This is a genomic window from Tateyamaria sp. LSS28 (assembly GCF_059611725.1).
Genome location: NZ_JCAPFI010000008.1, coordinates 113459 through 169133 on the forward strand (window position 1 = coordinate 113459; position 55675 = coordinate 169133).

At 58.3% G+C, this 55675-nt stretch carries 59 protein-coding genes and 1 pseudogene (2 of these 60 cut by a window edge); 29 read left to right on the forward strand and 31 right to left on the reverse strand.

Going from position 1 to position 55675, the window contains the following annotated elements:
- Positions 1-290: pseudogene (locus AC53L6_RS21490) on the forward strand (MarC family protein) (it extends 334 nt beyond the left edge of the window).
- 31 nt (positions 291-321) lie between these two features.
- Positions 322-903, forward strand: coding sequence for a retropepsin-like aspartic protease family protein (locus AC53L6_RS21495; protein WP_496909321.1), 582 nt, complete (start codon positions 322-324; stop codon positions 901-903).
- A 38-nt stretch (positions 904-941) separates the two neighbouring features.
- Here AC53L6_RS21495 and AC53L6_RS21500 read toward each other — a convergent pair whose 3' ends face one another.
- Positions 942-1397, reverse strand: coding sequence for a DNA polymerase III subunit chi (locus AC53L6_RS21500; protein ID WP_496909322.1), 456 nt, complete (start codon positions 1395-1397; stop codon positions 942-944).
- Between the two features lies 1 nt (position 1398).
- Positions 1399-2871 (reverse strand): leucyl aminopeptidase, encoded by a 1473-nt coding sequence (locus tag AC53L6_RS21505; RefSeq protein ID WP_496909323.1) that lies wholly within the window; start codon positions 2869-2871, stop codon positions 1399-1401.
- 161 nt (positions 2872-3032) lie between these two features.
- Between AC53L6_RS21505 and lptF the strand changes: the two genes are divergently transcribed.
- From lptF to rsmA, 6 genes are read left to right on the forward strand one after another with little or no spacing between them, the layout of a single operon-like run.
- A complete protein-coding gene (gene lptF / locus AC53L6_RS21510) occupies positions 3033-4160 on the forward strand; it encodes an LPS export ABC transporter permease LptF (protein WP_299748878.1) in 1128 nt (375 codons plus the stop codon).
- Complete coding sequence (gene lptG, locus AC53L6_RS21515) at positions 4157-5254, forward strand: LPS export ABC transporter permease LptG (protein ID WP_496909324.1); 1098 nt, start codon at positions 4157-4159, stop codon at positions 5252-5254. The genes lptF and lptG overlap by 4 nt, the downstream gene beginning before the upstream one ends.
- A gap of 1 nt (position 5255) precedes the next feature.
- Complete coding sequence (locus tag AC53L6_RS21520) at positions 5256-7439, forward strand: LPS-assembly protein LptD (RefSeq protein ID WP_496909325.1); 2184 nt, start codon at positions 5256-5258, stop codon at positions 7437-7439.
- A complete protein-coding gene (locus AC53L6_RS21525) occupies positions 7436-8665 on the forward strand; it encodes a peptidylprolyl isomerase (protein WP_299605734.1) in 1230 nt (409 codons plus the stop codon). Before AC53L6_RS21520 ends, AC53L6_RS21525 begins: the two co-directional genes overlap by 4 nt.
- Positions 8662-9624, forward strand: coding sequence for a 4-hydroxythreonine-4-phosphate dehydrogenase PdxA (gene pdxA / locus AC53L6_RS21530; protein WP_496909326.1), 963 nt, complete (start codon positions 8662-8664; stop codon positions 9622-9624). The genes AC53L6_RS21525 and pdxA overlap by 4 nt, the downstream gene beginning before the upstream one ends.
- Positions 9621-10463, forward strand: a complete 843-nt coding sequence (gene rsmA, locus AC53L6_RS21535; RefSeq protein WP_496909327.1) for a 16S rRNA (adenine(1518)-N(6)/adenine(1519)-N(6))-dimethyltransferase RsmA — start codon at positions 9621-9623, stop codon at positions 10461-10463. Before pdxA ends, rsmA begins: the two co-directional genes overlap by 4 nt.
- A gap of 51 nt (positions 10464-10514) precedes the next feature.
- Here the strand turns inward: rsmA and AC53L6_RS21540 are convergent, their stop codons facing one another.
- From AC53L6_RS21540 to prfA, 3 genes are all read right to left on the reverse strand, one after another.
- Positions 10515-11072 (reverse strand): DUF4167 domain-containing protein, encoded by a 558-nt coding sequence (locus AC53L6_RS21540; protein WP_299206926.1) that lies wholly within the window; start codon positions 11070-11072, stop codon positions 10515-10517.
- Positions 11073-11275: 203 nt separating this feature from the next.
- Positions 11276-12091 (reverse strand): peptide chain release factor N(5)-glutamine methyltransferase, encoded by an 816-nt coding sequence (gene prmC / locus AC53L6_RS21545; RefSeq protein ID WP_299207149.1) that lies wholly within the window; start codon positions 12089-12091, stop codon positions 11276-11278.
- Positions 12092-12108: 17 nt separating this feature from the next.
- Positions 12109-13158, reverse strand: coding sequence for a peptide chain release factor 1 (gene prfA, locus AC53L6_RS21550; RefSeq protein WP_496909328.1), 1050 nt, complete (start codon positions 13156-13158; stop codon positions 12109-12111).
- Positions 13159-13220: 62 nt separating this feature from the next.
- Between prfA and AC53L6_RS21555 the strand changes: the two genes are divergently transcribed.
- Positions 13221-13511, forward strand: coding sequence for a hypothetical protein (locus AC53L6_RS21555; protein WP_299206930.1), 291 nt, complete (start codon positions 13221-13223; stop codon positions 13509-13511).
- On the opposite strand, the gene AC53L6_RS21560 is transcribed toward AC53L6_RS21555, so the two are convergent.
- The 4 genes from AC53L6_RS21560 to AC53L6_RS21575 are packed head-to-tail and all read right to left on the reverse strand — an operon-like array spanning position 13449 to position 16986.
- On the reverse strand, positions 13449-13865 hold the full coding sequence (locus AC53L6_RS21560) for a DUF1499 domain-containing protein (protein ID WP_496909329.1): 417 nt from the start codon (positions 13863-13865) through the stop codon (positions 13449-13451). The two genes, AC53L6_RS21555 and AC53L6_RS21560, sit on opposite strands and share 63 nt — an antisense overlap.
- A gap of 49 nt (positions 13866-13914) precedes the next feature.
- The gene (speB, locus tag AC53L6_RS21565; protein ID WP_496909366.1) at positions 13915-14862 is read right to left on the reverse strand and encodes an agmatinase; all 948 of its coding nucleotides are present in this window, start codon (positions 14860-14862) and stop codon (positions 13915-13917) included.
- Entirely contained in the window at positions 14852-15820 is a 969-nt protein-coding gene (speB, locus tag AC53L6_RS21570; RefSeq protein WP_496909330.1) for an agmatinase, read from the reverse strand. The genes speB (AC53L6_RS21565) and speB (AC53L6_RS21570) overlap by 11 nt, the downstream gene beginning before the upstream one ends.
- Positions 15820-16986 carry a M20 aminoacylase family protein gene (locus AC53L6_RS21575; RefSeq protein ID WP_496909331.1) on the reverse strand — a complete coding sequence of 389 codons (1167 nt, stop codon included), beginning with the start codon at positions 16984-16986 and terminating at the stop codon, positions 15820-15822. Before AC53L6_RS21575 ends, speB (AC53L6_RS21570) begins: the two co-directional genes overlap by 1 nt.
- A gap of 63 nt (positions 16987-17049) precedes the next feature.
- On the opposite strand from AC53L6_RS21575, the gene mazG reads away from it, so the two are divergent.
- A complete protein-coding gene (gene mazG / locus AC53L6_RS21580) occupies positions 17050-17871 on the forward strand; it encodes a nucleoside triphosphate pyrophosphohydrolase (protein WP_496909332.1) in 822 nt (273 codons plus the stop codon).
- Here mazG and AC53L6_RS21585 read toward each other — a convergent pair.
- Positions 17858-18727 carry a hypothetical protein gene (locus tag AC53L6_RS21585; protein WP_496909333.1) on the reverse strand — a complete coding sequence of 290 codons (870 nt, stop codon included), beginning with the start codon at positions 18725-18727 and terminating at the stop codon, positions 17858-17860. The two genes, mazG and AC53L6_RS21585, sit on opposite strands and share 14 nt — an antisense overlap.
- A gap of 119 nt (positions 18728-18846) precedes the next feature.
- Between AC53L6_RS21585 and AC53L6_RS21590 the strand changes: the two genes are divergently transcribed.
- From AC53L6_RS21590 to AC53L6_RS21600, 3 genes are read left to right on the forward strand one after another with little or no spacing between them, the layout of a single operon-like run.
- The gene (locus tag AC53L6_RS21590) at positions 18847-19788 is read left to right on the forward strand and encodes a nucleoside hydrolase (protein WP_496909334.1); all 942 of its coding nucleotides are present in this window, start codon (positions 18847-18849) and stop codon (positions 19786-19788) included.
- Positions 19785-20234, forward strand: a complete 450-nt coding sequence (locus AC53L6_RS21595) for a GNAT family N-acetyltransferase (RefSeq protein WP_299206944.1) — start codon at positions 19785-19787, stop codon at positions 20232-20234. Before AC53L6_RS21590 ends, AC53L6_RS21595 begins: the two co-directional genes overlap by 4 nt.
- A gap of 32 nt (positions 20235-20266) precedes the next feature.
- A complete protein-coding gene (locus AC53L6_RS21600) occupies positions 20267-21664 on the forward strand; it encodes a protein adenylyltransferase SelO (protein WP_496909367.1) in 1398 nt (465 codons plus the stop codon).
- Here the strand turns inward: AC53L6_RS21600 and AC53L6_RS21605 are convergent.
- On the reverse strand, positions 21661-22536 hold the full coding sequence (locus AC53L6_RS21605; protein ID WP_496909335.1) for a DMT family transporter: 876 nt from the start codon (positions 22534-22536) through the stop codon (positions 21661-21663). The two genes, AC53L6_RS21600 and AC53L6_RS21605, sit on opposite strands and share 4 nt — an antisense overlap.
- A gap of 119 nt (positions 22537-22655) precedes the next feature.
- Between AC53L6_RS21605 and AC53L6_RS21610 the strand changes: the two genes are divergently transcribed.
- Positions 22656-23471 carry a tellurite resistance TerB family protein gene (locus AC53L6_RS21610; protein WP_496909336.1) on the forward strand — a complete coding sequence of 272 codons (816 nt, stop codon included), beginning with the start codon at positions 22656-22658 and terminating at the stop codon, positions 23469-23471.
- A 13-nt stretch (positions 23472-23484) separates the two neighbouring features.
- Here AC53L6_RS21610 and AC53L6_RS21615 read toward each other — a convergent pair whose 3' ends face one another.
- Positions 23485-24768, reverse strand: a complete 1284-nt coding sequence (locus tag AC53L6_RS21615) for a DEAD/DEAH box helicase (protein ID WP_472727854.1) — start codon at positions 24766-24768, stop codon at positions 23485-23487.
- A 76-nt stretch (positions 24769-24844) separates the two neighbouring features.
- Between AC53L6_RS21615 and AC53L6_RS21620 the strand changes: the two genes are divergently transcribed.
- From AC53L6_RS21620 to AC53L6_RS21640, 5 genes are all read left to right on the forward strand, one after another.
- The gene (locus AC53L6_RS21620) at positions 24845-25267 is read left to right on the forward strand and encodes a Fur family transcriptional regulator (RefSeq protein WP_299206952.1); all 423 of its coding nucleotides are present in this window, start codon (positions 24845-24847) and stop codon (positions 25265-25267) included.
- 90 nt (positions 25268-25357) lie between these two features.
- Entirely contained in the window at positions 25358-26233 is an 876-nt protein-coding gene (locus AC53L6_RS21625) for a DMT family transporter (protein ID WP_496909337.1), read from the forward strand.
- Between the two features lie 67 nt (positions 26234-26300).
- The gene (gene eno / locus AC53L6_RS21630) at positions 26301-27575 is read left to right on the forward strand and encodes a phosphopyruvate hydratase (protein WP_496909338.1); all 1275 of its coding nucleotides are present in this window, start codon (positions 26301-26303) and stop codon (positions 27573-27575) included.
- A gap of 145 nt (positions 27576-27720) precedes the next feature.
- The gene (locus AC53L6_RS21635; protein ID WP_496909339.1) at positions 27721-28233 is read left to right on the forward strand and encodes a GNAT family N-acetyltransferase; all 513 of its coding nucleotides are present in this window, start codon (positions 27721-27723) and stop codon (positions 28231-28233) included.
- Between the two features lie 9 nt (positions 28234-28242).
- Positions 28243-28665 (forward strand): cupin domain-containing protein, encoded by a 423-nt coding sequence (locus tag AC53L6_RS21640; RefSeq protein ID WP_299774583.1) that lies wholly within the window; start codon positions 28243-28245, stop codon positions 28663-28665.
- Here the strand turns inward: AC53L6_RS21640 and AC53L6_RS21645 are convergent.
- On the reverse strand, positions 28656-29759 hold the full coding sequence (locus AC53L6_RS21645; protein ID WP_496909340.1) for an anhydro-N-acetylmuramic acid kinase: 1104 nt from the start codon (positions 29757-29759) through the stop codon (positions 28656-28658). The genes AC53L6_RS21640 and AC53L6_RS21645 overlap by 10 nt on opposite strands.
- 64 nt (positions 29760-29823) lie before the next feature.
- On the opposite strand from AC53L6_RS21645, the gene tyrS reads away from it, so the two are divergent.
- On the forward strand, positions 29824-31065 hold the full coding sequence (tyrS, locus tag AC53L6_RS21650) for a tyrosine--tRNA ligase (RefSeq protein WP_496909341.1): 1242 nt from the start codon (positions 29824-29826) through the stop codon (positions 31063-31065).
- Between the two features lie 40 nt (positions 31066-31105).
- Here tyrS and lpxB read toward each other — a convergent pair whose 3' ends face one another.
- From lpxB to frr, 12 genes are all read right to left on the reverse strand, one after another.
- Positions 31106-32272: a lipid-A-disaccharide synthase gene (gene lpxB, locus AC53L6_RS21655; RefSeq protein WP_496909342.1), complete on the reverse strand. Its 1167-nt coding sequence runs from the start codon at positions 32270-32272 to the stop codon at positions 31106-31108.
- Complete coding sequence (locus AC53L6_RS21660) at positions 32260-33159, reverse strand: LpxI family protein (protein ID WP_496909343.1); 900 nt, start codon at positions 33157-33159, stop codon at positions 32260-32262. Before AC53L6_RS21660 ends, lpxB begins: the two co-directional genes overlap by 13 nt.
- Positions 33159-33947 carry an acyl-ACP--UDP-N-acetylglucosamine O-acyltransferase gene (gene lpxA / locus AC53L6_RS21665; protein ID WP_472727847.1) on the reverse strand — a complete coding sequence of 263 codons (789 nt, stop codon included), beginning with the start codon at positions 33945-33947 and terminating at the stop codon, positions 33159-33161. The genes AC53L6_RS21660 and lpxA overlap by 1 nt, the downstream gene beginning before the upstream one ends.
- Positions 33944-34408 (reverse strand): 3-hydroxyacyl-ACP dehydratase FabZ, encoded by a 465-nt coding sequence (gene fabZ, locus AC53L6_RS21670; protein ID WP_299702681.1) that lies wholly within the window; start codon positions 34406-34408, stop codon positions 33944-33946. The genes lpxA and fabZ overlap by 4 nt, the downstream gene beginning before the upstream one ends.
- A gap of 79 nt (positions 34409-34487) precedes the next feature.
- Complete coding sequence (locus AC53L6_RS21675; RefSeq protein ID WP_496909344.1) at positions 34488-35027, reverse strand: OmpH/Skp family outer membrane protein; 540 nt, start codon at positions 35025-35027, stop codon at positions 34488-34490.
- 4 nt (positions 35028-35031) lie between these two features.
- Entirely contained in the window at positions 35032-37374 is a 2343-nt protein-coding gene (gene bamA / locus AC53L6_RS21680) for an outer membrane protein assembly factor BamA (RefSeq protein WP_496909368.1), read from the reverse strand.
- Positions 37375-37514: 140 nt separating this feature from the next.
- Complete coding sequence (locus AC53L6_RS21685; RefSeq protein WP_299702690.1) at positions 37515-37640, reverse strand: hypothetical protein; 126 nt, start codon at positions 37638-37640, stop codon at positions 37515-37517.
- Positions 37641-37734: 94 nt separating this feature from the next.
- Positions 37735-39084 carry an RIP metalloprotease RseP gene (gene rseP, locus AC53L6_RS21690; RefSeq protein ID WP_472727845.1) on the reverse strand — a complete coding sequence of 450 codons (1350 nt, stop codon included), beginning with the start codon at positions 39082-39084 and terminating at the stop codon, positions 37735-37737.
- Between the two features lie 4 nt (positions 39085-39088).
- Positions 39089-40255: a 1-deoxy-D-xylulose-5-phosphate reductoisomerase gene (gene dxr, locus AC53L6_RS21695; RefSeq protein ID WP_496909345.1), complete on the reverse strand. Its 1167-nt coding sequence runs from the start codon at positions 40253-40255 to the stop codon at positions 39089-39091.
- A gap of 1 nt (position 40256) precedes the next feature.
- Positions 40257-41009, reverse strand: a complete 753-nt coding sequence (locus tag AC53L6_RS21700) for a phosphatidate cytidylyltransferase (RefSeq protein WP_299774786.1) — start codon at positions 41007-41009, stop codon at positions 40257-40259.
- A gap of 29 nt (positions 41010-41038) precedes the next feature.
- Complete coding sequence (gene uppS / locus AC53L6_RS21705) at positions 41039-41785, reverse strand: polyprenyl diphosphate synthase (protein WP_496909346.1); 747 nt, start codon at positions 41783-41785, stop codon at positions 41039-41041.
- Between the two features lie 83 nt (positions 41786-41868).
- Positions 41869-42432 carry a ribosome recycling factor gene (gene frr, locus AC53L6_RS21710; RefSeq protein ID WP_299206985.1) on the reverse strand — a complete coding sequence of 188 codons (564 nt, stop codon included), beginning with the start codon at positions 42430-42432 and terminating at the stop codon, positions 41869-41871.
- Between the two features lie 181 nt (positions 42433-42613).
- Between frr and AC53L6_RS21715 the strand changes: the two genes are divergently transcribed.
- Positions 42614-43261: a hypothetical protein gene (locus AC53L6_RS21715; RefSeq protein WP_496909347.1), complete on the forward strand. Its 648-nt coding sequence runs from the start codon at positions 42614-42616 to the stop codon at positions 43259-43261.
- 24 nt (positions 43262-43285) lie between these two features.
- Here the strand turns inward: AC53L6_RS21715 and pyrH are convergent, their stop codons facing one another.
- On the reverse strand, positions 43286-44017 hold the full coding sequence (gene pyrH, locus AC53L6_RS21720; protein ID WP_299206990.1) for a UMP kinase: 732 nt from the start codon (positions 44015-44017) through the stop codon (positions 43286-43288).
- Positions 44018-44089: 72 nt separating this feature from the next.
- On the opposite strand from pyrH, the gene miaA reads away from it, so the two are divergent.
- The 5 genes from miaA to AC53L6_RS21745 all read left to right on the forward strand — a co-directional run bounded on the left by miaA (position 44090) and on the right by AC53L6_RS21745 (position 50891).
- Entirely contained in the window at positions 44090-44971 is an 882-nt protein-coding gene (gene miaA / locus AC53L6_RS21725; protein WP_496909348.1) for a tRNA (adenosine(37)-N6)-dimethylallyltransferase MiaA, read from the forward strand.
- A 72-nt stretch (positions 44972-45043) separates the two neighbouring features.
- Complete coding sequence (locus AC53L6_RS21730; RefSeq protein ID WP_496909349.1) at positions 45044-45841, forward strand: helix-turn-helix domain-containing protein; 798 nt, start codon at positions 45044-45046, stop codon at positions 45839-45841.
- A gap of 352 nt (positions 45842-46193) precedes the next feature.
- Positions 46194-47240 carry an ABC transporter permease gene (locus AC53L6_RS21735; RefSeq protein ID WP_299702712.1) on the forward strand — a complete coding sequence of 349 codons (1047 nt, stop codon included), beginning with the start codon at positions 46194-46196 and terminating at the stop codon, positions 47238-47240.
- 12 nt (positions 47241-47252) lie between these two features.
- Positions 47253-48704, forward strand: coding sequence for an ABC transporter permease (locus AC53L6_RS21740; RefSeq protein WP_496909350.1), 1452 nt, complete (start codon positions 47253-47255; stop codon positions 48702-48704).
- A gap of 99 nt (positions 48705-48803) precedes the next feature.
- The gene (locus AC53L6_RS21745) at positions 48804-50891 is read left to right on the forward strand and encodes a dipeptide ABC transporter ATP-binding protein (RefSeq protein WP_496909351.1); all 2088 of its coding nucleotides are present in this window, start codon (positions 48804-48806) and stop codon (positions 50889-50891) included.
- On the opposite strand, the gene AC53L6_RS21750 is transcribed toward AC53L6_RS21745, so the two are convergent.
- Positions 50892-51377: a hypothetical protein gene (locus AC53L6_RS21750; protein WP_496909352.1), complete on the reverse strand. Its 486-nt coding sequence runs from the start codon at positions 51375-51377 to the stop codon at positions 50892-50894.
- Between the two features lie 112 nt (positions 51378-51489).
- Positions 51490-52077 carry a lytic transglycosylase domain-containing protein gene (locus AC53L6_RS21755; protein WP_496909353.1) on the reverse strand — a complete coding sequence of 196 codons (588 nt, stop codon included), beginning with the start codon at positions 52075-52077 and terminating at the stop codon, positions 51490-51492.
- A gap of 173 nt (positions 52078-52250) precedes the next feature.
- Here AC53L6_RS21755 and ssb point away from each other — a divergent pair, with 173 nt between their 5' ends.
- A complete protein-coding gene (gene ssb / locus AC53L6_RS21760) occupies positions 52251-52757 on the forward strand; it encodes a single-stranded DNA-binding protein (RefSeq protein WP_496909354.1) in 507 nt (168 codons plus the stop codon).
- A 66-nt stretch (positions 52758-52823) separates the two neighbouring features.
- On the opposite strand, the gene AC53L6_RS21765 is transcribed toward ssb, so the two are convergent.
- Genes AC53L6_RS21765 through AC53L6_RS21775 form a run of 3 tightly spaced genes read right to left on the reverse strand, consistent with a single transcriptional unit; the run spans position 52824 to position 55137 of the window.
- Positions 52824-53420 carry a pyridoxamine 5'-phosphate oxidase family protein gene (locus AC53L6_RS21765; protein WP_496909355.1) on the reverse strand — a complete coding sequence of 199 codons (597 nt, stop codon included), beginning with the start codon at positions 53418-53420 and terminating at the stop codon, positions 52824-52826.
- Positions 53421-53444: 24 nt separating this feature from the next.
- Complete coding sequence (aroB, locus tag AC53L6_RS21770) at positions 53445-54557, reverse strand: 3-dehydroquinate synthase (RefSeq protein ID WP_496909356.1); 1113 nt, start codon at positions 54555-54557, stop codon at positions 53445-53447.
- Positions 54550-55137 (reverse strand): shikimate kinase, encoded by a 588-nt coding sequence (locus AC53L6_RS21775; RefSeq protein ID WP_299702733.1) that lies wholly within the window; start codon positions 55135-55137, stop codon positions 54550-54552. Before AC53L6_RS21775 ends, aroB begins: the two co-directional genes overlap by 8 nt.
- 93 nt (positions 55138-55230) lie before the next feature.
- Here AC53L6_RS21775 and AC53L6_RS21780 point away from each other — a divergent pair, with 93 nt between their 5' ends.
- Together AC53L6_RS21780 and AC53L6_RS21785 are read left to right on the forward strand one after the other, a co-directional pair.
- The gene (locus AC53L6_RS21780; RefSeq protein WP_189368471.1) at positions 55231-55380 is read left to right on the forward strand and encodes a hypothetical protein; all 150 of its coding nucleotides are present in this window, start codon (positions 55231-55233) and stop codon (positions 55378-55380) included.
- Positions 55370-55675, forward strand: the 5' portion of a protein-coding gene (locus tag AC53L6_RS21785) for a hypothetical protein (RefSeq protein WP_496909357.1). Its footprint extends 1233 nt past the window's final position; the window shows 306 of its 1539 coding nt (coding positions 1-306); its start codon is at positions 55370-55372; its stop codon lies beyond the right edge, outside the window. The genes AC53L6_RS21780 and AC53L6_RS21785 overlap by 11 nt, the downstream gene beginning before the upstream one ends.

The following is a 55675-nucleotide window of genomic DNA, read 5'->3' on the forward strand; positions in this document are numbered from 1 at the left end:
CGGTCTTCCCCCTTGCAATCCCCCTGATCGCCGGTCCCGGTGCCATTGCATCGGTCATCCTTCTGACAGGTCAGAAACCGGGGGTTGAGGGATTGGCACTCGTCTTGGCGATCACCGCACTCGTACTGGGCGTTTGTCTTGTGCTCTTTCTTGCGTCAGGCATACTGGAACGCGCGCTGGGAAAGACAGGGATCACGGTTGTGACTCGCCTTCTCGGCATGTTGCTGGCCGCGCTTTCGGTTCAATTCGTGCTGGATGGTCTCAGTAATTTCGGCCTGATGCCGGGCTAACAAACCCCAACACTTGGCTTATATGTGACCCATGAGCGGCGATAACATTGCACAACTGGTCTATCTTGGAACCTTCGCGTTGGTGTTGGGGGGCGGGTTTCTTCTGACCTCGAAACTCAAGCTTGGGCAAACGATGCAGATGGCAGCGATCTGGGCTCTGATCTTTATCGGCGCTGTCGCGGTTGTAGGGTTGTGGGGCGACATCCAGGACGATTTGCTCGTCAATCAGACCCGGTTTGATGACAGCGGCACCATCACCATCCCGCGCAGCTTTGACGGGCATTACTACCTGACCCTCGACATCAACGGTCAGTCCACCGATTTCATCATCGATACCGGCGCGACAGATATCGTGCTGAACCGTGCAGATGCGGCTGCCGCCGGACTAGACCCGGCAAACCTGAACTTCCTTGGTCGCGCCGCCACGGCCAATGGTGAGGTGCGCACAGCACCTGTACGCCTTGATACGGTGGCCATCGGTCCGCATGAGGACACCAACGTACCTGCTGTCGTCAATGACGGTGCGCTTGATCAATCGTTGCTCGGAATGGGATATCTGCAGCGCTGGGGTCGCATCGAAATCGCGGGCGGAGAAATGACGCTCAGCCGCTAGGCCGCCCCGATGCTTTTGTCAAAAAAAACCGGCCATGTTCAGGTCTCTGCCTTCTTCTCCCACCGACCACTTTCTTCTGACCAGTATTGCGCGGATGCACCTGCACCCTTCAACGCCTTCCACTGGGACCGGGCCACGTCCAGCGCAGCAGGATCATTCCCGTCGAACAGGACGCAGACCCGATCCAGTTGGGCCACCTCATCGGCAGTCACCTCTGCTCCATCGATACTCATCACGCAGGTGGCCCCATTGGCCGCTGGTCCGGTGGTCAGCAAAACCGGCTGATCGGCATCATGCGGGCCACCGGCCATTCCATGCGGCAGAAAACCTTCATCTGCTCCCAGCCACAGCTTTTCATCCAGCCACCCCAACCGAGCAACATCAGGCCCACGCACGGCTACACGCCAACCCGCTTGCAAGGATTTTCCCAGAAGCATGGTCAGCGTGTCCTCAAGCGGTCGCCGAGTCAGGTGATAGAAATAGGCGGCCCCCATATCACTCCGTCTCGTAACCATCGGCCACAAGGCGGCTCAATGCCATCACCCCCCAGCCGGTCGCACCGGCGGGTGCAAAAGCGGTCGCTGACTTGACGGATGCCACGCCCGCAATGTCCAGATGAATCCAAGGCGTTTCGGGTTTGACAAAGCGTTGCAGGAATTGCGCCGCCGTGACGGAGCCTGCAGGCCGACCACCGATATTTTTCATATCCGCAATCCGCGACTTGAGCAGATCGTCATAAGCTTTGCCCAACGGCATGCGCCATGCGCCCTCCTGCTCTTTGTCTGCTGCCTTCAGGAAAGAATTGCAGAGGTCATCATTGTTGGAAAAAACGCCTGCGTTCTCGTGCCCCAAACCAATGATGATCGCCCCGGTAAGCGTCGCCAGATCGATCATGCCTGCAGGTTCAAAGCGCTCTTGCGCGTACCACATCACATCGCACAGTACCAAGCGCCCCTCGGCATCGGTATTGATGATCTCAACGGTGTCCCCCTTCATCGAGGTCACGACGTCTCCGGGCCGGGTCGCATTGCCGGAAGGCATGTTTTCAACCAACCCGACCAGTCCGACCACATTGGCCTTGGCCTTGCGCTTGGCGAGTGCGCGCATGGTGCCTGCGACGACACCGGCACCACCCATATCCATGGTCATGTCTTCCATGCCCGCTGCGGGTTTCAGGCTGATACCGCCGGTATCAAACACAACACCTTTGCCGACCAGCGCTAACGGTGCGGCGTCCTTGGCCCCACCGTTCCACTGCATGACCACTACCTTGGATGGACTGTCTGACCCCTGCCCCACGGACAAAAGCGTGCGCATACCCAGTCGCTCCAGATCGGCCTCTTCCAGCACCTCGACCTCGAGCCCGAGGTCCTTCATATCGGCCAGGCGATTTGCAAATTCGGTCGTGGTCAGCACATTGGCTGGTTCATTTACCAGATCGCGCGTCATGAAGGTGCCATCCGCAATTGCCATTAGCGGACCTGCCGCTGCTTCGGTGTCTTCCGGTTTTGAGCACATGACCAACACACCGGTGTCCTTGACCTCTGCATCGGTCTTGTGGGCTGAGAAGTCGTAATCACGCATCACCAGTCCAAATACGATCTCGGCGACGCGCCGCGCACCATCGGCAGCCAGCAGCGCAGCCTTGCCACCGCGCAATTTCCCGAGGGCCGCACCAGCCTTGCGTGCATCTTCCACGGAATGGTTGCGCGCCAAGCAGATCACGTCGAGCGATTCTGCTGCCAGGCCAACGGGCCAATCAAAGGTCGTAACCTGCCCCGCTTTGACCTTCTCAAACGCAGCACTGTCGACAAACCGTTGAATTGCCCCCTTGGTTAGGCGGTTCACGCGACGCGCGCTTTGCTCCAACTTGCCTTCGGGTGTGACAATAACGGCCACCCGCCCTTCGTGCCCGGCAAGAGCATCCAAATCTGTGGCGGTGAAGGTGACGGGGGTCAGGTCAGTCATCATATGCTCCGGTGGTTTGTTTCAGACAGAGGTAACCCGGCGCTGCCGGACTGACCAGCACAATGGACAGTTTAGGAGTTTTCCCCGTCGATCCGTTGAGTTAGGTTCGCGGCACACGCTGCCGCGTCTAACTGTAACAAAAAGACACAACCGGGGGGCCCTTGGTCAAGTTCGACCGCTATATGTTGTCACAGCTTCTGTGGCTCTTTGGCTTTTTCGCCCTTGTGCTGGTGGCCGTATTCTGGATCAACCAGGCCGTGCAATTGTTTGATCGCTTGATCGGTGATGGACAAACAGCGCTGGTTTTTCTGGAATTTTCGGCCCTTGGCCTGCCGCGCCTGATCACCACGGTTCTGCCGATCGCAACCTTTGCAGCGGCCGTTTACGTTACCAATCGCATGAACAATGAGAGTGAACTGACGGTGATGCAGTCCACCGGATCATCCCCATGGAGGCTTGCGCGACCGGTAGCCGTTTTCGGCTTGATTTCGGCGTTGATGATGTCCGTTCTTAGCCACATGCTTGTCCCGGCCGCCAGTCAGCAACTGTCGGAACGTGAGGCAGAAATATCAAGGAATGTAACGTCGCGGCTGTTGACTGAGGGCGCGTTCCTAAACCCGACTCGCGGCGTTACCTTTTACACCCGTGCCATTGGCGAAGACGGCGTTCTGCAGGACGTGTTCCTCGCAGATCGACGCGCTCCGAATGAGCGCGTGATCTACACAGCAGCCGAGGCATATCTCATACGCAATGGCGACGGCACATCGCTGATTATGGTGGACGGGCTTGCTCAGCGTCTTGCAACGTCTGACAATCGGCTCTCAACCGCGAAATTCCAAGATTTTTCCTTCGATATTTCGCCGCTGATGAGCACCGATGAACAAGTCGCACTGTCACTTCAATTCTTGCGCACTGATGCATTGCTGACCAACTGGGATCTGTTGGCGACTTCTCTTGGAACGACAACTGGTTCGATCGCCGAAGAATTGCATAGCCGCTTCGCCCGTGCCGCATTTTGTTTTGTCACGGCTATGATCGGCTTCGCGACGCTTCTTGTTGGTGGGTATTCGCGTTTTGGCGTCTGGCGCGAGATCGTCATCGCCTTTCTCTTGCTGATCGCACTCGACGGAATGCGCAGCACGTTGTCTGGCCCAGTGCTTGCAGATGCGCGTATGTGGCCGATCCTCTATACGCCTTCAGTCATAGGGCTGGCGCTGATCACGGGGCTGCTTTGGGTTTCGTCGAGCGGTGGCCTTAAGCTGCGTAGATTGCGGGAACGCTTTACATGATCCTGCACCTTTACTTCGCGCGGCGTTTTACTCTGGCTCTGCTCACGATCGCCGCAGTTTTGACCGCTCTTGTTGTTCTCGTTGATCTCATCGATCAGACCCGTGAGTTCGCGGATTTCGATGTTGGGTTTGGTCAAAGGGTCGGCCTGACCATGCTCAACGTGCCGAAGACGCTCAATCAGATCCTGCCTCTGATCATGATACTCGGTACGATCGCCCTTTTTGTTTCTCTCGCCAGGTCATCCGAATTGGTGGTGACACGTGCGGCAGGACGGTCCGCGATACGCGCACTTATTGGCCCGGTGGCGGTTTCTATCGTTATTGGAGTTCTGGCCACCACAACACTCGGTCCTATCGTTGCGGCCACGTCCAAGCAGTACGCAACCCTCGCTGAAACCTATCGTTCAGGTGGTGTATCTGCAGTATCCATTTCAGAAGAAGGCCTTTGGCTCCGGCAAGGTGGAGAAACGGGCCAAACCGTTATCCGTGCGGCGCGATCAAATGCAGATGCGTCGGTACTTTATGACGTTACATTCGTTGCCTACGCACCGAATGGCGGACCCGTCCGTCGAATCGAAGCAGGCAGCGCGGCACTGCGGGACGGTGCGTGGTCGCTGCGCAATGCAAAAGCCTGGCCTCTGGCCACCGGGATCAATCCAGAGGCAAACGCAGTCGAGCAGGATGTCCTCGAGATTCCTTCAACCCTAACGCTCGACGGCATACGCGAACGTCTTGGCACACCGGCGGGTGTGTCAATTTGGGATATGCCCGAGTTCATCATGCAGCTGGAACAGGCAGGATTTTCTGCACGCAAGCATGTGGTCTGGATGCAATCCGAACTCGCACGCCCAATCTTCCTCATGGGCATGGTTCTTGTTGCCGCAGCGTTCACGATGCGCCATACCCGCTTTGGGGGGACCGGCACGGCTGTGCTGGCTGCAGTGTTGCTGGGGTTTGGTTTGTACTTCATCCGGAGCTTTGCACAGATACTGGGCGAAAATGGCCAGATACCAGTGCTTTTGGCGGCATGGGCACCACCTGTGGCCTCCATTCTTCTGGCACTGGGCCTTCTGTTACAGGCCGAGGACGGGTGACGTGCAGGTGACTATCAAACACATTGTCACCGCCGTAATTCTTCTGCTGGGAGCGGCCGGATACGCCAACGCACAGGCACAACCTGAGACGCCGACAGATCGACCAGCCCCTGCTGTCCTTGTTGCAGATGATATTGAAGTCACTCGTGATCGACGACTGATCGCCCGGGGCAATGTTGAGGCATTCCAAGGCACCACACGGTTGAGCGCGCAGTCCATCGAATACAACGGAGACACCGGGGCACTGACCATCACCGGGCCTATCGTAATCGATGATGGCGCGGGCATCGTCATACTGGCCAGCCAGGCAGAACTGAGCGAAGACCTTCAGAACGGCCTGCTGACGGGCGCAAGGCTTGTGCTGAATGATCAGGTGCAATTGGCATCGGTGCAAATGAACCGCGTTGGCGGGCGGTACATCCAGCTCTACAAGACGGCCGTCACGTCCTGCCGTATATGCGAAAATGACACACGCCCACCCCTTTGGCAGATCAGGGCCAAGCGTGTTGTGCATGACCGAGAAGCGCGCCAGCTTTACTTTGACGGGGCGCAAATCCGGGTACGGAACACGCCAATCATCTACTTGCCGCGTCTTCGCCTTCCGGACCCGACACTTGATCGGGCATCCGGTTTCCTATTTCCCGAGATACGGTCAAATTCGCGTTTGGGTAACGGGCTCGCAGTTCCCTATTTCATCAAGATTGGCGACCATAGAGACCTGACCCTGATTCCGTACCTGACAGGCAAGACACGGACACTCGAATTCCGGTATCGTCAGGCATTCGAACGCGGTCGTATCATCGTACAAGGCGCATATTCTGACGATGACCTGCAACCCGATGACAAACGCGGATACCTGTTCGCCGCGGGCGAATTTGCGTTGAATCGCGGCTTCGTGCTCGAATTCGATCTCGAATCCGTGTCTGACGATGCGTACCTCAATGACTATGGTTTTTTTGGCAAAGACCGCCTCGACAGCACGATCCAGGTAGCCCGCACGCGCAGGGACGAATTTATCCAACTCTCTTACGTGAACTTCAAGTCGCTCCGGGATGATGAAGATGATGACCTGTTGCCATCGGATGTTGTTGATGTGCTCTATGAAAGGCGCTTTCACCCAAGCCTGATCGGGGGTGAGATTCGCTTGTCAGCGGAAGCGCATGGGCACGAGCGCCCTTCAAACGTGAACTTCGATGCCAACGGGGATGGCATCGTGGATGGGCGTGATGTCTTGCGTTTCAATTTCGAAGCAGAGTGGTTGCGCACGTACCAACTGGGTGGGTTACAAGTACAAACCGATCTGGGTATCGCTGGTGACATTATCCGGGTGAGCGATGACATAACCTTCGACGAAGATAATGGGTTGGCACCAAAGGTTGGTGTGACTTTGCGCTATCCGCTCGTGCGCCGTGGAAACAACGGGGTAAGGCAATTCTTTGAGCCGCTGGTTCAGTTGTCATGGGTCGGCGGCGATGGTCTGAACGTCCCGAATGAGGAAAGCACGCGCGTCGAGTTTGACGAAGGCAACCTGCTGTCGCTCAGCCGCTTTCCGGCACCGGACAGACGGGAACGGGGCTGGGCTGTCGCCTATGGCGGCACTTGGGCGCGGCTTGATCCGAACGGATGGTCCGCGACCATCACGGCGGCCCAGGTGCTGCGGGAAGAGGCACAAGCCGATTTCAATGACACCTCCGGGCTTTCCGGCACCGCCTCCGATTTCCTGCTGGCCGGGAAACTGGAATTCGAAGGTGGTTTTGCCATGTCGGGTCGCACATTGTTTAACGAGAGCTTTGATGTGGCCAAGGCCGAAGTGCGGGGTGATTGGAGCAACACTCGTGTGGATGTTGGTGGCAGCTATGTCTGGATCTCGGAAGATACGGACATCGATTTACCTTCCCCCATTGGTGAGGTCACATTTGACGGGTCGTACAAGATTGACCGCTTCTGGACGGCAAGTGCGAACTGGCGTTACGATCTTGAGGAAGGTCGCGCCGCGACTGCAGGGGCCGGAATTGCCTATTCAAATGAATGCGTACGCGTGGGGTTGTCAATCAATCGCAGCTTCGCGGACTCGACAACTCTTGAGCCCTCGACCAGTCTGGGGTTAACAGTGTCCTTGCGCGGGTTTTCGGTCAACACCGGGGACCGGGTGGAAACACGATCATGCGGAAAGCGGGCGAAATGAGCGGTAAGAGAATTCGGCAATCGGTGATTGCGGCATGTGCCTTGGCACTTTGCACAGTTCAGGTATCTGCACAGAACCTATTTGCCCCTGTGGCGGAGGTGGACCAGCGCGTCATCTCGGAATTTGAAGTGCAACAGCGGCAGCGCTTTCTAAGGATATTGGGCGCCAGTGGTAGCAGCCGGACGGAAGTCATCGAAGAACTGATCCGGGACCGCCTCCGCGAGACTGAAACGCGTCAGGCTGGCATCGTTTTGTCCTCGGAAGAGCTGGCACAGGGGCTAAGCGACTTCGCAGCACGCGCTGAGCTTTCGACCGAGGAATTTGTTCAAGGTCTCGCCAGCGAAGGCATCGCGGAAGAAACATTCCGCGACTTCGTGAACGTGTCTCTGGTGTGGCGCGACTACATCCGCGCCCGCTACGGCAACCGGGTACAGATCGATGACCGTGAAATTGATCGCGCTGTTGCCAGTGCGCGCGGCAATTCCGGCATTGAGGTTCTGGTGTCCGAGATCATCATTCCCGCCCCGCCAGCAGAGGCAGAGCGGGTACTGGAACAAGCGGAAATCATTGCGCAAACCACGTCGGAAGCCGAGTTTTCCAACTTTGCGCGCCGCGTCTCCGCAACGGCTTCGCGCGGTGCCGGGGGCCGTTTGCCCTGGACCCCAATCAGTGATTTGCCACCTGTGTTACGTCCCCTGCTCTTGGCGCTTGGCCCGGGCCAGGTCACGGCTCCGCTTCAGATTCCTAACGCGGTGGCGCTTTTCCAACTGCGTGACATCCGTGAAACTGAAGCGCCTCAACAAACGTTTTCGTCCATTGAATACGCGGCATATTACATCAATGGCGGTCGCACGCCGGAAGGTTTGTCACGGGCCCGTGCCATTTCCGCCAGTGTGGATCGCTGCGATGACCTATATGGCATAGCGCAGGGCCAGCCTGAGAATGTGCTGGATCGCGGCAGCCTGCCGCCCGAAGAGATCCCGGATGACATCGCGATCGAGCTGTCAAAACTCGATCCGGGCGAAGTTTCGACTGCATTGACCCGCGCCGGGGGCAATACATTGGTGTTCCTGATGCTCTGTGGCCGCACACCGGCGTTGGAGGAAGATCAGGAAATTGACCGTAATGCGATCGCCAACCAGTTGCGAAATCAGCGTCTGAACGCGTTTGCTGAAACGCTGCTGGCAGACCTGCGTGCGGAAGCCGACATACGCATCCTCGAATGACCACGGCTCCGGTCGCCATCTGCTGTGGCGAACCCGCGGGTATTGGCCCGGAAATTGCGGCCAAAGCGTGGGCCGCTCTGCAACATGACGTACCCATGATTTGGATCGGTGATCCCCGTCACCTACCCGGCGACACACAGTGGACCGAAGTTACGGAATGCGCTGACGCTGTAGGTACTAAGGCGCTTCCTGTCTTGCGTCACGATTTCCCCACCAGCGCGACACCGGGTCACCCAAATCTGGAAAACGCGCAGGGTGTCATCGACGTGATCGCACGGGGGGTCGATCTGGTAACAAGCGGCGAGGCATCTGCGTTGTGCACGGCCCCCATCCACAAGAAAGCTCTAATGGACGGCGCATGTTTCGCATACCCGGGCCACACCGAGTACTTGGCCGCTCTGACACAAGCACCACGCCCCGTGATGATGTTGGCATCAGACGCGTTGCGCGTTGTCCCGACAACGATCCACATCGCCCTTGAAGATGTGCGCACAACTCTGACGCCAGACCTGTTGCGCGAGACAATCATGATCACCGCACAATCACTCCGGGATCAATTTCACATCCTTGAGCCGCGCATAGCAGTCGCTGGTCTAAACCCCCACGCAGGCGAAGGCGGGGCCATGGGTACTCAGGAAGTGGAGTGGATCACGGCACTGGTTGCCGATATGGCAGCGGATGGTATCAATGTCACCGGCCCATGGCCTGCCGATACAATGTTTCATGCCGCAGCGCGTCGCCGCTATGACGCTGCCGTGTGCATGTACCATGATCAGGCCCTGATCCCAATCAAGACATTGGACTTTGATCGCGGCGTCAACGTAACGCTGGGCCTGCCCATCATCCGGACCTCGCCAGACCACGGCACCGCCTTTGACATTGCAGGACGCGATATGGCCAATCCCACCAGCATGATCGAAGCAATCAAGCTGGCGTATCAAATGGCAAGTGGCACATGAGTGCCATTGATGATCTGCCGCCCTTGCGCGATGTGATCGCGACCCATGGGCTGAGCGCGCGCAAGTCGCTTGGGCAGAATTTTCTTCTGGACCTGAACCTGACAGCCAAGATCGCGCGGCAAGCCGGAGACTTGAGCGGGTCTGACGTACTCGAGATCGGCCCCGGCCCCGGCGGTCTGACCCGCGGCCTGTTGTCCGAAGGCGCGCGCAAGGTTCTTGCCATTGAAAAGGACGCGCGCTGCCTGCCCGCCCTCGCCGAAATCGCTGACCGCTATCCCGGTCAGTTGCAGGTCATCGAAGGTGACGCGCTGGATATCGATCCGCTTGAACATCTGACGCCACCGATCAGGGTGGCTGCCAACCTGCCCTATAACGTCGGCACCGAACTTTTGGTTCGCTGGCTCACGCCCCCTACCTGGCCACCCTTCTGGCAGTCTTTGACGCTAATGTTCCAGCGCGAAGTAGCGGAGCGTATCGTCGCGCAGCCCGGATCGAAGGCATATGGCCGCTTGGCCGTCCTGGCGCAGTGGCGGTCTGATGCCCGGATCGTCCTGTCGCTGCCACCGGAGGCATTTACGCCACCCCCCAAAGTATCCAGCGCAGTTGTCCACCTGACTGCCCTGCCTGCGCCAAGGTTCGACGCGGACGCCGCTGTCCTGAGCCGCGTCGTCGCCGCCGCCTTTAACCAAAGACGCAAGATGCTGCGCGCTGCTTTGAAGGGCACGGCGCCCGACATCGAAGATCGGTTGCTTGCCGCGGGCATCAAGCCAACGGATCGGGCGGAACAAGTGCCACTTGAAGGTTTCTGCGCCCTTGCACGTGAAGTGGCCAAGGGCTGAAACGAAAAAGGCACGCCGCCGGCGCGCCTCGTTTCAAATCGGAAGCAAAGCTTACTCTGCCGCTTCAGGCGCTGGCCCATCCGCATCGGGTTGCGGCGCCTCAGGCTGCTCGGCAACCGGTTCGGCCTTGGGCTTGCGCGAGCGGCTGCGCGTTGATTTCGGCTTGGGCTTGGGTTGGCTTTCCGGTGTTTCGACCAACCCGGTTTCTCCCGCAGGTTCGACAATGTCGGGCTGCGGGGCCTGCGCAGGATCGGCACTCGCTTCCTGCTCTTGCCGAGAGGAGCGCTCACGATCACGCTCTGCCTGACGCTCGCGGTTCTGGCGCTCCTGCTCTTCACGGCGCGCCTCAATCTCGCGTTGGGCTTCGGCCAGCATCCGCAGATAGTGCTCTGCATGCTGCTGAAAGTTCTCAGTCGCGACGCGGTCACCAGACAGCTGTGCGTCGCGCGCCAACTGGTTGTACTTGTCAATGATCTGTTGCGGCGTACCGCGGACCTTGCCCTCCGGGCCGGAACTGTCGAACACGCGGTTGACGACGTTGCCGCCACCCCCACCGGAATTGCGGTTGCGGTTGTTCTTGGACCGGGACCGTGATCTCGAAGACTTCATGGATATATATGGCTCTCTGGCATAACTCTTTGTGATCGCCCGTGCCGCATCATCTTGGTTGCGTGTCACAGTCTCTTGGCGATCTTGTGGATGGGACGCTGTTGCAAGGCAGAAGCCGGTGCATCTGCGTCTGATAAATGAATAAGCACGGACATGGCCCGCCGACAAGGGTTAAAGCCAAATTTTCGCTATTTTTGATCGTTTCATGCTGGATTCCGCGCAAGAATGACACGGTCGCGTCCATCCAAGTCTGGCAACACGTCCACAGTACCCCACCCGCTCCGTTCAAAAATGGTGCGCACTTCAGCGCCCTGTTGCCAACCAATCTCGCACAGAACACGGCCATTGGCCGTCAGATAGCTACCTGCTTGGTCTGCAATCGTTCGATAGGCCGACAGCCCGTCGCCCTCATCGGTGAGTGCCATGCGCGGTTCGTGCTCGCGCAACTCGGGCGACACCTCCTCCATCTCGAAAGCAGAAAGATAAGGAGGATTCGCCACAATTAGGTCAAAACGACCATCGACGGGATCGAACCAATCCCCCTGCTTGATCTGGGCACGTGACGCGACCTCGTGTAGCGCAACATTCGCAGACGCCTGCAAACATGCCGCTTCAGACAGATCGACGCCCACCCCAATGGCATTCTCGCGTTCCGCCAGCAACGTCACCAGCAAACAGCCTGACCCAGTGCCAAGATCCAAAACACGTTCGAAGTCTTCGCTCAATGCCGCTTCGACCAGCGTTTCGGTTTCAGGCCGAGGGTCCAACACATCGGCACTGATCTTGAAACGGCGGCCATAGAATTCGCGCTCACCTATCAGGTGGCTGACAGGCACCCGCACTGCGCGCAAGGCAATCAGATGGTCATAGCGGTCCGCTATGTCAGGCGCGATGTCCTCTGGGGCAATGAGTGTGATGCGGGCGGCATCGACTTGCGCCGCATGCGCCAGCAGCACACGCGCATCCCGCGCAGGGTCCGGCACACCCGCTGCGCGCAGCCGCGCCGTGGCGGCCACCATGGCTTCGGCGGCGGTGGTCACGTGCCCATCTCGGCCATCAGACGGGCCTGTGCGTCCGCGGTAAGTGCGTCAATCACCTCGTCCAGATCACCCTGCATCACCTGGTCCAGCTTGTAGAGCGTCAGGTTGATCCGGTGATCGGTCATGCGCCCTTGCGGAAAGTTGTAGGTGCGAATGCGCTCGGACCGGTCGCCAGACCCCACCTGCGCGGCGCGGTCAGCGGATCGTTCACTGTCAACGCGGGACCGCTCCAGATCATAGAGCCGCGCCCGCAAAACCTGCATGGCCTTGTCGCGATTGCGGTGCTGCGATTTCTCGGAACTGGTCACGACAATACCTGTGGGCAGGTGCGTGATGCGCACGGCACTGTCGGTTGTGTTCACGTGTTGCCCGCCCGCCCCGGAGGATCGCATGGTGTCGATTCGAATGTCTTGCGATGCAATTTCGATATCGACGTCCTCAGCCTCTGGCAGAACCGCAACGGTCGCAGCCGAAGTATGGATGCGCCCTCCGCTTTCGGTCGTTGGCACCCGCTGCACCCGGTGCACCCCGCTTTCATACTTCATTCGGGCAAAGACATTGTCGCCGGTGATGTGGGCCACAACCTCTTTGATGCCGCCAAGTTCGGTGGCCTGCTCTTCGACAATGTCGATCTTCCAGCCCCGCGCCTCGGCATAGCGCTGGTACATGCGCAAGAGGTCTCCCGCAAAAAGCGCGGCCTCGTCTCCTCCGGTGCCCGGACGGATTTCCAGCATGGCAGGCCGCGCGTCCGCTGCATCCTTTGGGAGCAGGGCAAGTTGCAAAGCGGCCTCCGCATCCGGCAACGCCGCCTTGAGTCGCGGCAGCTCTTCTTCGGCCAGTTCAGCCATGTCCGGGTCGGACAGCATCAGCTCGGCCTCTTCCATGTCCGTCACGATCTGCTGATAGGCTTCGATCCGATCAACAACAGGTTTGAGGTCAGAGTATTCCTTGGCCAATGCGGCGATGTCGCCTGACCCATCGGCCATGGCGGCTTCAAGATACTGAAAGCGCTGGGTGATCTGGATAAGGCGGTCTTGGGGGATCATAACGTCGGTTTGATCCAAGGCAGGGTATTGGTCAAGGGGCCGGGTGTGCTATATTGCGCGCCATGATGCGTAACGCCTTGATATTCTTGCTCATGGCCAGCCCGACGTTGGCGGATGTCACCTCACCTTCTGGCAAGACGGTCGAGTGTTATTGCACCGACAAATCCGGCGCCCGAGTCGAGTTAGGTCAAACCATCTGTCTTCAGGTGGATGGGCGTATGTTCATGGCGCAATGCCAGATGTCTCTGAATTCGCCCATGTGGCGTGAAGTTCAAGAAGGGTGCCTCAGCTCATCCCTCTTGGGCGGCAGCCAGCAACCGCTGCAATCGTTCCCTGTTGACGCCAAAATCTGAACGGCCAAACCGCAGTCTGGCGTGCATCTTTAGTAGGCCGTCGCTGTATTCGACCGTCGTATAGTCAGGAAAACCAATCCATTTGGACCGAGTCACATACGTCACGCGTCCTTCGTCAACAGAGCCGGCGACAACTTGGGTGCGAGACAGAGCGCGCGCGGCAGCATCAACGCGTGCGAAAGCCATATCGTCAGCCTCTACGACGCGGATTGCACCGCCCACCATGTTCTGACTGTTCGTCTCGGCAATGAGCACATGCCACCGCGCAGGATCGGTCGGTGCCAGGCGTACGAAAGCAAGCAACCCCACCAAAACAATACAAATTAAAACAGTGGTATACATTGCGAACTTCATTTCACTCCTTCAATCCCGCATGATGGCTCCCGATCGGGATGTTTTCGGCTCAACGGTAGGTAACACCCGGAAGGACACACAACAGTTCGTACAGAATATTTGCCCCGGTCAGGGCAGTGTTGCCCGAGGTATCGTAGGGTGGCGAAACTTCTACAAGATCACAGCCCACAATGTTCAAACCCTTGAACGCCCGTATCAACTGCAGTGCCTGCGGAGTCGTCAATCCACCAATCTCAGGTGTGCCCGTACCCGGAGCAAAAGCTGGATCAAGGCTGTCTATGTCATAGGTGACATAGGTTGGTACGCTGCCGATATCACGCCTGATCTCCGCGCCCAATTGACCCAGATCGCGCCCCCACAGCTCATGTGCAGGAAACTGTTGGAACCCCCACCCCTGCGCTTCAGTGAAATCCTCGGCCGTGTATCCGGTACCGCGCAACCCAACCTGATAGACCTTTGAAGGTTGGATCAACTCTTCTTCATAGGCGCGTCGAAAGACTGTTCCATGGGTTTCCCGTTCGCCGAACATTTCGTCGTTCACATCCGCATGGGCGTCGACGTGGATCAACGCGACAGGCCCGTGCCGCTTGGCAATTGCCCGAAGAATCGGGAGTGTGATCGAATGATCGCCACCGATCGCCAGGGGGATCGCATCGTAATTCAAGATCGCCTCATAACTCTCTGCAATGATGCGTAAACTGTCACTAAGAGAGAATGTATTGATAGCCAGGTCACCAATGTCTGCGACATGCAGATTGTCAAATGGTGCTGCCCCTGTTTGCAGATTGTAGGGGCGGATCATCGCAGATTCCGATCGAACCTGCTTGGGACCAAACCGTGTGCCCGACCGCCAGGAGGTGCCAATGTCCATCGGCACGCCCAGAACAGCCACGTCCAGCTTGTGCAATTCATTCGAGAACGGCAGACGCATGAATGTGTTGGGACCCGAGAACCGAGCCAGGTCATTGCCGCTGAGCGGTTGATTCTTAGGCGCCACCGCGCATCCTCCATCCCAAAAGCTGGCAAATTTCGGTCGCGACATGCGCGCCCGCGATGGCAGTAGCCCCGGTTGTATCAAAAGGTGGGGACACCTCGACAACATCACCGCCTTGAATGTTGATCCCGGCAAGCCCGCGCAGCAAGGCCGCTGCCTGCGCCGAACTCAGGCCACCCCACACGGGCGTTCCTGTGCCGGGGGCAAATGCAGGGTCAAGTCCGTCGATATCAAAGCTCAGATAGACGGGTCTGCCGCCAACGATCTCACGCGCGCGCTCAGCCGCTGCAGCGGGCCCAATGCGATGAAATTCGGGGGCGTCGATGATGTTGACGCCAAGCGTGTCCTCGTTCGTGGTGCGAATGCCGATCTGAACCGAGGTCGCAGGATCCACGATGCCGGATTTCACCGCCTTGTAGAACATGGTGCCATGATCCACCCGGCTCATGTCATCATCGGCCCATGTGTCCGTATGCGCGTCGATCTGGATCAGGGACATCGGCCCGTGTTTTTCTGCATATGCCTTGAGAATGGGGAAAGATATGTAGTGATCCCCCCCAAGCACCACGCTCGCGGCACCGGCGTCCAGAATACCGCGAATATGGGCGGTCAGCGTATCCGGGAAGGCAGGGATGTTGGCGTAATCAAAGGCCACATCACCATAGTCGATGATCGTACGTTCGCTAAGGACGTCAAAAGGCCAGCCATAGGGCGCATCCGGTGCCTGCAGGCTCGATGCCTCGCGGATCGCGCGAGGGCCCAACCGGGTGCCCGGCCGGTTCGTAACCGCCTGATCAAACGGCACACCGGTCACTGCGATATCCACATCAGTCAGATCCTTGGTGTAGCGCCTTCGCAAAAAGGATGTTGCCCCGCCAAAGGTCAGTTCAGACGACGGCCCGCGCGGATCATCACGTGTAAACGCATGATCCATCTGGTTCTTTGCATCTTCCAGGGCCATCAGCGCCCCACCGGCTGCGCTGTTTCGACAAGGCGCGCAAAGAACGATGCGCCGATGGGCGCAATCTCGTCATTGAAATTGTATTTCGGGTGGTGAACGCCTGCGCCGTCACCCTGCCCTAGCATCAGATAAGCGCCAGGCCGCGCCTCCAGCATGTACGAGAAATCCTCGGCGCCCATGACGGGCTCGACATCTGGATCAACCCCCGGCTCCCCCGCGACATCGGCGGCGATGCGCGCTGCGAACTCTGCCTTGTCCGCATCGTTGACCGTTGGGGGATAGCCAAATTCGAGCTCTAGCTTGGCCTCGCACCCATAGGCTGCCGCGGTGCCCTCAACGACCGCCTCCATGCGACTTACAGCCATTGCCTGCACCTCTTTACTGAAGGTGCGGACGGTGCCGTTGATATAGGCGGTCTCGGGGATCACATTGTCCGTGGTTCCGGTATGAATCTGTGTGGTGGAAATCACCAACTGGTCCAGCGGCTTTTGATTGCGGCTGACGATGGTCTGCAGGGCCGTGACAATCGCGCATGCCGCAACCACCGGATCGACCGTGTCATGGGGCCGTGCCGCATGACCACCTTTGCCGGTGATATGGATATGAAACGTGTCCGCTGCGGCCATGATCGGTCCGCCGCGCGTGTGGAACTTGCCGAAATCCTTTCCGGGGGCGTTGTGGATTGCATAGACCTCGTTGATCTCGAAACGCTCCATGATACCCTCCTGCACCATGACCTCGCCGCCCCCGCCATCTTCCTCGGCAGGTTGAAAGATCAGCGCGACCCGGCCCGAGAAATTCCGCGTTTCGGTCAGGTACTTCGCTGTCCCAAGCAGCATCGCAGTATGTCCGTCGTGACCACAGGCGTGCATCCTTCCTGGATGGGTTGAGGCATAGTCAACTCCGGTTTCCTCTTCGATGGGCAAAGCATCGAAATCCGCGCGCAAGCCAATCGTCGGACCGTCCCCTTGGCCGTTGATAATGGCAACGATGCCTGTCTGCGCGATGCCGGGATGCACTTCATCCACACCGATCTCGGCCAGCCGTTCTTTGATGAACGCTGACGTCTTGGGACAATCAAAGGACAGTTCAGGGATCGAATGCAGGTGCTGCCGCCACGCGGCCATGTCGGGCGCAAGATCGCCGATGCGGTTGATGATGGGCATGGGTGGACTCCGGTCCCTGAGATACGTCACATGTCAGCAAACCTGAAACCGCGAGGGGCTGCAATGGGTGACGATCTGATCCACGATCAAACGGCGGGCATCGAACGGCTTTTGGAAATCATGCGCCGCCTGCGTGACCCGGAAACGGGCTGCCCTTGGGACGTTGAGCAAACCTTTCGCTCCATCGCGCCCTACACCATCGAAGAAGCCTACGAAGTTGCCGATGCGATTGAGCGTGAGGATTGGGGTGAGCTTGAGGGCGAACTGGGCGATCTGCTGCTGCAATCGGTGTATCACACGGCCATGGGGGAAGAGGCCGGACATTTCAGCTTTCAGTCTGTTGTGACCAACATCTCGAACAAGATGGTGGACCGTCACCCTCACGTCTTCGGTGACGAGTCTCGTGACAAATCATCGGAACAGCAAACCCGCGACTGGGAAGCCATCAAAGCCGCGGAACGCGCTGGCAAGGCGCAAAAAGGGGCACTGGATGGCGTGGCACCCAACCTGCCCGCACTTCTGCGTGCTGTGAAGCTGCAAAAGCGCGCCGCCCGTGTGGGCTTTGATTGGCCAGAGACAGCGCAGGTGCTGGACAAGATCAAGGAAGAAGCCGCCGAGCTGGTCGAGGCCCGAGACAGGATGGACCACGAGGAAATGGTGAACGAGATGGGCGACTTGCTGTTCGTCGTTGCCAACCTTGCCCGCCACCTTGGGGTTGAGCCGGAGGAAGCCTTGCGACGCACAAATGCAAAGTTCACACGCCGGTTCACTACGATCGAAGCGGCACTTGCGGCCAGGGGACACGCGCCGCAAGACAGCACGCTCGAAGAAATGGACATGCTATGGGACGCGGCAAAGGCTGCTGAACGCACTAGGCGAAATTGACGCTCGTCATCCACTCGATCTGCTTCAAGTCTGATGCGTAGCGCGCCGAAAGTTCTGCTTTTTCATCCTCACTGAATGCAGCAAAGCCAGTCTTTGCCGTTTCACCCGCATACTGACTGATAACCGCCTGCCAATCGCTGCGCGACAGGTTTTCACCGCGACGATACCGGACTTGAAGCGCTTCCAAGGCCGCATCGGTGGCACTTTGGTTCAAGATGCGCTGAGGTTCCACCAACTCCTCTCCCGAGAGGCTTGGCACAAGCCGCTTGAGCAAATCTGTGCTGGTTCCACGCGCCTCGTAGGGGACAACTGTTATGGCTTCGGGCCTCAATATGTCTTGCATCAGTTGGACAAGGTCGGGCCACCCTCTGTCCATATTCATGTAGTTACCGCTTACGTCGCAGAAGTCTGACATTTCATTATCTTCGGCACGTTTACGGAAAGCGGATTCAAACAGCTGGTCATATGGGCGTACGACGAGCATCAAATGCGCAATTGGACCTGTCCATGCCGCCCGTAAAGCGGTGCAGCGCATCTCTGCAAAAGGATAGAATTGACCTTGCAGAAAGTGAAACATGCGACCGGGAATATTCTCCTCGGACAAGATGACTGGACGGCCATCCCGATAGGCGTCCAGACCCAGCTTGGCCTTGATCGCGGCGGCAGCGTGATCAACGCGATGACCGGACGGAAGGCGCAGCGCCAACTCTCCCGAAGGGTTGCCATCACGCCCAGGATAAGCGGTTGTCCATCCCTGGCGATCCAATAACTGCCAGTTCTCATGCAAACACATCTGGAAAGACGAAGTGCCCGTGCGATGCGCGCCAGCGTGGATATAGATCGGAGCATCAGCCATAATATTTGCCCTTACGCCAGCCACCCCGCGTCACGCAAGGTTTTGCGCACGGCTGTTCGCCGCTTCTGGACAAGAGTTGCCAAAGAGGCCACGTTGCGCGGAAATTGGCTGGAGAGACCATGGCACCCCGCAAGATCATCATTGACACGGATCCCGGACAGGATGATGCGGTCGCAATTCTGCTGGCTCTGGCCAGCCCGGAAGATGTCGATGTGTTGGGGATCACGGCTGTTGCGGGCAATGTTCCGCTTGAACTGACAGCGAAAAATGCCCGCATTATATGCGAATTGGCTGGCAAAACTGATGTTCCGGTATTTGCCGGATGTGACCGGCCCCTTGGTCGAGACCTCGTGACGGCAGAGCATGTTCACGGCAAGACCGGGCTGGACGGGCCAAGTTTGCCGGACCCCCAAATGCCCCTGCAGGAACAGCACGCCGTCGACTTCATCATCGAAACGGTGCGCGCTCATGATACTGGCACCATAACCCTGTGCCCCTTGGGTCCGTTGACGAACGTCGCGACAGCCTTTCAACGCGCCCCGGACATCGTTGAGAAGGTTCAGAAAATCGTGCTGATGGGCGGGGCGTATTTTGAAGTTGGCAACATTACCCCCACCGCTGAATTCAACATTTATGTCGATCCCGAAGCCGCTGATATCGTTTTTAAAAGTGGCGTCGATATCGTCGTCATGCCGTTGGATGTTACGCACAAGGCACTGGTGACAAAACCACGCAACGACGCCTTTCGCGCTTTGGGCACACCCGTTGGCGTAGCGGTGGCCGAGATGACCGACTTCTTTGAGCGGTTCGACAAAGAAAAATACGGCTCTGCCGGGGCGCCACTGCACGATCCCTGTGTCACGGCCTATCTGATCCGGCCGGACCTGTTCACTGGGCGGCATGTCAACGTTGAGGTTGAGACGTCGTCAGATCTTACCATGGGAATGACCGTCGCGGATTGGTGGCGCGTAACTGGCAGGCCTGCGAATGCCATGTTCATGGGCGATATAGACGCGGATGGCTTCTTTGGTTTGTTGACCGAACGGTTGGCCCGACTGTGAGCGCCGCACTCACCCTTGCTACGCCAGAGCATTTTGCACGGCTTGATGCGTTGGTTGCTGCTTTTCACGCAGAAGAAGGGATCACCCTGTCTGACGACGCGCGGGCTGCCGGGTTGCAACCGCTGTTGGATGGTATCCCGCATGGGGCCGCATATCTGATTGGTCCGCCGCGTGCGCCCATTGGATATGTTGTGGTCACCTTCGGCTGGTCGATCGAATTCGGTGGAATGGATGGGTTCGTTGACGAAATATTCATTCGACCCGGCGTGCGCGGTCGCGGCATTGCCACCGAGGTGCTGTTGGCCCTGCCCCGCGCTTTAGGGGGTGCTGGCGTCAAAGCCCTTCATCTCGAAGTCGCATCCGACAACATCACTGCACAGCGTCTCTACGCCCGGGCTGGTTTCCGTCTGCGTGATGGATACCACCTGATGACACGTATGCTCTAGTCACGCGGTGCATCGCCGCCTATCTCATGACCATGAGCTTACACATCCCCTTCGATAACAGCTACGCCACCCTACCGAGTGGGTTTTTCAGCCGTCTTGACCCAACACCCGTCAAAGACGCGCAAATGCTGGCATGGAACGAAAAACTCGCTGCCGAGTTGGGGATTGAAGGCACCGACCCCACCGTGTTCGCTGGATCCCGCGTCCCCGACGGGGCGGCACCGCTGGCACAGCTTTATGCCGGGCACCAATTCGGCAACTATAACCCGCAATTAGGCGACGGGCGGGCTATCCTGCTGGGTGAAGTGGTCGACACCCATGGGCAACGCCGCGACATACAGCTCAAGGGATCAGGTCCCACCCCCTACTCCCGCATGGGCGACGGGCGGGCTTGGCTCGGCCCGGTCTTGCGCGAATATGTTGTTAGCGAGGCCATGCATGCCCTTGGCATTCCCACAACGCGCGCACTTGCGGCTGTCGCAACGGGCGAGCCGGTGTACCGCGAACAAGGTGCCCTGCCCGGCGCTGTCCTCACCCGCGTCGCATCCAGCCATCTACGCGTCGGGACCTTTCAAATCTTTGCCCATCGCGGGCAGATCGACGAATTACGCACACTGGCCGACTATGCCATCGCGCGCCATCACCCTGACGCAGATGGCCCCATGGGTTTGCTCAGCTCCGTGTGCGCTGTGCAATCCGAACTTGTCGCTGCGTGGATGTCTGTCGGCTTCATTCATGGCGTGATGAACACCGACAACTGCACGATCTCTGGCGAAACGATCGACTATGGACCGTGCGCGTTCATGGATGCCTTTCACGAGGGCCGTGTGTTCTCGTCCATCGACCAAATGGGGCGCTATGCATTTGGCAACCAGCCCCGCATCGCCGTTTGGAACATGGCGCAGTTGGCGACGGCATTGATCCAGCTGCTTGATGACAAGGATCAGGCTGTAAAGGATGCGACAGCCATCGTTCACGCCATGCCGCAGCAGTTGGAAGACGCATGGTTGCGCCGCTTCGGGGCCAAGCTCGGCCTCGCCGATGTCACTGCAGATGATCAGTCCATGATCGAAGATCTTCTGAACCTCATGCAGACGGACGGCGCTGACTTTACCAACACGTTTGCAGCCCTGAACGCAGAAGCAGCCCGCGATCAGTTCACCAACCGCGACGCGTTTGACGCGTGGGCGAAACGCTGGGCGCAGCGCGGCCCTGACATGGACTTGATGCAACGCACAAACCCCCGGATCATTCCGCGCAACCATCGCATCGAGACGATGATCGAGGCCGCCGTTTCGGACGATATGGCTCCTTTCGAACGGCTCATGGCGGCGTTGGCGAAACCGTATGACTTGCCAGATGAGTTTGACGATCTGCGTCGCCCGCCAACGCAAGCCGAGATTGTGCCAGCCACGTTTTGCGGCACTTAACGCCTGTTGATCAGCACCAATCCCACGGCCACCAATGCAAGTGCTGCCCATATGGTTGCCGTGATATCTTCGCCTAGGATCAACCAGCCAAGGACCACGGCAAAGACAGGCGACAGAAAGCTGAACGACGCAACCCCAGATGCGGGATAAATCTTCATCAGGAAAAACCAGAATAGAAACCCGAAGCTCGCGATAAACACGATCTGGTAGGCAAGACCGACAACGTGGATCACCTCCAGATCCCGCAAAAGCGGACCGAAAGCCGGCGCAAGGATCAGCAAAACCGGGGCTGATATGAGCAATTGCCAGAAAAGTTGTTGTTCTGCGGGAATACGGCTCAGCGGAGTGACACGCACGCACAGGGCAATACCGGCCCAGCACAGCGCCGCCCCAAGGGCAAAGGCATCTCCCAGCAGGTTGCCCTGCCCCGCGTCACGATCCGCTAGTGCCAAAACGACGCCGCCCATCGCAAAGGCAAGGCCAATCAGGCGCACACCATTCAGCTGTTCCCCCGGAAGCAGCACATGTGCAGCCACAGCCAACCAGACCGGCATCGAGTAAAACAGGATCGACGTCCGCGCGACGCTGGTCAGGTCCAAAGCTAAAAACAGGCAGATGAACTCAACTGCGAACAGGACACCCGCGACGATGCCGCCCGTTCTGCCCTCGGCTGGCAGACGCAATGGGATCCCGCGCGCCCACATCCAAAGCCCCAGCAGCACAAGCGCCCCAAGCGAACGCAAACCAGCAAGAAAGACGGGCTGAAATCCTGCATTCGAGACTTTGATAACGACCTGATTGAACCCAAGGTTCAACGAAAACAGCGTCAGCGCCACGGCACCAATCAGGTCGATATGCGACTTTCGAGTCATCGGCGCAGAACGGCCGGTTTACAGGTCAATGTCAATCGGCCACGAACATTCCCCCCCGTTTGGTCAGCATTCTATGCAAGACTGGGCCGCAACGATTCCCGGGGAGATGGAGAACAAACATGAGCTTGATGAAAACACTGGCTAAAGTGGCCATCGGTGTTGCGGTGGCCAAGGGCGCAAGCGCGATGATGCAAAATCGCAGCGGGTCCGGCGGAGCATCGGCTGGCGGTGGCCTTGGCGGCTTGCTGGGTGGTCTGAGCGGTGGCCAAACTCAGGGCGGTGCGGGTCTACAAGACATGTTGGGCGGCCTGATGGGCGGCGCGCAAGGCGCTGGCTCCACCGGCGGCATGGGCGGGCTTGGCGGCTTGCTCGAGGGGCTTGGCGGCGCAGGCGGCCAAGGTCAGGGACTGCAGGGTATGCTCGGCGGTCTGGCCGGTGGCGCAGGCGCAGGTGGCCTTCTAGGTGCCTTGGGCGGTGCTATGGCCAAACGGCCAGCCGACAATGGCGCAAGCTTCGGTCAGGTTCTGAACTCCAACTTCGACCAAACGCCAGAAGACCCGATTGAACCGACGGCAGATCAAGAGGCCGCCGCTGCCCTTATGCTGCGTGCAATGATCCAGGCGGCCAAGTCCGACGGCCAGCTGGACGATGCCGAACAGGAAAAGCTGATGGGCCAGTTGGGTGGCGACGTGGATGCGGAAGAGGCCGCTTTTCTCCGCACAGAGATGCAACGGGATGTCGATGCAACCGCCCTCGCCCGAGACGTTCCAAATGGTATGGGCCCGCAGGTCTATGCCATGTCGGTCCTTGCCATCGATCTCGATTCACAGGCCGAGGCAAAGTACCTGCATGGCCTTGCGCAAGCGCTTGGGATGGACGCAGCAAGCGTAAACGACATCCACGCGCAGCTGGGCGTACCCTCACTTTACGCCTGAGCAACCAGGCATATCAGGTGCGCGGCCCCTTGGGCTTCGGCTTCCGACGCCTACGGTTCGACGGTTTGGACGTACCTGGCGCACCGGGTCGCCCACCACCGGGCTTGCCGCCCGGACGGCCGCGCCCGCCACCTCCCCGACCACCTGCAGGCTTCGCGTTGGGATCCGCCATCGGTTCCCACGCACGGCCCGACAGGACAGGAATGGTCATTTTCATGACCTTCTGAATGTCCTTGAGATGATCCATCTCTTCGGGCGCACAGAACGCCACGGCAGATCCGTCCTTGCCCGCCCGCGCCGTGCGACCGATCCGGTGCACATAGGCTTCGGGCACGTTTGGCAGTTCATAGTTGTAGACGAATTTGACGTCCGGAATATCCAATCCGCGGGCGGCTACATCAGTTGCAACCAGCACACGCACCTCGCGCGCCTTGAACGCCGCAAGGGCACGTTCCCGCTGACCCTGGCGCTTGTCGCCATGAATGGCTGCCACGGCAAATCCCTTGCGTTCCAGCGCCCGCGCCAAACGATCCGCTCCATGCTTGGTGCGGGTGAAAACCAATGCTCGGTTTTCCCGATGTTTGTCGAGTAGTTCAATCAGAAGTGCCGATTTTTCGGCTTTGGCGATGAAATGCACCCCTTGGGTGACCTTGTCGGCCGCCTTGCCCGGTGGGTTCACTTCGATCCGCATGGGCTCTTGCAGATAGGATTGTGCAATCTCGTTCATCTGCTTTGGCATCGTGGCCGAAAACAGCATGGTCTGACGGTCATCTCCCATCAGCGATGCGATCTTGCGCAAGGCATGAACAAAACCAAGGTCCAGCATCTGGTCCGCCTCGTCCAGAACGAGGAACCCGGTATGCTCAAGCTTGACAGCCTTGCGCTCAACAAGATCCAGCAAACGCCCCGGGGTTGCCACCAGAATGTCGGCCCCCTTTGCCAACCGCTGGATTTGCGGGTTGATCGACACACCACCCACCACGATCTGCACACGCATCTGGGTCATGGCCCGCAGCACTTGCGCGATCTGGCCAGCCAGCTCCCGTGTCGGCGCGAGGATCAAGCCGCGCGCGGTCTTCGGGGCAGCGCGTCCGCCCTCTTCCATTAACCTTGCAATCAAGGGAATGCCGAAGGCAGCTGTCTTGCCTGTACCCGTCTGGGCCAACCCCATCACATCACGCCCGTTCAACGCGTGCGGGATCGCCTGCGCCTGAATAGGTGTCGGTTGGGTCAAGCCCATCTCAGCCACGCGTTTCGCAAGGTCCGCGGGCAGGTTCATCATGTCAAAATCGCTCATGCCCCCCAGTGAACCCATACCATACCAGCGTCAACCGCAATTGCCCCCGCCTGCAAGCTTCGTTAAACCCCACGGCATGACAGCAAATCGTGCCAGTATCCGCGACCGCAGCGAAGCCAAGGGGCTGCGCATGACCCAGCCCCGCCGGATCATTGCCCAGGTGCTTGAAGAGTCCGACGACCACCCGGATGTCGAAGAGCTGTACAATCGCGCGAGCGCCGTCGACCCCGGCATTTCCATCGCCACGGTGTACCGGACTGTCAAATTGTTCGAAGAGGCTGGCATACTCGACAAGCTGGAATTCGGAGACGGTCGCGCCCGGTACGAAGACGCGGAACGTGAACACCATGATCACCTCATCGACATGAACTCTGGCGAAGTGATCGAGTTCGTCGATGCGGAAATCGAAGCCCTGCAGGAAAAGATTGCCGAAAAGCTGGGTTATGAGTTGCGTGGCCACAGGCTGGAACTTTACGGCGTGCCGCGCAAGCGCCAGTAAACAAGCACATTCTTCTTCATCTTTGTCGCCGCTATATGCGCGACCAGAATAAACCCGGCATATCGGCCAAAAGACTAAGGGCACCACCATATGGACAACTTGCGTGGCGCCGGGCTGATGGTTCTGGCGATGCTGTGTTTCGCCATCGAAGACATGTTCATCAAACTTCTGGGCGGTGCGATCCCGGTTGGGCAGTTGCTGGCCCTTCTGGGCGCAGGCGGCGCGCTCATCATGGCGGGCGCTTGCGTACGGCAGGGACAGCCATTGGTCAGCCGCGCACTGCTGGGTCGCGCGATGCTGATCCGCAACGCAGGTGAAGTGATTGGTTCCTTGGGCTTTGTGACAGCGCTCGTGCTGGTGCCATTGGCGACGGCCTCCGCCATCTTGCAGACGACACCGCTGATGGTCACCCTCGGTGCCGCTATTTTCCTAGCGGAACCGGTGGGTTGGCGGCGTTGGGCAGCCATCATAGTTGGGCTCTGCGGCGTTCTACTGATCGTGCGACCAGGGCTCGAGGGTTTTGATTGGAACGTTTTGTTCGCGGTTCAGGGCATGATCGGCCTGTCCATCCGCGATCTGGCCACGCGCCAGGTGCCCGCGACTCTGTCGGCCCTTCAACTCAGCTTCGTAGCCTTCGCGTTACTTGTGCCTACGGGTATGGGTCTCATGCTGGCATCGGGCACCAGTTTCGTTGCGCCCACCGCGAACGAATGGGGCCTGCTTGCCATTGCGTCGGTCATCGGCGCGATCTCTTACCGCTTCATCGTTATGGCGATGCGTATGGGCGACGTCAGTTTCGTCACGCCATTTCGCTATACGCGGATGGTGTTTGCACTGATCATCGGCGTTCTGATCTTTTCCGAAGCACCCGACATGTTGACGCTGATCGGCGTGGCAATCATCATTGCGTCCGGCCTCTTCACCCTATGGCGCGAGCATATCAGGAAAACACCAGATGCGGCGTAAAGACCCTTGTTGTTAGCGCCAACATCACGTTAGACGCTGCGTAACTTCCCGCTACAGGAGCCTCCTCATGAGCACCATCATCGACATTCATGCCCGCGAAATCCTCGACAGCCGGGGCAACCCCACCGTCGAAGTCGACGTGACACTTGAGGACGGCACCATGGGCCGCGCCGCAGTTCCTTCTGGCGCATCGACCGGCGCCTACGAAGCGGTGGAAAAGCGTGACGGCGACAAGGCCCGTTACAAGGGTAAGGGCGTACTGGAAGCTGTCACGGCGGTGAATGGCGAGATTGCCGAGGCACTGGTTGGCATCGACGCCACCGAACAGGTCGAACTGGACCGCGCCATGATCGAACTGGACGGCACAGACAACAAGGGCCGTCTGGGCGCCAACGCGATCCTTGGTGTTTCCCTTGCCGCCGCCAAGGCCGCTGCCGATTGGACCTCGCAACCGCTCTATCGCTATGTGGGTGGCACCTCGGCCCGTGTCCTGCCCGTCCCGATGATGAACATCATCAACGGCGGCGAACATGCCGACAACCCGATCGACATCCAGGAATTCATGATCATGCCGGTGGCCGCCGCGAGTATCCGCGAGGCGGTGCGCATGGGGTCCGAAGTCTTCCACACCCTGAAAAAAGAGCTCGGCGACGCAGGTCTGTCGACAGGTATCGGTGACGAAGGCGGCTTTGCTCCCAACATATCTTCGACTCGCGACGCGCTGGATTTCATCCTGAAATCGGTAGAGAAAGCGGGCTACAAGCCGGGCGAAGACATCCATCTCGCCCTCGACTGTGCCGCAACCGAGTACTTTAAGGATGGTGCATATGTGCTTGCAGGCGAAGGAAAAACATTGTCCTCAGATGAGAATGTCGCCTATCTCGAAGCGCTGGTGAATGACTATCCGATCATCTCGATCGAAGATGGCATGGGCGAAGACGACTGGGATGGCTGGAAAGCACTGACCGACGCCATCGGTGATAAGGTCCAACTTGTGGGCGACGACCTGTTCGTGACCAACCCGGTGCGCTTGGCGGACGGCATTGCGCGCGGCTGCGCGAACTCCATGCTGGTAAAAGTCAACCAAATCGGCAGCTTGACGGAAACACTTCAAGCGGTCGATATGGCCCATCGTGCGCGCTACACCAACGTTATGTCCCACCGCTCGGGCGAGACCGAGGACGCGACTATCGCCGATCTCGCCGTCGCCACGAACTGCGGTCAGATCAAAACCGGATCTCTCGCACGGTCGGACCGGCTCGCAAAGTACAACCAGCTGATCCGGATCGAGGAGATGCTGGGTGAAAGCGCGGAATTTGCAGGTAAGTCCATCCTGAAGTAATCGATGGTGTCGTCGAACCGTGGGCAGTTGCGTTGCCCACGGACGCAACCGCGCAGACCCAAAACCGACGCGGCGCACAGATTGGGCACTCAACGATCCCTTTTGCATATTGCGCCAGAACGTCTGTGCGATTTACTCCTGTGCCATGATCGATCTTGAAATCCATTCAGCCCGCCCCTCCGACATGGGCGATGTCGCACGCTTGTGCTGGGCCTACCGTGACCTTCTGATCGAACGATCCGTTGACCTGCCGCAGATGGTCGAAGCCTACTATGCCAAGGACAGCTATGCGGCGCTGGTTGCGGACCTGCCGCGCATCCACGCGCGTCCCAAGGGTGACATCCTTGTCGCGAAACTCGGCAATCAAATCGTCGGCTGCGCCATGTACTACCCATTGACCGCGGCGGGCACGACGGAAATCAAACGCGTCTATGTCGCTCCATCCGCGCGGGGTTCAGGGGCTGGCCGTGCGTTGATCCAGGAGTCCATAACCCGAGCCAAGGCCGACGGTTACGCCCGAGTTGTTCTTGATACCATGAGCGGTCTGACGGAGGCCATTGCGCTCTACGAACGGCTCGGCTTCCAACCCTGCCCACCCTACTACGACGCAGAGCCTTCTTTCCTTCCCTATCTGCGCTTCTTCGAGCATCCTCTTTGAACGATGACCATGACCGCCGAACAAATCATTGCTCACCTGAACCTACAACCGCACCCGGAAGGTGGACATTACCGCCAGACCTGGGTTGCTGAAAATGACGGGCGACCGACCGGCACCTGTATCTATTTCCTGCTCGCCGCGGGAGAGCAAAGCCACTGGCACAAGGTCGATGCAACCGAGATTTGGCTTTATCACGCAGGCGCCCCACTGATCCTATCGATGAGCAGCAGTGACACTGGCCCCGCACAGGATCATGTGCTGTCCCCCGATCTGAACAAAGGCGCGCCGCAGCTCATCGTGCCCGAGGGGCATTGGCAAGCCGCACGCAGCGCCGGTGACTACACGCTCGTCAGTTGCACCGTCTCACCGGGCTTCCAATTCGAAGGATTCACGCTTGCAGACCCGGGTTTCGACATCCCACGTCAGGGATAGCTGACCGTTCCGCCGCCCACGGCGGCCCGGACACCGGTTGTCCCGGGACAAGATGTCGGCAAACCACGCGCGACGCGCACCGCCAGATAGGCAAAGGCCTGCGCCTCCAACATATCGCCGTTCAGTCCCACGGCTTCGACGGGTTGCACCGGGCAATCCAACGACACCTCAAGCATCTTCATCAGAACCGGGTTATGCCGCCCGCCCCCGGTCACGAGCACCGTCGATGGCGGACGCGGACAGTGCTGCATGGCTTCTGCAACTCCCGCAGCACACATGGCTGTCAGCGTGGCCGCCGCATCCGCATCGCTGAGTTCGTGGACCAGTTCCACAATTTCGGCAAAATCGTTCCGATCGAGTGACTTTGGAGGGATGCGCGAAAAGTACGGCTCCGCCAGAAACAGCTCAAGCGCGCCCGCCTCGACAGTCCCCGAAGCGGCAATGCGTCCGCCCTCATCAAAGGGCAACCCAAGCCGGGCCTGCATCAGATCATTGACCGGCGCGTTGGCGGGGCCCGTATCAAAGGCCAAAAGCGCGCCCTCGCGTTCCGGCGCATCCGCTGTGGGATCAACCCAAGTCAGATTGCCGACCCCACCCAGGTTCAAAAATGCAACCGGGCTGTTCGCCCTCATCCACTTGGCGCAGGCAAAGTGAAAAAACGGGGCCAGAGGTGCGCCCTCGCCCCCCAGTTCAACATCCGCAGTCCGAAAGTCCCAGACAACAGGCACTTGCAACGCCTGCGCCAGCGCCGCGCCGTCGCCCAGTTGCAAGGTTCCCTGCGCTCGGGGTGCATGGGCCACGGTCTGACCATGAAATCCAACCAGATCGACCTTGTCAAAGCCTCCCAGCAGTTCTTGATGCGCGGACATCATGACGTCGGTCGCCGGTGTCAACGACGGCCCGGCCCAATGCCCAAGGGCTGCGCGCAAAACTGTCTGTTCCTCGGCGGAGTATGCGCGGTAGTCATGCGCACCAAATCCGTCGATGCCCACTCCATCCGTTCGCAGAACTGCCGCGTCAACACCATCCAGCGATGTGCCTGACATTGCTCCGAGCGCAGCAATTACCGCGCCCTTGTCTCTGACCTTATCCATGGTCTTTTCCTTTGCCCGTCCCCCGCTTATAGACTGCGACGGAGCCGTTCCAAGGACAAGCCAAATGACTTACACACCCCGATCCGATTTTTTGCAAGTGATGCAAAGCCGCGGGTTTCTGGCCGACTGCACAGACATGCAGGCGCTGGACGACGCATTGCTGGTTCCGGGGCAGACCGCCTATATCGGCTTTGATGCGACAGCCAAGTCGCTGCACGTTGGATCGCTCATCCAAATCATGATGCTGCGCTGGTTCCAAAAAACCGGGCACAAGCCAATCACGCTGATGGGCGGTGGCACGACCAAGGTGGGGGATCCGTCCTTCCGGGCCGATGAACGCCCCCTGCTTGATACCGCAGCGATTGATGCCAACATCGCCGGGATCAAACAGGTGTTTTCCGCTTACATCGACTACGACGATGGCGCGCAGATGCTGAACAATGCCGAGTGGTTGGATGATCTGAACTACCTCGATTTTCTACGGGATATCGGGCGGCATTTTTCGATCAACCGGATGCTGTCGTTCGAAAGTGTGAAATCCCGGCTAGACCGCGAACAGTCGCTGTCGTTCCTCGAATTCAACTACATGATCCTCCAAGCTTACGACTTCATGGAGCTGAACCGACGCTATGGCTGCATCCTGCAGATGGGTGGGTCGGATCAATGGGGCAATATCGTCAACGGCATCGACCTGACACGCCGGGTGATCCAGAAAGAGGTGTTTGGCCTAACCTCCCCGCTCTTAGAGACGTCAGATGGCAAGAAGATGGGCAAGTCACAGTCGGGAGCGGTCTGGCTGAATGCGGACATGCTGTCACCTTACGAGTTCTGGCAGTTCTGGCGGAACACGACGGACGCGGATGTGGGTCGGTTCCTGAAACTCTACACCGAGCTACCGCTTGACGAATGCAACCGTTTGGGCGCCCTCGAAGGGTCCGAGATCAACGAGGCCAAAGCCCTGCTTGCTTCTGAGGTGACAACCATTTTGCACGGTGCTGAAGCCGCAACAGCGGCTGCGCAGACGGCCAGAGAAGTGTTCGAAAAGGGCGGCGTGGGCGACGACCTCCCAACCCTGACCCTCAGCGCGGATGACGTGGGCGATGGAATTTCCATCGTGCAGCTGATCGTAAAGTCCGGTCTAGCTGGGTCCGGAAAAGAGGCCAAGCGTCTGATCGCCGAAGGCGGAGCGCGGATGAACGACGCGCCGCTGACCGAAGCGGGCACGATGATTGATCTGGCCGCTCTGGCTGCACCGATCAAGTTGTCAGCGGGCAAAAAGCGCCATGCGCTCGTTCAAATTGGTTAAGGTTTGACCATACGGTAAATTCTGTCCCCGCGGGGACAGATCACCCCAGCCGTCCGAGGACAGCCCGTGCAGCGCGCAGTCCGGGGTCCTTCCCACCGCGTCCCAGGCGGTCCATCGTCAGCTCCATGGCTGCGCGTTGATCTTCAGCGCCTGCGAGCAGGCCCTCCATCGCCGACACCACGTTCTCAACGTTGAAGTCCTTGCCAACGACCTCAGGCACCACGCGGGTATCCGTCACATGATTGATCAAACTGCCTGTATCAGTCGTCACCATTCGGCTGATGATGGCACGGCTGAGCCAGTGCAGATCATAGGCGCTGACCATCGGGGTTCCAGCCGCAGCCAGTTCCAAAGACACCGTGCCAGAGGTTGCCAGCGCCACATCCGCCGCCGCGAAAGCAATCCGCTTTTCCGCCAGCGCCGCGTCCTGATCCTGCCCGGTGGGATCAAGGACAAGGGGGGTGACGGGCCACCGCGTCACCTCTTCGCGCACCAGATCTACAACTGATCCGGCAGCGGGTAGAACCATTTTCAAGGCTGGCCGCGTCTGCGCCAATCGACCAAGGGCTTGGCCGAAGACGGGGCTCATCCGCGTGATCTCTCCTCGGCGAGAGCCCGGGAGGACAAGCACCAACGGATCGGCGGCCTCCAGCCCGTGATGAGCTCGGAATGCGGCCTGCTCTGCAGCAGTTGCGCGCGGGACCGTGGCGGCAGGGTGCCCAACGAAATCACACTCCATACCTTCCGCTTCCATGTACGGAGGTTCGAAGGGAAACAGAGCGAGGACCTGATCGATGACCTTCGCCATTTTCTTGGCCCGCCCGGGCCGCCACGCCCAAACGGTCGGTGCCACGTAGTGCACGGTCCGAATGTCGGAGCCTGCCTTGACCAGCTTGGCAACACGGAGCGAAAAGTCCGGGCTGTCGATTGTGATCAACACGTCGGGCCGCGTGTCGATCACGGCCTGCGCCGTCTCGGCAATGCGTCGTTTCAAATGACGGTACTTTGGCAGCACCTCGGCAATGCCCATGACCGTCAGTTCGGACATGTCGAACCGGCTTGTCAGCCCCTGCGCCTGCATGAGCGGCCCGCCGATGCCGTCATAGGTCACATCCGGCGCTTCGCGGTTCAGGCCCGCCATCAATGCCCCACCCAGGGCATCACCCGAAGGTTCACCCGCAAGGATAAAGACCTTTAGCGCACCCAAAGGAACAGCCCCGCGTCATCCAAGAGGCGCACGACCTCTTCCCGCTCAAGCACCATCACGCCTTCTGCAGCGATGACCATACCATCAAGTCGTGCTTGGATTACGGCGCGCGCGGTTTCAGGCCCGATCGTGGGCAAGTCGATCCGTCGATCCTGACCTGGTTTGGGCGCTTTGAAGAACACGCCACCCTTAGGTTTTGCCCGCGCTTCCGCTACAGGACCAGAAAGCCAGTCCGCCGCGTCGTCGAGCATGTCACCAACAAAATCCATTGCCGCCCCGAATGGATCGCCTTCGGTTGTCGGCATCGGGCGCACATCGTTTTGACACAGGCCGCGCAGCATCGCGTCAGTGCCCCGAGCGTCTTCACGCGCAATGACCTGTTCGTCGCGAATGACACAGGACTGGCCCTCATCCGCGCGGCCCTGTTCTATCGAAACTTGCTCGGCAGCCTTGATTTGCGCCTCAATATCCTGGGGGACTGGTGTACGCGTCAAAATACCCGGCTGCGGCAGCAGCTCGGGCACAAGAGCATGAGCGCCTTTCGCAATCATTCCGCGTTTCTCGAACAGCCCAAGGATGGCCCGCAGCGCGGCATCTTCACCATCTTTGACCGCCCTTGCGAGCGTCGGCACCAGTGGCATCGTCCGAGCATCCAGTTTCAAAGGGCTGAAGCCAGGCCTTTGAATGGCTCCGCAAAAGCAGACCTCTGTCACGCCCCGGGCAACGAGCTTATGTAATAAGGTCCCGATTGTTTCGAGGCGGAACCAGACGTCCACCTCCAGCCCGTCCGGCTTGTGCCCATCAAGGGCACAAATGATTGGTGGGGTTGGCTGGTGCGCTGCAACGACCGAAGGTAACGCCCCGGTCCCGGAGATCAGGGCCAGCATCAGCGCGGCGTCAGGAACGACCGGTCACTGTCGCCCATGACGAATTCGACTATCTCGCGGACATAGGCGCTGTCGGTTTCCTTGCCCAATCGCTCGGCCCGATTGTGGAAGGTGCCTTCGCCCTGTGCCAGCATCTGGAAAGCGGCGCGCAACGCGGTGATGTCACTGCGATTGACACCTCGGCGTTTCAGGCCGACAAGGTTCAACCCATCCAGCTCTCCGCGGGGTGCCTGAACCAGTCCGTATGGGATCACGTCATTTGTCACCATGGTCACAGCACCAATGATTGCACCGCGACCGATGCGTACAAATTGGTGAATGCCTGACAGGCCCCCAACAATCACGTCGTCCTCAAGGACGCAGTGCCCGGCCACCGCGGCTGAGTTCACAACGATGACCCTGTCGCCGACATGCGCGTCATGTGCGATGTGGCAGCCCGCCATGAACAGACCATCATCGCCGATCCGCGTGACGCCGCCGCCGCCTTCGGTGCCACAGTTCATGGTCACATGTTCGCGAATGCGATTGCGTTTGCCGATAACCAGACGACTTGCTTCGCCCTTGAACTTCAAGTCCTGCGGCACTTCTCCGATGACGGCGAAAGGAAACACGATTGTTCCCTCACCCACCTCGGTATGGCCTGTGACAACCACGTGGCTTTTCAGCACGACGTCTGGGCCGATCACAGCATTCGGGCCAACCACGCAAAAAGGCCCTACAACGGCCGTTGGATCAACCTGCGCGCCCGGTTCCACGACCGCCGAGGGGTGAATACCTGCATCGCTCATGTGGTTGGCAAATCCATCATCGCGGTGAACTCGACCTCACAGGCCATTTCACCATCAACCTCTGCAACACCGGCGAATTTCCAAACTTTTCCCCCCGGCTTGCCGCGGGTTGTTTTGAGGTTCAGTTTCAAAACATCGCCAGGAACAACCATCCGGCGGAATTTGCATTTGTCGATGGCCATAAAGTAAACAAGCAGGTTCTTGTCAGCCAGATCAAGGGCAACGCCGACCATGACTGCTGCCGTTTGCGCCATCGCTTCGACGATCGTCACGCCTGGCATGATGGGTTGCCCCGGGAAATGACCCTGAAAGTGCGGCTCGTTCATCGTGACATTCTTGATGCCCGTTGCCGATTGATACCCGTCGATGTCCTCAACACGATCTACCAGAAGGAACGGATAACGGTGCGGGATCAGGCGTTGTATCATCCCGATGTCGGCGGATTTCAATTCTGTTGTCATGGGACGCCCGAGCCTTTTGTCATTGGTCTTATCATCGAAACGTGCCTAGCAAGACAAACACGGCCTCGCAAGCGCGCGGCTATTGCTGGTCGGCTCCGTCACCCAGGGTTTCGTCCATCCGGGAAATTGCAAGATCCGTAATATCGATCGCATTTGCGCTGACAAAAACACTGCGTTGCTCAAGGATAACGCCAGCACCTGCTTCGCGCATGATAACTTCAAGAACGGGCGCGGCTGACACCAGAAACCGATCGCGGTTTTCTTCCAACAAGTCGGCGATGCTGCGACTTCTGTCTTCGCGTTCATTGCGTATGCCCTCGACCCGTGCATCAAACGCATCCGCGAGTGCGCGAAACGCCTCTGGTTCCATATCCGGACGTTGATCCGTCAAGGCCTGCTCTTCCGCTTCCAACTCTGCCTCAAGACGGCGGTTGTCTTCAGCGAGTATCGTTGTCTGTTCCTCGATCTCAGCAAGTACACGCTGGCCGAACGCGCTGTCCCGATAGAAGCGTTCGCTATCAATTGTCAGGATCGGGCTGCGAACGTCTTGCGAGAGAGTTGCCGTGGCCCAAATCAGGGCCACGAGCAAGAGTGCACCGGCTTTGACAAGCCTGCTCATCACATCAGAACGTGGTGGAGATGGTCAGGTCGAACGACTGCTCACGGTCGAACTCTTCTTTGCGCAGGGCATTGGAAAAGTTCAGACGCAATGGCCCGATGGCCGTATCCCAGAAGATCGAGAAACCAATCACGTGACGGAAGGATCCGCCTTCGCCCTGGACATCCCCACCGGACAGATCGACCTCGTCCAGATCCCACAGGTTGCCCACGTCATAAAACAGCCCGCCACGAATACCCAACTCCTCTGGCAGACCGAGCGGGAATTCAGCTTCAAACCGTGCAGCAACGAACAGGTTACCACCCAGCGGATCGGGATCATCGCCCGCCGCATTGAAATCCCGGGGTCCAATGCCGCCAGGCTCAAACCCTCGGATGATGCTTGGTCCAAGAACAAACCTGTCGACCGTCCGGTTGGTACCGCCGTTCCATGCCAAGTATCCGCCCTCGAGCGTCGCACGGAGTGTGACCTCTTCATTGAACGCAAGTCGTTGACCAACAATGCGGCCACGCGTTCTTATGAATTCGGCATCACCACCCAAGCCAGCAAAATCCTGAGAAAGCTCAAGGAGCACGCCCGCCGTTGGGTTCAAGCCACCTTCGCGTGTGTCATATGTGTACGTATATCCAATCGACGATGCGGATTGTTCGCCGACATCAATCTCACGCTGAACGATCGGGCCGTTCACAACTGGGTCGCGCACAAGCATTTCATTTTCAAGGTAGCTATAGTTCAGAGACAGCCTCGATCGCTCACCAATGGGGAAAGTCAAACTGGGGCGAAGTGTAAGTGACTCGGTGTCGTAATTGGCGAAACTTGAGTCAGACTCGCTGTACTGGAGGTTCAAGCCAAAGGCGACATCACGACCCAAAAACGCCGGCTCAATAAAGTTGATACCGTATTGCTCGGACTCTTCCGCTGTTGAGAAGTTGAACCCAAGCGTCTGACCTCGGCCCAAAAAGTTGCGCTCGGTGAAACTCACAATCAGCCCAAATCCATCGTCCTGCGAGAATGCGCCACCAAAGTTGAGCGACCCAGTTGGACGTTCTTCAACATCTACATCGATAACAACTTGATCCGGGCTTGATCCCTCCCGGGCGTTAACATCTGACGCTTCGAAGTACTGAAGTGCACGAATACGCTCAGCCGCATCTCTGATTTCCCGTGGATTGAACGGGTCACCTTCGGCGACCTTGAATTGACGACGGATTACACGATCAAGCGTCGTTGTGTTGCCCTCGATATCGATGCGCTCAACAAATACACGTGGACCGCGGCTGAGCACAAATTCGACATCAAGCGTCAATTCACGATCGTTTCTCACGATCCGTGGTTCAACCCGTAGAAAATCAACGCCCTCTCGTTGCCCCTGGCGTTCAAGACGCGAAATCTCCGCCTCCACCAATGTGGGAGAGTAAATGACGCCTGGGCGCACTTTGATGAGCTGTTGGTATGCGTCACCGTCAACATTCGGCAGCTCGCTTACAACGGTGATTTCGCCGAAGGAAAACCGCTGTCCTTCTTGAACGTTGAACGTCAGGAAAAAGCCGTCGCGTTCTTCGGTCAGTTCGGCATTTGAACTTACGACCCGGAAATCAACATAGCCGCGCGAGTTGTAGAAATCAGTCAGAACTTGTTTGTCAAACTCAATGCGGTCTTCAACCAATGTGTCTGTCTGGATCAGAAAGCGCAGGAGACCAGCCTGCTTGGTTTCGAGAACTCGGCGCAATCTGCGGTCGGAATAGACGCGGTTACCAACAAAGCTGATACGTTCAACCTCGACAACATCGCCTTCGAATATCTCGAAAACCAGATCAACGCGGTTGTCCGAACGTCGAATGATGCGGGGGCTTACACGCGCCGCAACGCGGCCTTGAGTGCTGTAAGCTTCGGCAATCGCACTTGCATCCCGCTCTGCCTGAGCAGGTGAAAACACCCGTCTCTCTTGGCTTTGAATGATGGCGGACAGCGCCTCGTCGTCCACGCGGCGGTTTCCTTCGAAGGTCAGGCGGTTGATCGTCGGAAACTCCGTGACCGTAATCAGGAGGGTACTGCCTTGTGGTTCGACTGAAACGGTTTCGAACAAGCCGCTTGTTTCAAGGTTGCGGCGCGCATCGTTCACTTGCCCGGCTGACAGCGTTTGCCCCGGAGCGATTCCGGCTCTTGCCAGGACCGCAGAGTCGCCTACGCGCGTGTTTCCATCGACAACAATGCGACTGAATTGAAAATTCTGCGCCTGTGCAGGGGTCAGTGTTCCAACCCAAACCGCTGACAAAAATACGAAAAATGCTAGAATACTCTGCGCCATACGCCAGCACGATTGTGCTCGCCCTGCTGCGCCCCTCATCCCCAGTCCCATGGTTTTGCCCCACGTGTTCAGACATACAATAGTCACGTGACTAACGGCATTGCGAGGTGTTGTCAAAAGCGCAAAACCCCGTGGGTCACCACGGGGTCACTGGCACATCTTGTGGATAAATCTGCGTTTTAGAGGTTGCCCAGCCATGCACCTGCTGCAAGAGCGGCCATCAATGTCAGGCCATGAAGTGCACGATCCCAATTCAGCAGCATCAAAAGGCTCAGGCCACGGTATCCGGTTTGAATCATCTGCATCGGTTCATCCTCTGTGTCGAGAACGGGATACAGCGCTAATGCGGCAGGACATGGGATTAATGATGGCAAGAATAAGGCGCTCAACCCAATCTTCCTAGGGACAGAAGATATCGTTCCCCAACGCAAATAGCATGAGCGACAACACGAGGGTCAGCCCAACTGCCATCAAAACACGCAGGGCGCCATCGCTTGGCGGCTTACCCGTGACCGCCTCATAGGCGTAAAACACCAGATGACCGCCGTCCAACGCCGGGATGGGAAACAGATTCAGAAGGCCAACGGCAGTCGAAAGCACGGCGATAAACCAGATGAAGTCGCTGAGGCCATGACTTGCTGTCGTACCTGCAACCTGTGCAATGCCGATAGGTCCGGACAGATTGCAGGAACTGATTGCACCTGTAATCAAGTGTCCAAGACCGTTGATGGAACCCGTGATGACCCCAATCATGCGTTCATATCCGCCAGACAATGCCTGCAGCGGCGCGGGTGCTTCGCGGCCCATTTCAAAAGCCTGACCTCCGCCAAGGCCGATCCGCCACTTCTTTTCAAAGCCGCCCTGCCCGTCTGGTTCGTCAACCAGTTTGGGCGACAATTCGATTTGCATTTCTGCGCCTGCGCGCCAAACGGTCAGTTGCACGGATGCACCGTCAGCGTTCTCGATGACCTCTGGCAGTTGCCCAAATCGAAATACGGGCGCGCCATTGATCGATGTGATCACGTCGCCTGCTTCGAACCCGGCCGCAAGCCCTGCGCTGCGCGGAACGACCCGCGTCACGAGCGGTGGGAACAGGTAAGGTCCCGTGACCGTCATGACGTCGCCGTCACGATCGACAAGATATTCAAGCTGCGGCTTTTCCGGGATCGTTTCAACAAATGCGGCATAGTCCTCGGAGTTGATGCTGGGCACGGCTTGGCCCTCGATTTCGCGAACGATATCCCCTTCGCGAAGTTCGTAAGCACCAGCCGGGAGCGGCTTGATCTCACCAACCGTCAGCGGATCACGCGGCACGCCCGTGAAGAAGATCACGGCGGCAAAGACGATAATCGACAGCGCAAAGTTGAAAACGGGGCCTGCGGACACTGTAGCAGCGCGCGCCCAAAGAGGTGCACCGTGCATTGTGCGACGCAAGGCAGCGGGATCAGCGGCTGCGTCCTCCATCGCGTCAACATCTTTGCCAGATGCTGCATTCGCATCGCCAGCGAACTTCACATAGCCGCCAAACGGCAAAGCTGCGATCTGCCAGCGGGTGCCCCGCTTGTCCATACGACTCCAGATCACCGGTCCAAAACCGATCGAGAAAACATCCGCCTGAATGCCTGACCAGCGACCAACAATATAGTGTCCATATTCATGAATGGCGACGATGACACTCAGCGCCACGACGAAAAAGAAAATGGTCCAGGCAAAACCGCCAAAGGCGGGAATCACGGCCGAAATATCCAAGGTTTTATCCTGCTCTTTGCTCGATCACGTCGCGGGCGGCTTGTCGTGCCATTTGGTCCGCTGTGAGTACATTATCAAGGGTCATTGGGGCATCAATATGGCCCGGATCAGTGCAGTTGAGCACCTCATCGACCACCTCAGCCATCGCGGGAAAGCTTATGTTGCCCGCTATAAACCCATCCAACGCGGTTTCTTTGGCGGCGTTGAATACGGCGCCGGATAGCCCGCCGCGTTCCATCACTTCGCGGGCCAGCCGCAGGGCGGGCCAACGCACTTCGTCAGGCGCACGGAACGTCAATGAACCGATCTGCGCCAGATCAAGGCGCTCGACGGGCAATGGCTGGCGATCGGGCCAATTCAAGGCGTAGCCAATGGCGTGGCGCATATCGGGTGGACCAACATGCGCCATCAACGCGCCGTCATTGAAGCCGACCATCGCGTGGATCATGGATTCCGGGTGCACAAGCACCTCGATCTGATCACCTCTGACGCCGAAATATTCTCGTGTTTCAATCAGTTCCAAGGCCTTGTTGAACATCGACGCGCTGTCGATTGTGATGCGTTGCCCCATGTCCCAGTTCGGGTGCGAAGATGCCTCTGCCAATGTCGCCTTCGCCAGCTTGTCCAGCGGCCAATCGCGGAAGGCGCCGCCGCTGGCGGTGATGATGATCCGCTCAACTGCTGACATATCTTCGCCGACGAGGGCCTGAAAGACAGCTGAATGCTCACTATCGACGGGCAGCAAGCGCGCATCATGAGCCTTAGCCGTAGAGAGGATCAGTTGACCGGCGCACACCAGGGATTCCTTGTTGGCCAAAGCGAGGGTTGCCCCCTGCTCGAGTGCACACAGCCCCGGTGCAAGGCCAGCAGCCCCTACAATTGCGGACATGACCCAATCGGAGGGACGGCAACCCGCCTCGGTCAACGCGGCCTGCCCTGCGGCTGCTTCAACATCGCTGCCGATGAGGGCTGCACGCAGGTCATCCAGCCGTGCCTCATCTGCCGTCACAGCCACATCAGCGCGCAGGCGGATGGCATCCTGTGCAAGTTGTTCAGTATTGGATGACCCGGTCAACGCCACAACGTCGTAGGCGTCCGGCGCTCTGGCGATTAGGTCGATGGTGTTTTGACCAATCGACCCCGTCGCGCCGAAAATCGACACGCGGCGCATGTTAACCAAGCCCCCAAGGGAAAGCCGCAATCTGAGCAAACATCAGGAAGAATACCGAAGCACCCAGCATGCCGTCAAACCGGTCCAGCACGCCGCCATGCCCGGGGATCAGCGACGAGCTGTCCTTGACGCCCATTCGCCGCTTCATCGCGCTTTCTGCGATATCGCCCATTTGGCTGGCCATGGACACGGCAATGGACACGCCAATCAATTGCAGCGAGACGCCCGTATTGATCGCGAAGAGTGCACCGACAATGCCTGCGCCAACCCAGCCTGAGGCGGTGCCAGCCCATGTCTTCTTGGGGCTGACGCGCGGCCAGAATTTCGGTCCCCCGATCAAGCGACCCGCGAAATAGCCGACGACATCGGTCACAACGACCACCGCCACGAGCCAGACCATCCAGCCAAAGCCAAGATCATCGCGGACATGCATCATTCCGTATCCGGCCATCAACACGAGCAGCGTGAAGATCATGTAGATCGAACGGTTATGCTGCAGTTGACCAAGGCCAACCATGCAAGGGGCCAAGAGCAGCGGCAACGCAAAACCGGTCGGTAGATATACGGCAAGAAGCGTCGCAACGCCAGACACTGCGCCCAGCTGCACGGCGAGCGATGGGTGATCAGGCGAAATGATGCGAACCAATTCCCACACCATCAGGCCGCAAATCAACGCGATCAGTACATGGAAAACGTCACCGCCAACCCAGATGCCCCAGATGCCGACAAGGACCATGACCAGACCGGACGCCATGCGTGCCGCAAGATCTGACCACCGCTCCGTCACCGCTTCACCCCACCGAACCGCCGTTCGCGTCCGCCATAGGATGCACAAAGGCGGGTGAACTCTTCCCTGCTGAAGTCAGGCCACAGAGTATCGATGAATTCGTATTCGGCATAAGCCGATTGCCAGAGAAGGAAGTTTGATATCCGCGCCTCTCCACTGGTACGGATCACCAGATCGGGATCAGGCAGCACATATGTGTCCAGGTATTTCGGAAGCGTTTCCTCGTCCACACTCTCTGGCCGCAGTTTTCCATCAGCAACGTCTTGCGCCAAACGTTTGGTCGCGCGCGCAACCTCATCCCGCCCGCCGTAATTCAAGGCGATTGTCAGGTTCACACTTGTGTTGCCAGATGTCAGCGTCTCCAACTCATCCATGAGGGAGATCAGCTTGGCATCCAAACGCACACGATCCCCGATGAAGCGCACACGTACCCCAAATTCGCTAAGTGCGCGGGCTTCTTTCGAGATGTAGCGGCGAAACAGGCTCATCAGCCCGGCCACTTCGACCTGCGTCCGTTTCCAGTTTTCGGTCGAGAACGCGAAAATGGTCAGGTATTCGACACCGATATCGGGGCAGGTTTCCACAACTTCGCGGACCCGCCGCGCACCCGCGTGGTGGCCAAACAGGCGCGGCCGTCCTCTTTGTGTTGCCCAACGCCCATTGCCGTCCATGATAATGGCAACGTGGCGCGGGCCGGTATGTACGGTGTCTGTGATAACGCTGTCCTTGAAATGTCTGCGCAAATCCCGTCATCCGGGGGCCGGCCTTGATGACCTAAACACTCCCCCGGAGTGTTTGCCCCGACCGCAAGGCCGGGATCCGATTTTCAAACCTGCATGATCTCGGTTTGTTTGGTTTCAAGTGCGCTGTCCACGGACTTGATGAACTTGTCTGTCATCTCTTGCACCTCATCTTCCCAAAGCTTCTGGTCGTCCTCGGACATACCGTCAGCCTTGGCTTTCTTGATCTGGTCCATCCCATCGCGGCGCACGTTGCGGATGCTGACGCGGGCATTTTCGGCGTAACTGCCAGCAACCTTGCCCAACTCACGGCGGCGTTCTTCGTTCAGTTCGGGGATTGGCAGCATGATGATCGTGCCGTTCAGCTGGGGATTGATGCCCAGACCACTTTCGCGGATGGCCTTTTCCACTTTTCCGACCAGACCTTTGTCCCAGACATTGACGGTCACCATGCGCGGTTCAGGTACATTCACCGTACCAACTTGGTTGATCGGCGTCAGGGACCCATACGCATCCACCATCACCGGCTCAAGCATCGAAGCCGAAGCTCGGCCCGTCCGCAACGATGCGAATTCGGTCCTGAGGTTCGCCATGGCACCATCCATCCGGCGCTCAAGGTCATCAGTGTCGAGCATGAAGTCGTCAGACATTGTATTCCCCGTGTTCGTCCTGGCCCGTTCGGGCGTCTTGCATTTGGGTATAGTGCAACGGGCAGGCGAATTGCCAGAGGGGTTTGAGCGATGCTCAATTTGGCGCTCTGGCGCGCAATGGCGTCAAACTGTAACCACAATCTCTGGTTACCTGAAATCCGCTTTGATCCGGAATCTGAACATGTCAGACAGTTTAAATGCCATAGTCGAAAGAGCAGCTCGCGTACTTGGTGTCGCTGAGGCGGATATCGATGTGGATGCGGATGTTGCCGACCTTGGTCTTGATGCAGACGACGTGCAGGACATGTTGGAAGAAGTCGCTGAGATGTTCGATGCGCCTTTGATCGACATCATCAACACGCTTCCCGTCTATCGAATCAAGCGCGGCGACATGACGATGGCCAGTTTGCAGGACATCGCCGCGTTCTCGCCCTGGGCGTCAGCGCTGTTGTCAGAGCTCACGACCAAAACGGATATCGAGACGTTGACCAGTTTGGCCGCATCCATTGATGCAGGGCGCTATGTCCCGAGTGGACGAAAGTCAGAAGATCTTCATCGCCCCAAACCGCCAGAGTGGGTCATCGCAAAGGCTGTTGGCATCTGGGCCGCGGCGCTTTTGGTTCCGTTGTTCAACGTATTTCGTCCCTGCAATCCATTGGCGCAGTTCTGTTTCACGCCAGCTGCTGAACGGTTCTGGCATGTCGCCAGTTACTCACTCACGATTGCGGCGGTGGTGACACTGGTTTGGCTGGTGCCGGGTTTGCACGAATTGTCAGACGACATTCGAAAGCAGAAGGCTCGGCTCAAACGCGGAGCGGGTGAAGCATAAAGCGCGAGCAAATTTCACTGCGGATTACCCCTGCACCCGAGTGAAGGTCCCCTTGCCTTCCAGGATCTCCTTGAACCCGCCGGGTGTGTCCAGCGGGAAGACGATCAAGGGAAGGTTGTTGTCACGCGCGAGCGCGATGGCCGATGCGTCCATGACGCCAAGGCGCTTTGCCAGAACCTCGTCATAGGTTACGACATCATAGCGTTTGGCATCATCATGCTTGGCTGGGTCCTTATCGTAGACCCCGTCCACACCGTTCTTCCCCATGAATATAGCCTCACAGGACATCTCATTGGCGCGCAAGGTCGCGGCTGTGTCAGTGGTGAAATATGGGTTACCCGTCCCCGCGGCAAAGATGCAGACACGTTTCTTTTCAAGGTGGCGCACTGCGCGGCGGCGAATGTAGGGTTCTGCAACCTCGTTCATCGTGATGGCGCTGATGACGCGGGTAAAAACGCCCAGCCCCTCAAGCGCGGACTGCATGGCAAGGGCGTTCATCACGGTGGCAAGCATGCCCATGTAGTCGGCCGTTGTACGCTCCATCCCCTGAGCCGATCCCTGTAGACCGCGGAACACGTTGCCGCCGCCAATCACCATGCAAATCTCGACCCCCATATCGTGAACGGCCTTCACTTCCTGTGCGATGCGTTCAACCGTTGGTGGGTGGAGCCCAAAGCCCTGATCGCCCATTAGCGCCTCGCCCGAGATCTTTAGCATCACCCGTTTGAAGGTGGTTGGTGTCTCTGTCTCGGTCATGGTGCGCCCCCGCTCTTTCAAATTGCGCGCAACCTGTCCTAAATGCGATGGGTTTTCAATGGATGACACCACATGATCCGCGATGTAATCGCATCTTTGCCAAGCGAGCTTCCAATACTGATCGCCGGACCGACCGCGTCGGGGAAATCTGCGCTCGCCCTTGCCATTGCAGAGGCGCAGGGCGGCGTCATCGTGAACGCGGATGCAAGCCAGGTATATGACTGCTGGCGCGTCCTCACCGCGCGCCCCTCTGCGCAAGAGGAATCACGCGCTCCGCACCGGCTTTATGGACACCTCCCCTTTGATGCGCCCTATTCCACCGGCCACTGGTTGCGCGAGGTAACGCCTCTCTTGTCGGGCGAGAGGCCGATCATTGTTGGGGGGACCGGGCTTTACTTTACCGCGCTGACACAGGGTTTGGCTGACATACCGGAAACGCCACCAGAGTTGCGAAAGCATGCGGACCAGATGGACATGGCCGCGATGCTTATGGAGTTGGATACAGACACCATCGCGCGCATCGATGTCGCAAATCGCGCGCGCGTGCAGCGCGCTTGGGAAGTCCTGACCTCCACAGGTCGCGGGCTTGCCCATTGGCAGGATAACACCGCATCGCCGTTGCTGCGGGCGGGGACATATGCCGGGATCGTCATGGACAGTCCCAAGGAGTGGCTAACGCCCCGCATTGCGACCCGGTTTGACGACATGCTGCGTGGTGGAGCACTTGAAGAGGCGCGCGCCATGCAGGACCGCTTTGACCCGGCCCTGCCTTCGTGCAGGGCCATCGGGGTCACGGAAGCAATGGCCGTTCTGCGTGGTGATATGGATCACGACACAGCGGTTGAGCAGGCCACCATTGCGACGCGACAATATGCAAAGCGCCAGCGCACTTGGTTTCGAGCCAGGATGGCGGATTGGCGCTGGATCGCGTCATCTGAGTTGGCCAGAATTTGACTTTTTACGCGTTTCGCAGCACAAATGCCAGTGTAAAATGCGCGCCATATTGTCGAAAACGGACAAACACACATGTCCCTGCCTCCGATCGAGATAAAGCCGCTGGTCCAGCTGACCGCTGGTCAGGATTGGCGCGTGTCGCTTGCGCATGACCGACCGCAACATGTCATCATCTGGATCACCCGCGGCCAAGGGCGGCTCTTGCTCAACGGCACCCGACGCGGTGTGGGAACACACAACGCGCTTACCATACCTCCACACACGCTGTTTGCGCTTGAGTTAGGTCGGCAGGGCAGCGGGATGGTGGCGTTGATCCCGGACGGGACGGAGATTCGGTGGCCGATCCACGCACGGCAGTTGCGTGTGAGAGACGTGGACAGCATTGGCGAAATGACGGCCATATTCGAGGCAGCCCATCGTGAGGTCACACAGGCACGCCCACTGGCCCAAGATGCAATCGACGCGCACATGGCGCTTATGTCAGTTTGGTTGCGGCGACAGATCGCCCTGCCCGATCACCTGCCCATCACGATGAACGCGGCCGCACGGTTGAGTGCGCGGTTTTGCGAACGTGTCAGCAAAAACTACGCCGACGGATTGACGATGGCCGACCATGCTGCCGCACTGGGTGTCACCGCAACCCACCTGACACGCGCGTGCAAAGCCGCCACCGGACGGACTGCGGCAGATTTGCTGACCGAGCGTACGCTTTATGCGGCGCGCATTGCCCTTACAGAAACCTCCGTGCCCGCACAGGATATTGCAAGACACCTCGGCTTTGGATCCGCCGCATATTTTACCCGCTTCATGCAACAGCACACCGGACAAACACCAACCGCTTTGCGAAAGGCAGCGCGGCAAACTCATTGACGCTTTACGTTGCGTAAGGCGGTAGATGTCGCAAATAGAACAGGCAAATGTCGCAAACGTGTAATGATTTTTGAAACCGCACCGTTGACCTGTGTGCGCTTCTGTTGCCTCATGGGTCAGGGAACAAAATGATCGCACGCGCATCGCAGCACCTCAGCCACTTTGAGGAACATGCGCCAAGCCCAGATCAATGGGGCACGCGAACACGGGGGAAGTAGGTGTAAACAAAACCGTCACATCACGAGGCCAGCCCGCAAGGGCAGCACCCGAGGCGTACAACCAAAACAAATTGCGCCCGGCAAGCAACAAAGGCGGCACGCACCCGCCTAAAGCCACCCAACAGGGGCACTAAATGGGACTCTTCATACTCAGACGGCTGGGCGTGATGCTACTGACGGCACTTTGCCTGACGTTCATCGTGTTCTTTCTGACCAATCTCTATCCAAACCTTGAGAAACTGGCCAAGACGCAGGGCAACTTCCGCATGACGGACGAAGCTGTGGCAAGCTGGTTGGATGATCGGGGTTATATCGACAATACATTCATAAAATACGGGCGCTGGCTGGGTGTAGCGCCCGGTTGGGTGACCGAGAAAGAGGACGGCACTGTCACCGGGCAGTGCTTCAAAGAAAATGCGCCTGTCGAAGAGCGGTCAACTTTTTGCGGTGTTTTGCAGGGTGACTGGGGCTTTTCGCTGGTGTTCAAGGATGAGGTCAGCAGTCTGGTCGCAATACGGCTTGGCGCCACCGGTAAACTGATGGGATTTGTCCTTTTGGTCATGGTGCCGATGTCGCTGATCGTCGGTGTGCTCGCCGGTATGCGCGAGGGTTCGGGTCTGGATCGGTCCCTCTCTACCTTCTCGATCGCGACGACGGCCACGCCTGAATATGTCTCGGGCGTTATCTTTATCGCCATATTTGCGTCATCCGCATTCGGGCTCAAGTGGTTCAAGGGATCCGCAACGCAAGCCATTGAGAATGCAACTTTTGAGAACTTCACGCTGCCGGTCCTGACCATCGCGCTTTATGGCATGGGATACATCGCACGGATGACACGCGCGAGCATGACCGAGGTGATGACCGCGCAATACATCCGGACCGCGCGGCTCAAGGGCGTCAGCTTTGGCAACATTGTCCTGAAACACGCACTCAGGAACGCGCTCATCGCGCCCTTCACCGTCATCATGTTGCAAATCCCATGGCTGTTGAACGGCGTGGTGATTGTCGAGACGCTCTTTAACTACAAGGGCTTTGGCTGGCTTCTGGTACAAGCGGCAGGCAACAACGACATCGAACTGCTTCTGGCCGTGTCGGTTGTGTCGGTTGTGGTGGTGCTGATCACCCAGCTGATTTCCGACATCGGCTACGTGTTCCTCAACCCGCGCATCCGCATTTCTTAAGGGAGGCTAACCATGGAACCTTTGACATGGACCGGCCCTCTTGGGCAATTTTTGGACCCGGTGCTGTATGTGCTGTCTGCAATCTTCTTGGTGGCGATCGTCATACAGATCGTACTGGGCCTTGCCAGCGGTGGATCCCGCGTGGTGACAAACCCGGATGGCACACTCAGTTCTGCCGGAGGAGCCTATGACTTTTCTTCGACGGCAACGCGATGGCTGGGCCTTGGGCTATTCCTGATTGTATTGGCATATGTTGTCATCGGCATTTTTACCGGCCCGCAGGTCGCCGGGATCATTGGTGGGATGAGCCAGCAACTCATGCCGGTCTGGATCGCGCTGATCCTGACCTTCATTGTGTCGATCAGGTTCAAACGCAAGCTGGGTCTTTACGGCAAACTCTTTGACTCCACTGTCGGCATGATCGGCTTTGCGCTTGTGATGTTCTGGGTCTACGCCGGTGTGATGGCTGGGCTGTTCGATTGGATTACGACACATGACAGCCTGAGTCAGGTGTCAGGTATGAAAAACAAGGTGCCCGGGACGCCGATGCGTAGCACTGAGGACGGTGAATATGCCTGGTATCTTCTGGGCGGTGACAACCTGGCCCGCGATGTGTTCAGCCGCCTGTTCAAAGGGGCTTGGGTCGTGGTGCAGATCGCCCCGCTCGCCACGGTCTTTGCCTTCATGGTTGGCATCACTTTGGGTCTGCCAGCCGGGTTCTATGGCGGTCGCCTCGACACGCTGCTGTCGTTCCTTGCGAACCTCATCCTCGCCTTCCCGGTCATCCTGCTGTTCTACCTGCTGGTGACCCCGGAAATCGTAGCGACGGGCATTCCGAACTACATGGCGACGGTCCTGTTTGTCTTCCCGCTGATCTTTGTGGGTGTGCTTCTGAACTCGCGCTACTACACGCAACCCAGTTTCCGCACACCGCTGCTGATTGCTGTTCTTGGCGTCATGGGGTGGATCTATCTGTCGTTGATTTCTGATGGCGGCACGAAAGTGGCTGTGCTGCCGGAGTTTCTGGACTTGTTCGACATCGACCCCGGCATTCTTGTCGTGTTCGTCTCGGTTGTCTTTGTGAACGCACCCACCGTTTTCCGGATCGTCCGTGGCCTCGCCATGGACATCAAGACGCGGGACTACGTGGCGGCGGCGCAAACCCGTGGTGAGGGTCCCTGGTACATCATGCTGTGGGAGATTTTGCCCAACGCGCGCGGGCCCCTGATCGTCGATTTCTGTCTGCGGATTGGATACACCACGATCCTTCTGGGCACTTTGGGCTTCTTTGGGTTGGGCTTGCAAAGCGAGAGCCCGGATTGGGGCACAACGATCAACGCCGGTCGGCGCTTGTTGTCCGCCTACCCGCACCCGGCGATCGCACCTGCCCTGTCCCTGCTGACCATGGTTCTGGGATTGAACCTGTTGGCGGATGGGCTGCGTGAAGAAAGCTTGAAGGACTGAGTTGAAACGGGCGGACCGGGGGCCAGTCCCCGGTCCCCAGAAGTTTATTTGGCAAGATGAAGGGCAAGACATCTTCACGGCCAAACGGGAGAGATGAGAATGGCAAAACTGGACTATGACGGCCCGATCCTCGAGATCGACAAGCTGAGCATCTCCTTCTTCACGCGGTTGCGGGAAATTCCGGCGGTCATGGACTTTTCGGTGACTGTGAAGCCGGGAGAGGCCGTGGGTCTCGTTGGTGAATCCGGGTGCGGCAAGTCCACTGTCGCCCTCGGGGTCATGCAGGACCTTGGCAAGAACGGGCGCATCGTCGGCGGGTCGATCAAGTTCAAGGGCCGCGACCTGCAAGAGATGAGCGCGGAGGATTTGCGCGACATCCGCGGGTCCGAGATTGCCATGATCTATCAGGAACCAATGGCATCGCTGAACCCGGCCATGAAGATCGGCAAGCAGTTGATGGAAGTGCCCATGATCCATCAGGGCATGTCGGAAAAAGACGCCCGCGCGCGTGCGCTGCAGGTGGTCACAGACGTCAAGCTGCCCGACCCCAAGCGTATATTGAACAGTTTTCCGCACCAGCTGTCTGGCGGGCAGCAGCAGCGTATCGTGATCGCCATGGCACTGATGTCCGAGCCATCGCTTCTGATCCTTGATGAACCAACCACTGCTTTAGACGTGACCGTAGAAGCTGCGGTTGTCGAACTGGTCAAGGACCTGGGCAAGAAATACGGCACCTCGATGCTGTTCATCTCGCACAACCTCGGCCTTGTGCTCGAAACATGCGACCGGATCTGCGTGATGTATTCAGGCGAAGCCGTTGAACGCGGATCGATCAAGCAGGTGTTTGACGAGATGCAGCACCCCTACACCCAAGCGCTGTTCCGTTCGATCCCCCTGCCCGGCGCAGACAAGAACGCGCGCCCGCTTGTTGCCATCCCCGGCAACTTCCCCCTGCCGCACGAACGTCCACCGGGTTGTAACTTCGGCCCGCGCTGCGACTACTTTGAAGAGGGTCGGTGCAACCAGGACACGACCATCCCAATGGCAGCGGCGAATGAGGATGCAAGCCACGAAACCCGCTGCCTTCGCTTTCAGGAGATTGATTGGAATGCGCCGATCACCCTGGGTGAGCAGAAGGAAAAGGGCGAAGTTGGCGATGTTGTTCTTAAGATGGACAATCTCAAGAAGTACTACGAGGTCGCTGCATCAGCCTTGTTTGGGGGTGGTGACAAGAAAGTGGTCAAGGCCAACGAAACGCTCAGCTTCGAAGCACGCGAGTCCGAAACACTCGCCATCGTGGGCGAATCCGGTTGCGGTAAATCGACCTTCGCCAAGGTGTTGATGGGCCTTGAGACAGCGACCGAAGGGTCCATCACACTCGGCAACAAAAACATTCAGGACGTGCCAATCGAGGACCGAGACACGCAAACGGTCGCGGATGTGCAAATGGTGTTTCAGAACCCGTTTGACACATTGAATCCATCAATGACCGTTGGCCGTCAGATCATCCGGGCACTTGAGATTTTCAAGGTCGGCAACAACGAAGCCGACCGCAAACAGCGGATGCTGGAGCTGTTGGATCTTGTGAAACTGCCACGCGCCTTTGCGGATCGTATGCCGCGTCAGTTGTCCGGGGGACAGAAACAACGCGTCGGCATCGCCCGCGCCTTTGCCGGAGACGCCAAGATTGTCGTCGCGGACGAACCTGTTTCAGCGCTCGACGTATCGGTTCAGGCCGCTGTGACCGATCTTTTGATGGAGATCCAGCGCGAGCAGAAGACGACATTGCTGTTCATCTCGCACGACCTGTCGATCGTCCGCTATCTCAGCGACCGAGTTATGGTGATGTATCTGGGACATGTGGTCGAACTTGGCTCGACCGAACAGGTCTTTGCCCCGCCCTACCATCCATACACCGAGGCATTGTTGTCAGCCGTGCCAATTGCCGACACGTCGGTGGAGAAGCAGCACATCGTGCTGGAGGGCGACATCCCATCCGCTATGAACCCGCCACCGGGCTGCCCGTTCCAGACGCGATGCCGGTGGAAGTCGGACGTGCCCGGCGGACTCTGCGAGAAAGAGGTGCCGCCGGTGCGTTTCCTTGCTGAAGGGCATCAGGTCAAATGTCACCTGGCGGAAGATATACTGGAACGGATGGAACCTGTCATAAAGGTTGCCGCTGAGTAATCAGAGGTATTCCGACGCAGCCGTGTAGTTCGACATGAACTGCCAGAAGGCGGGGATGGCAACCGTTTCGACCCAATAGCGCAGATCGGTGTAGTTGGCAGCCAAAACACCGATCATGTAAGCCGTCCAGAACTGCCACGCCCGCTGTGCCGTTCGTGAAAAGATCAGGGTCGCCAGAAATGAAAACGGTGCGATCACCACTGCTGCGATGTAACCCGCAATTTTGAAGTCGGCGAGGATCAGGCCATAAAGCGTCAGGTAGTCCAGCGTGATAATGAAAAGGAACCCGATATTGGATGCAAAGAGAAGACCCGCGATGCCACCCGCAATCGCCCCTGCCACCAACATGTCAAAGTGAAACCTCCGGTCCTTGTACGCCTCGTGCACAAGCTTTGCTCGGGGTGACACGACATCACTGGCGTTTCGCGCTTGGCCACTGTTAATACGGCTCAGTCGTTCTTCGAAGGTGGATTGACCAGGTTTCATGCGTGCCCCTCTCGCTACCGCTCAATTCCCGGCTTACGTGCATGGCATGGCGCATTTAAGGCAAAATTGGCACGATCAGAGGGCGTCCATTGAATAGGCCGCGAACAACGGGTTAGCTGCCCCAGATGACTTTCACATAGTTCCGGGTTTCACGAAATGGCGGAACGCCGTTGTACTTCTTCACAGCCCCCGGCCCGGCGTTGTAGGCCGCCAACGCAAGACGCCAGCTGCCAAAAGTGCGGTACTGCGCCTTGAGATAGCGTGCGCCGCCATCAAGGTTTTCGGCTGGATCGTTTCTGTCCACGCCCAAACTGCGCGCGGTTGCAGGCATCAATTGCGCAAGGCCGTACGCACCTTTGTGCGATTTGGCTTTCGCATTCCAGCCGCTCTCCTGTTGTACAAGGCGCAAGAACAGGTCTTCGGGCACCCCGTGACGGCGCGCAGCATCCTTGGCCATGTTCAGATACGGGCCGCGGTATTTTCCGCGAAACTTCTTCGTCTCGGTGTCCCACTTGGTTGGGGTCACCACCTTGGGCGGCTGCAAACGCACGGAATTGGAATACTGCGTCGAAGCGCGGCTATCCAACACCTTGGTTTGAGATTTGAACAAAGAACCACGGCTTTTGGTCGAAAGCGTCTGCGCCGCTCCAGCCTCAACCATGAAGGCAGCGATAATCGCCCCAGCCCAGAGTGCTCGCATCTTTCACTATCCCCAGATCTTACACTGCCACCATTTCTTGACGCGCAATATACGGCTTTTTTGCCATCGCGCCAGTCTTACGCGGTTTTACCCTGCATTAACCACGTGTAGTCTAGCCAGAACGCAAGGCCGTGGCACGGAATCAGCCCGGCATGGGACAAAAGGGGAAGAACATGGCAGGGTCCGTGAATAAGGTCATTCTGATCGGCAATCTGGGACGCGATCCCGAGGTGCGGACATTCCAGAACGGCGGCAAGGTGTGCAACCTGCGCATCGCAACGTCCGAGACATGGAAAGACCGCAACACCGGTGAACGCAAGGAGCGCACGGAATGGCATTCCGTTGCGATCTTCTCCGAACCGCTGGCGCGGGTGGCCGAGCAATATTTACGCAAGGGCTCGAAAGTGTATCTGGAAGGTCAGCTTGAGACACGCAAATGGCAGGACCAGTCGGGTCAGGACCGGTATTCAACCGAAGTGGTGCTGCGCCCCTATACGTCGACCCTGACCATGCTGGACGGCCGTGGCGAAGCTGGAGGCGGCGGTAACGTTGGCGGCGGCGGGGGCGGCGGCCAGATGGGCTATGATGATCGTGACGGCGGCTATGGCGGCGGGGGCGGTGGCAGCAGCCAACCCAGCCCGGCCCCAAGCCGCGATCTGGACGACGAAATTCCGTTCTAAGCAGCTCAGTCAAAAACAAAGGGCCCGTGTTGAAGACGCGGGCCCTTTGCTATTCAAACGCTGTATTCAGTACAACGTGTCTCGATACATTTTTTCGACCGCATCCTGACCCGTTCTTTCGTCCGGAAGCGAGGTGTGATCCCTAAGCATCTCAAGCAAGGTCGCAACTGGGCGGTTCGACGGCCAGCTGTCGGGCTTCCAAAGACCACCGCGCATCGGGGCCTTGCCGCAATGGGTATAGATTTCGTCTGCCGTGATGCGCAGCACTGTCTTGGGGCTACGACCGTTCACCTGGAACTGTTCACATAGCGCAGGATCATCGCTGATCTCCACTGTCCCATTCACGCGCAAGGTTTCATCCACGGTCGGGATCAAAAACAGCAGCGCCACTTTTGGATGCGCCAGAATGTTCAACAAGCTGTCGATACGGTTGTTGCCGGGACGGTCAGGCAACAGCAGCGTGGTGTCCGTTTCAACCGTGACGAACCCAGCCGGATCCCCTTTGGGTGAAATATCGAGGTTTTGCCCATCAGACGTGGCGAGCACGAGAAAAGTGGCATGTTCAATGAACTGTCGGCAATGCGTATCGAAGGACGTTATGACCTTTGCTGCAGCCCGTTCATGAACCTCACCATAAAGTGCCCGCAATCGTTCCGGTGTCATCTTACAATCTCCCTCTTCAAATAGTCACTTGTCCCGCAGTGCATCCTTCAAAACAGACATCACAGTATCCTCAGGGACATCCGATGTGACAAAGGCCTGACCTATGCCGCGGGCCAGGATGAAATTCAGCGTACCCGCCACAACCTTCTTGTCCTGCCCCATCAGGTTCAACAGACCAGCCGCATCCGGCAAATCGCCCGGAATGTCGGAAATGTCTGCCTTCATCCCCATCGCCTTGATATGCGCGCGCACCCGGCTGGGATCTTCCTGCGAACACAGCCCCAATCGCGCCGACAACTCGAAGGCCAGACCGCAACCGACGGCAACGCCCTCGCCATGCAGCAAGCGGTCCGAGTATCCAGTAGCAGCCTCTAGCGCGTGACAGAACGTATGGCCGAGGTTCAAAAGCGCCCTGTCCCCCTGCTCCGTCTCGTCACGGGTCACGATTTCAGCCTTCATTTCGACAGATCGTTTCACGGCCGCCACACGCAGTTCCATGTCACCTGCCGCCATCGCAGGCGCATTCTCCTCGAGCCATCCAAAGAACGCGGCATCGCCTAACAGGCCGTATTTCATCACCTCGCCATATCCCGCAAGGAAATCGCGCTCGGACAACGACGCCAATACATCCGTGTCGGCCAGGACGAGGCTGGGCTGGTGAAAGGCACCAGCAAGGTTTTTGCCCTGCGTGGTATTAATCCCCGTCTTGCCCCCGACCGAACTGTCGACCTGCGCCAACAGTGATGTGGGTACCTGCACAAACCGCACGCCGCGGCGCAGGATGGCACAGGCAAAGCCCACCAAGTCGCCAATGACGCCTCCGCCAAGAGCCACAACTACGTCGCGACGCTCAATCTTCTGGTCCAGCAACCACTCGGTGACCTGAGCGAGATGTGCCCAGCCCTTTGTCGCCTCACCGGGTGGCAACTCCAATGCAACCGCCTCAATCCCCGCATTGGCCAAGCCCGCACGCAAAGCGTCAAGATGCAGCGCCGCGACCCGCGTTTCAGTCACGATGGCAACACGTGGACGGGGCAAGAGCGGCGCAATCAACGTGCCAGCCTCGGCCAACAACCCGGGCCCGATCAGCACATCATACGCCCGGTCGCCCAGAGGCACGTGGACAGTCTCACGCATCCGTCTTCTCCAACACATCGGGTCGTTCCGCCAGCAACGTGGCAATCACACGGTCCACCATTTCCTCGATACTCAGGTTCGGCAGAGACACAACGGTCACATCTGCCAGCGCATAAAGCGGCACGCGTGCATCATAAATCTCGCCCAAGGTGGCGCGCGGATTGGGTGTGCGCAGCAAAGGCCGTGTATCTTTGTGGCGGACCCTTTGCCACAGCAGATCAAGGCTTGCATTCAGCCAGACAGACACGCCACGGGCCGTGATGTTGGTCCGGTTTTCTTCCGCCAAAAAAGCCCCACCACCGGTCGATAAAATACCCCGTTCCTCGTCCAACAGACGGGAAATCACCTGTGTTTCCTTGCTCCGAAAGAAAGGCTCGCCATCTCGCTCAAAAATCTCGGGTACGGTCATGTTGGCGGCGCTTTCAATCTCTGCGTCGCTGTCCAGAAACGGCACCCCCAGCCTCTGAGCCAGCGCACGACCCACGGCCGTCTTTCCCGCCCCCATCATGCCAACCATGACAACGGTCTTGTTCAGTCGGAAGCCTGCCCCCAAGTTGTTATTATGCTGATTTTCGCTCATATGGCCGTCAATGACGTGATTTTGCGAAAAAGGCCATATATGCTTTGAGCAAAACAAAGAACCACCAACAAGAATTCTGGGGCAGGCAAAAACATGATCCGTCTATTCAAGCTGTTGATCTTTCTAGCGATCATCGGATTCATTGGGCTGGTCGGGTATGCCTATGTGGGCGAGTATTTCGGCGCCAACTTCTCGCCCCCCCAGGATGAAACACGTGTGCCTGTCACATTGGATGCAGAATAGTTTTGGTCCTCTTCTTGCCGTGCTGATCAGCGCTGGCACCGGTCTGAATGGACAGGAACAGGCCACAGCCCCGCTGAGCGTGATAGACTGGCTTGATACGCAAGAGGCGGTTCAGGCGGCTCAACCCGTTCAACCTGAACCGGATGTCACGTCCAGCGGCATCGTACCGCAAGTCACCGTGCAACCGTTGGGCGATGATGCGGCACAGCGCGTCGGGCTCGCGCCCTCAAACGTGACCGGCCTTCCCGACACGCTTTGGTCTGCCAGCAACGGATCCGACTTGGCCGAAGCGGTC

Excerpts from the sequence above, each read along its gene's own strand:
- AC53L6_RS21495 (WP_496909321.1), top strand. The coding sequence starts at position 322 with ATGAGCGGCGATAACATTGCACAACTGGTCTATCTTGGAACCTTCGCG.
- AC53L6_RS21500 (WP_496909322.1), bottom strand. The coding sequence starts at position 1,397 with ATGGGGGCCGCCTATTTCTATCACCTGACTCGGCGACCGCTTGAGGAC.
- AC53L6_RS21505 (WP_496909323.1), bottom strand. The coding sequence starts at position 2,871 with ATGACTGACCTGACCCCCGTCACCTTCACCGCCACAGATTTGGATGCT.
- lptG (WP_496909324.1), top strand. The coding sequence starts at position 4,157 with ATGATCCTGCACCTTTACTTCGCGCGGCGTTTTACTCTGGCTCTGCTC.
- AC53L6_RS21525 (WP_299605734.1), top strand. The coding sequence starts at position 7,436 with ATGAGCGGTAAGAGAATTCGGCAATCGGTGATTGCGGCATGTGCCTTG.
- pdxA (WP_496909326.1), top strand. The coding sequence starts at position 8,662 with ATGACCACGGCTCCGGTCGCCATCTGCTGTGGCGAACCCGCGGGTATT.
- rsmA (WP_496909327.1), top strand. The coding sequence starts at position 9,621 with ATGAGTGCCATTGATGATCTGCCGCCCTTGCGCGATGTGATCGCGACC.
- AC53L6_RS21540 (WP_299206926.1), bottom strand. The coding sequence starts at position 11,072 with ATGAAGTCTTCGAGATCACGGTCCCGGTCCAAGAACAACCGCAACCGC.
- prmC (WP_299207149.1), bottom strand. The coding sequence starts at position 12,091 with ATGGTGGCCGCCACGGCGCGGCTGCGCGCAGCGGGTGTGCCGGACCCT.
- prfA (WP_496909328.1), bottom strand. The coding sequence starts at position 13,158 with ATGATCCCCCAAGACCGCCTTATCCAGATCACCCAGCGCTTTCAGTAT.
- AC53L6_RS21555 (WP_299206930.1), top strand. The coding sequence starts at position 13,221 with ATGATGCGTAACGCCTTGATATTCTTGCTCATGGCCAGCCCGACGTTG.
- AC53L6_RS21560 (WP_496909329.1), bottom strand. The coding sequence starts at position 13,865 with ATGAAGTTCGCAATGTATACCACTGTTTTAATTTGTATTGTTTTGGTG.
- speB (WP_496909330.1), bottom strand. The coding sequence starts at position 15,820 with ATGGCCCTGGAAGATGCAAAGAACCAGATGGATCATGCGTTTACACGT.
- AC53L6_RS21575 (WP_496909331.1), bottom strand. The coding sequence starts at position 16,986 with ATGCCCATCATCAACCGCATCGGCGATCTTGCGCCCGACATGGCCGCG.
- mazG (WP_496909332.1), top strand. The coding sequence starts at position 17,050 with ATGGGTGACGATCTGATCCACGATCAAACGGCGGGCATCGAACGGCTT.
- AC53L6_RS21585 (WP_496909333.1), bottom strand. The coding sequence starts at position 18,727 with ATGGCTGATGCTCCGATCTATATCCACGCTGGCGCGCATCGCACGGGC.
- AC53L6_RS21590 (WP_496909334.1), top strand. The coding sequence starts at position 18,847 with ATGGCACCCCGCAAGATCATCATTGACACGGATCCCGGACAGGATGAT.
- AC53L6_RS21600 (WP_496909367.1), top strand. The coding sequence starts at position 20,267 with ATGAGCTTACACATCCCCTTCGATAACAGCTACGCCACCCTACCGAGT.
- AC53L6_RS21605 (WP_496909335.1), bottom strand. The coding sequence starts at position 22,536 with ATGACTCGAAAGTCGCATATCGACCTGATTGGTGCCGTGGCGCTGACG.
- AC53L6_RS21610 (WP_496909336.1), top strand. The coding sequence starts at position 22,656 with ATGAGCTTGATGAAAACACTGGCTAAAGTGGCCATCGGTGTTGCGGTG.
- AC53L6_RS21615 (WP_472727854.1), bottom strand. The coding sequence starts at position 24,768 with ATGAGCGATTTTGACATGATGAACCTGCCCGCGGACCTTGCGAAACGC.
- AC53L6_RS21620 (WP_299206952.1), top strand. The coding sequence starts at position 24,845 with ATGACAGCAAATCGTGCCAGTATCCGCGACCGCAGCGAAGCCAAGGGG.
- AC53L6_RS21625 (WP_496909337.1), top strand. The coding sequence starts at position 25,358 with ATGGACAACTTGCGTGGCGCCGGGCTGATGGTTCTGGCGATGCTGTGT.
- eno (WP_496909338.1), top strand. The coding sequence starts at position 26,301 with ATGAGCACCATCATCGACATTCATGCCCGCGAAATCCTCGACAGCCGG.
- AC53L6_RS21635 (WP_496909339.1), top strand. The coding sequence starts at position 27,721 with ATGATCGATCTTGAAATCCATTCAGCCCGCCCCTCCGACATGGGCGAT.
- AC53L6_RS21640 (WP_299774583.1), top strand. The coding sequence starts at position 28,243 with ATGACCGCCGAACAAATCATTGCTCACCTGAACCTACAACCGCACCCG.
- AC53L6_RS21645 (WP_496909340.1), bottom strand. The coding sequence starts at position 29,759 with ATGGATAAGGTCAGAGACAAGGGCGCGGTAATTGCTGCGCTCGGAGCA.
- tyrS (WP_496909341.1), top strand. The coding sequence starts at position 29,824 with ATGACTTACACACCCCGATCCGATTTTTTGCAAGTGATGCAAAGCCGC.
- AC53L6_RS21660 (WP_496909343.1), bottom strand. The coding sequence starts at position 33,159 with ATGCTGGCCCTGATCTCCGGGACCGGGGCGTTACCTTCGGTCGTTGCA.
- lpxA (WP_472727847.1), bottom strand. The coding sequence starts at position 33,947 with ATGAGCGATGCAGGTATTCACCCCTCGGCGGTCGTGGAACCGGGCGCG.
- fabZ (WP_299702681.1), bottom strand. The coding sequence starts at position 34,408 with ATGACAACAGAATTGAAATCCGCCGACATCGGGATGATACAACGCCTG.
- AC53L6_RS21675 (WP_496909344.1), bottom strand. The coding sequence starts at position 35,027 with ATGAGCAGGCTTGTCAAAGCCGGTGCACTCTTGCTCGTGGCCCTGATT.
- bamA (WP_496909368.1), bottom strand. The coding sequence starts at position 37,374 with ATGAGGGGCGCAGCAGGGCGAGCACAATCGTGCTGGCGTATGGCGCAG.
- AC53L6_RS21685 (WP_299702690.1), bottom strand. The coding sequence starts at position 37,640 with ATGCAGATGATTCAAACCGGATACCGTGGCCTGAGCCTTTTGATGCTG.
- dxr (WP_496909345.1), bottom strand. The coding sequence starts at position 40,255 with ATGCGCCGCGTGTCGATTTTCGGCGCGACGGGGTCGATTGGTCAAAAC.
- AC53L6_RS21700 (WP_299774786.1), bottom strand. The coding sequence starts at position 41,009 with ATGGCGTCCGGTCTGGTCATGGTCCTTGTCGGCATCTGGGGCATCTGG.
- frr (WP_299206985.1), bottom strand. The coding sequence starts at position 42,432 with ATGTCTGACGACTTCATGCTCGACACTGATGACCTTGAGCGCCGGATG.
- AC53L6_RS21715 (WP_496909347.1), top strand. The coding sequence starts at position 42,614 with ATGTCAGACAGTTTAAATGCCATAGTCGAAAGAGCAGCTCGCGTACTT.
- pyrH (WP_299206990.1), bottom strand. The coding sequence starts at position 44,017 with ATGACCGAGACAGAGACACCAACCACCTTCAAACGGGTGATGCTAAAG.
- miaA (WP_496909348.1), top strand. The coding sequence starts at position 44,090 with ATGATCCGCGATGTAATCGCATCTTTGCCAAGCGAGCTTCCAATACTG.
- AC53L6_RS21730 (WP_496909349.1), top strand. The coding sequence starts at position 45,044 with ATGTCCCTGCCTCCGATCGAGATAAAGCCGCTGGTCCAGCTGACCGCT.
- AC53L6_RS21735 (WP_299702712.1), top strand. The coding sequence starts at position 46,194 with ATGGGACTCTTCATACTCAGACGGCTGGGCGTGATGCTACTGACGGCA.
- AC53L6_RS21740 (WP_496909350.1), top strand. The coding sequence starts at position 47,253 with ATGGAACCTTTGACATGGACCGGCCCTCTTGGGCAATTTTTGGACCCG.
- AC53L6_RS21745 (WP_496909351.1), top strand. The coding sequence starts at position 48,804 with ATGGCAAAACTGGACTATGACGGCCCGATCCTCGAGATCGACAAGCTG.
- AC53L6_RS21750 (WP_496909352.1), bottom strand. The coding sequence starts at position 51,377 with ATGAAACCTGGTCAATCCACCTTCGAAGAACGACTGAGCCGTATTAAC.
- AC53L6_RS21755 (WP_496909353.1), bottom strand. The coding sequence starts at position 52,077 with ATGCGAGCACTCTGGGCTGGGGCGATTATCGCTGCCTTCATGGTTGAG.
- ssb (WP_496909354.1), top strand. The coding sequence starts at position 52,251 with ATGGCAGGGTCCGTGAATAAGGTCATTCTGATCGGCAATCTGGGACGC.
- AC53L6_RS21765 (WP_496909355.1), bottom strand. The coding sequence starts at position 53,420 with ATGACACCGGAACGATTGCGGGCACTTTATGGTGAGGTTCATGAACGG.
- aroB (WP_496909356.1), bottom strand. The coding sequence starts at position 54,557 with ATGCGTGAGACTGTCCACGTGCCTCTGGGCGACCGGGCGTATGATGTG.
- AC53L6_RS21775 (WP_299702733.1), bottom strand. The coding sequence starts at position 55,137 with ATGAGCGAAAATCAGCATAATAACAACTTGGGGGCAGGCTTCCGACTG.
- AC53L6_RS21780 (WP_189368471.1), top strand. The coding sequence starts at position 55,231 with ATGATCCGTCTATTCAAGCTGTTGATCTTTCTAGCGATCATCGGATTC.